Annotated in this window: 38 protein-coding genes and 1 riboswitch (2 of these 39 cut by a window edge); of the genes, 25 read left to right on the plus strand and 13 right to left on the minus strand. The window is 48.4% G+C overall.

Annotation, left to right across the window (positions count from 1 at the left end):
• The 3 genes from KI350_RS14560 to KI350_RS14570 form a co-directional block, all read left to right on the plus strand.
• Positions 1-569, plus strand: the 3' portion of a protein-coding gene (locus tag KI350_RS14560; RefSeq protein WP_035337279.1) for an acetylxylan esterase. It extends 388 nt beyond the left edge of the window; only the last 569 of its 957 coding nucleotides appear in the window; its start codon lies off the left edge, out of view; its stop codon occupies positions 567-569.
• An 86-nt stretch (positions 570-655) separates the two neighbouring features.
• The gene (locus KI350_RS14565; RefSeq protein ID WP_043054046.1) at positions 656-1084 is read left to right on the plus strand and encodes a MarR family winged helix-turn-helix transcriptional regulator; all 429 of its coding nucleotides are present in this window, start codon (positions 656-658) and stop codon (positions 1082-1084) included.
• Positions 1075-1416 (plus strand): DUF3147 family protein, encoded by a 342-nt coding sequence (locus tag KI350_RS14570; RefSeq protein ID WP_020450088.1) that lies wholly within the window; start codon positions 1075-1077, stop codon positions 1414-1416. Before KI350_RS14565 ends, KI350_RS14570 begins: the two co-directional genes overlap by 10 nt.
• Positions 1417-1501: 85 nt before the next feature.
• On the opposite strand, the gene KI350_RS23070 is transcribed toward KI350_RS14570, so the two are convergent.
• The 3 genes from KI350_RS23070 to KI350_RS14585 all read right to left on the minus strand — a co-directional run bounded on the left by KI350_RS23070 (position 1502) and on the right by KI350_RS14585 (position 3932).
• Complete coding sequence (locus KI350_RS23070) at positions 1502-1828, minus strand: hypothetical protein (RefSeq protein ID WP_223254833.1); 327 nt, start codon at positions 1826-1828, stop codon at positions 1502-1504.
• A 533-nt stretch (positions 1829-2361) separates the two neighbouring features.
• Positions 2362-3045, minus strand: a complete 684-nt coding sequence (locus KI350_RS14580) for an amino acid ABC transporter permease (protein WP_020450090.1) — start codon at positions 3043-3045, stop codon at positions 2362-2364.
• A gap of 11 nt (positions 3046-3056) precedes the next feature.
• Positions 3057-3932, minus strand: coding sequence for a transporter substrate-binding domain-containing protein (locus KI350_RS14585; protein WP_059230708.1), 876 nt, complete (start codon positions 3930-3932; stop codon positions 3057-3059).
• Between the two features lie 183 nt (positions 3933-4115).
• On the opposite strand from KI350_RS14585, the gene KI350_RS14590 reads away from it, so the two are divergent.
• The 3 genes from KI350_RS14590 to KI350_RS14600 all read left to right on the plus strand — a co-directional run bounded on the left by KI350_RS14590 (position 4116) and on the right by KI350_RS14600 (position 6994).
• Complete coding sequence (locus tag KI350_RS14590) at positions 4116-4667, plus strand: NAD(P)H-dependent oxidoreductase (RefSeq protein WP_039073173.1); 552 nt, start codon at positions 4116-4118, stop codon at positions 4665-4667.
• Positions 4668-4762: 95 nt separating this feature from the next.
• On the plus strand, positions 4763-5488 hold the full coding sequence (locus tag KI350_RS14595; RefSeq protein ID WP_020450093.1) for an AAA family ATPase: 726 nt from the start codon (positions 4763-4765) through the stop codon (positions 5486-5488).
• Positions 5489-5557: 69 nt separating this feature from the next.
• Positions 5558-6994, plus strand: a complete 1437-nt coding sequence (locus KI350_RS14600) for a glycoside hydrolase family 1 protein (RefSeq protein WP_059230706.1) — start codon at positions 5558-5560, stop codon at positions 6992-6994.
• 39 nt (positions 6995-7033) lie between these two features.
• On the opposite strand, the gene KI350_RS14605 is transcribed toward KI350_RS14600, so the two are convergent.
• Positions 7034-7432: a competence protein ComJ gene (locus KI350_RS14605; protein ID WP_059230704.1), complete on the minus strand. Its 399-nt coding sequence runs from the start codon at positions 7430-7432 to the stop codon at positions 7034-7036.
• Positions 7433-7449: 17 nt separating this feature from the next.
• A complete protein-coding gene (locus KI350_RS14610) occupies positions 7450-7896 on the minus strand; it encodes a NucA/NucB deoxyribonuclease domain-containing protein (RefSeq protein ID WP_020450096.1) in 447 nt (148 codons plus the stop codon).
• Positions 7897-8198: 302 nt separating this feature from the next.
• Here KI350_RS14610 and KI350_RS14615 point away from each other — a divergent pair, with 302 nt between their 5' ends.
• Together KI350_RS14615 and KI350_RS14620 are read left to right on the plus strand one after the other, a co-directional pair.
• On the plus strand, positions 8199-8369 hold the full coding sequence (locus KI350_RS14615; protein WP_023855671.1) for a hypothetical protein: 171 nt from the start codon (positions 8199-8201) through the stop codon (positions 8367-8369).
• A 5-nt stretch (positions 8370-8374) separates the two neighbouring features.
• On the plus strand, positions 8375-9178 hold the full coding sequence (locus tag KI350_RS14620; RefSeq protein WP_059230702.1) for a serine/threonine protein kinase: 804 nt from the start codon (positions 8375-8377) through the stop codon (positions 9176-9178).
• 323 nt (positions 9179-9501) lie between these two features.
• Here KI350_RS14620 and KI350_RS14625 read toward each other — a convergent pair whose 3' ends face one another.
• On the minus strand, positions 9502-10242 hold the full coding sequence (locus KI350_RS14625) for a ribonuclease YeeF family protein (protein ID WP_059230700.1): 741 nt from the start codon (positions 10240-10242) through the stop codon (positions 9502-9504).
• 403 nt (positions 10243-10645) lie between these two features.
• On the opposite strand from KI350_RS14625, the gene KI350_RS14630 reads away from it, so the two are divergent.
• The 10 genes from KI350_RS14630 to licTE all read left to right on the plus strand — a co-directional run bounded on the left by KI350_RS14630 (position 10646) and on the right by licTE (position 45494).
• A complete protein-coding gene (locus tag KI350_RS14630; protein ID WP_059230698.1) occupies positions 10646-12700 on the plus strand; it encodes a hydantoinase/oxoprolinase family protein in 2055 nt (684 codons plus the stop codon).
• Between the two features lie 2 nt (positions 12701-12702).
• Positions 12703-14697, plus strand: coding sequence for a hydantoinase B/oxoprolinase family protein (locus KI350_RS14635; RefSeq protein ID WP_059230696.1), 1995 nt, complete (start codon positions 12703-12705; stop codon positions 14695-14697).
• On the plus strand, positions 14694-15782 hold the full coding sequence (locus KI350_RS14640) for an ABC transporter substrate-binding protein (protein ID WP_020450101.1): 1089 nt from the start codon (positions 14694-14696) through the stop codon (positions 15780-15782). The genes KI350_RS14635 and KI350_RS14640 overlap by 4 nt, the downstream gene beginning before the upstream one ends.
• Before the next feature lie 9 nt (positions 15783-15791).
• Positions 15792-16910: an ABC transporter ATP-binding protein gene (locus tag KI350_RS14645; RefSeq protein WP_020450102.1), complete on the plus strand. Its 1119-nt coding sequence runs from the start codon at positions 15792-15794 to the stop codon at positions 16908-16910.
• Positions 16897-17763, plus strand: a complete 867-nt coding sequence (locus KI350_RS14650) for an ABC transporter permease (RefSeq protein WP_025810784.1) — start codon at positions 16897-16899, stop codon at positions 17761-17763. Before KI350_RS14645 ends, KI350_RS14650 begins: the two co-directional genes overlap by 14 nt.
• Positions 17756-18568, plus strand: coding sequence for an ABC transporter permease (locus tag KI350_RS14655; protein ID WP_023855666.1), 813 nt, complete (start codon positions 17756-17758; stop codon positions 18566-18568). The genes KI350_RS14650 and KI350_RS14655 overlap by 8 nt, the downstream gene beginning before the upstream one ends.
• A gap of 467 nt (positions 18569-19035) precedes the next feature.
• A riboswitch (cyclic di-GMP riboswitch) is annotated at positions 19036-19122 on the plus strand.
• 184 nt (positions 19123-19306) lie between these two features.
• Positions 19307-30055, plus strand: coding sequence for a lichenysin non-ribosomal peptide synthetase LicA (gene licA, locus KI350_RS14660; RefSeq protein WP_065643678.1), 10749 nt, complete (start codon positions 19307-19309; stop codon positions 30053-30055).
• Between the two features lie 19 nt (positions 30056-30074).
• Positions 30075-40844: a lichenysin non-ribosomal peptide synthetase LicB gene (gene licB, locus KI350_RS14665; RefSeq protein ID WP_212930506.1), complete on the plus strand. Its 10770-nt coding sequence runs from the start codon at positions 30075-30077 to the stop codon at positions 40842-40844.
• A 57-nt stretch (positions 40845-40901) separates the two neighbouring features.
• A complete protein-coding gene (licC, locus tag KI350_RS14670; RefSeq protein WP_065643680.1) occupies positions 40902-44750 on the plus strand; it encodes a lichenysin non-ribosomal peptide synthetase LicC in 3849 nt (1282 codons plus the stop codon).
• A gap of 3 nt (positions 44751-44753) precedes the next feature.
• A complete protein-coding gene (gene licTE, locus KI350_RS14675; protein ID WP_035337259.1) occupies positions 44754-45494 on the plus strand; it encodes a lichenysin biosynthesis thioesterase LicTE in 741 nt (246 codons plus the stop codon).
• A gap of 46 nt (positions 45495-45540) precedes the next feature.
• Here licTE and KI350_RS14680 read toward each other — a convergent pair whose 3' ends face one another.
• Positions 45541-46452, minus strand: a complete 912-nt coding sequence (locus tag KI350_RS14680) for a DMT family transporter (RefSeq protein WP_020450109.1) — start codon at positions 46450-46452, stop codon at positions 45541-45543.
• A gap of 135 nt (positions 46453-46587) precedes the next feature.
• Between KI350_RS14680 and KI350_RS14685 the strand changes: the two genes are divergently transcribed.
• Entirely contained in the window at positions 46588-47937 is a 1350-nt protein-coding gene (locus tag KI350_RS14685) for an aminotransferase-like domain-containing protein (RefSeq protein ID WP_026580518.1), read from the plus strand.
• An 11-nt stretch (positions 47938-47948) separates the two neighbouring features.
• Here KI350_RS14685 and KI350_RS14690 read toward each other — a convergent pair whose 3' ends face one another.
• Positions 47949-48629: a 4'-phosphopantetheinyl transferase family protein gene (locus KI350_RS14690; protein ID WP_020450111.1), complete on the minus strand. Its 681-nt coding sequence runs from the start codon at positions 48627-48629 to the stop codon at positions 47949-47951.
• Positions 48630-48699: 70 nt separating this feature from the next.
• Between KI350_RS14690 and KI350_RS14695 the strand changes: the two genes are divergently transcribed.
• From KI350_RS14695 to KI350_RS23315, 3 genes are all read left to right on the plus strand, one after another.
• Positions 48700-49515 (plus strand): alpha/beta hydrolase, encoded by an 816-nt coding sequence (locus tag KI350_RS14695; RefSeq protein ID WP_020450112.1) that lies wholly within the window; start codon positions 48700-48702, stop codon positions 49513-49515.
• Between the two features lie 40 nt (positions 49516-49555).
• Positions 49556-49870: a helix-turn-helix domain-containing protein gene (locus tag KI350_RS23310; protein ID WP_306420066.1), complete on the plus strand. Its 315-nt coding sequence runs from the start codon at positions 49556-49558 to the stop codon at positions 49868-49870.
• Between the two features lie 67 nt (positions 49871-49937).
• Complete coding sequence (locus KI350_RS23315; protein WP_306420067.1) at positions 49938-50423, plus strand: GyrI-like domain-containing protein; 486 nt, start codon at positions 49938-49940, stop codon at positions 50421-50423.
• Positions 50424-50450: 27 nt separating this feature from the next.
• On the opposite strand, the gene KI350_RS14705 is transcribed toward KI350_RS23315, so the two are convergent.
• Complete coding sequence (locus KI350_RS14705) at positions 50451-51113, minus strand: YczE/YyaS/YitT family protein (RefSeq protein ID WP_020450114.1); 663 nt, start codon at positions 51111-51113, stop codon at positions 50451-50453.
• 364 nt (positions 51114-51477) lie between these two features.
• Between KI350_RS14705 and KI350_RS14710 the strand changes: the two genes are divergently transcribed.
• Positions 51478-51666, plus strand: a complete 189-nt coding sequence (locus KI350_RS14710; RefSeq protein WP_020450116.1) for a hypothetical protein — start codon at positions 51478-51480, stop codon at positions 51664-51666.
• 8 nt (positions 51667-51674) lie between these two features.
• On the opposite strand, the gene KI350_RS14715 is transcribed toward KI350_RS14710, so the two are convergent.
• Entirely contained in the window at positions 51675-51923 is a 249-nt protein-coding gene (locus KI350_RS14715) for a hypothetical protein (protein WP_236808639.1), read from the minus strand.
• Between the two features lie 237 nt (positions 51924-52160).
• On the opposite strand from KI350_RS14715, the gene KI350_RS14720 reads away from it, so the two are divergent.
• Both KI350_RS14720 and KI350_RS14725 read left to right on the plus strand, forming a co-directional pair.
• Positions 52161-53822 (plus strand): pyridoxal phosphate-dependent decarboxylase family protein, encoded by a 1662-nt coding sequence (locus KI350_RS14720; protein ID WP_020450118.1) that lies wholly within the window; start codon positions 52161-52163, stop codon positions 53820-53822.
• 14 nt (positions 53823-53836) lie between these two features.
• Complete coding sequence (locus KI350_RS14725) at positions 53837-55561, plus strand: methyl-accepting chemotaxis protein (RefSeq protein ID WP_020450119.1); 1725 nt, start codon at positions 53837-53839, stop codon at positions 55559-55561.
• A gap of 39 nt (positions 55562-55600) precedes the next feature.
• Here KI350_RS14725 and KI350_RS14730 read toward each other — a convergent pair whose 3' ends face one another.
• The 3 genes in view from KI350_RS14730 to tcyA are tightly spaced (at most 15 nt apart) and all read right to left on the minus strand, a layout consistent with a single transcriptional unit that may run on beyond the window.
• On the minus strand, positions 55601-56344 hold the full coding sequence (locus KI350_RS14730; protein WP_003178866.1) for an amino acid ABC transporter ATP-binding protein: 744 nt from the start codon (positions 56342-56344) through the stop codon (positions 55601-55603).
• A 15-nt stretch (positions 56345-56359) separates the two neighbouring features.
• Positions 56360-57064: an amino acid ABC transporter permease gene (locus KI350_RS14735; protein ID WP_020450121.1), complete on the minus strand. Its 705-nt coding sequence runs from the start codon at positions 57062-57064 to the stop codon at positions 56360-56362.
• Positions 57051-57671, minus strand: the 3' portion of a protein-coding gene (tcyA, locus tag KI350_RS14740) for a cystine ABC transporter substrate-binding lipoprotein TcyA (RefSeq protein WP_020450122.1). 186 nt of this gene lie beyond the right edge of the window; 621 of the gene's 807 nt are visible here — the last part of the coding sequence; the start codon falls outside the window, past its right edge; it ends in the stop codon at positions 57051-57053. Before tcyA ends, KI350_RS14735 begins: the two co-directional genes overlap by 14 nt.

Raw genomic sequence — 57671 nt, forward strand, 5'->3', positions numbered from 1 at the left:
CTCAACACGGACATGTACCCGGCTGGATGACAAAAGGAATCCTCGATCCGAAAACATATTACTACAGAGGGGTCTATTTAGATGCCGTACGAGCAGTCGAAGTGGTCAGCGGTTTTGCTGAAGTCGATGAAAAGCGGATCGGAGTGATCGGGGCAAGCCAAGGAGGCGGGCTGGCTGTCGCGGTTTCGGCGCTGTCCGATATTCCAAAAGCAGCCGTGTCCGAATACCCTTATTTAAGCAATTTTCAACGAGCGATCGATATAGCGATCGACCAGCCTTATCTCGAAATCAACTCCTTTTTCAGAAGAAACACCAGCCCGAATATTGAACAGGCGGCTATGCGGACCCTGTCTTATTTTGATATCATGAACCTTGCCCAAGCGGTCAAAGCGCCCGTTCTCATGTCGATCGGACTGGTTGACACCATCACACCGCCATCCACCGTCTTTGCGGCTTACAATCACTTGAAAACGGATAAAGAAATAAAAGTGTACCGCTATTTTGGACACGAATACATCCCGCCGTTCCAAACCGAAAAGCTGGCGTTTTTGAGAAAGCACCTGAAATGAATAAAAGCGAACACCCGGTAAAGCCGGGTTTTTTTATGTCTTGATTTAAGAATATATCGTATTATAAGATATAATTAGAGAGGGTGATGAAAGTGAATACGGAGAAAATCATAGAAATGATGAATCAGGACTGGACGGATATTTACTACCATCTGCACACAAAGCATGATGATCATTTGTCTCACCACGCGGTTCGAATGCTTCAGCATATCGAAAAAAACCGCTTGGTGACCATTGGTCATTTAGCAAAATTATTGGATGTCTCTCATAATACGGCATCAGAACATGTGAAAAGACTGATACAAAAAGGACTTGTACAGAAAAACCGGGACAGCAGCGATGAACGCAAAGTCTACGTCACGTTAACGCCTGAAGGTGAAGAAGCAGTGAAACGGCATACGAGACTTCATCCGAAAAAACTGCAAAAGGTGTTGGAGCAATTAAATGAAGAAGAAGTCGAAATGATTAAAACAGCATTTTCCTTGTTGAGCCGGGAGGCAAAATCATGTTTTTAATAGTGAAAATCGGGGTTTCTGCAATATTGATCGCCATTATAACCGAAATTGCACGAAAATCGCCTGAAATGGGTGGAATGATTGCGGCATTGCCTCTTGTCAGTCTGCTGAGTTTATTTTGGCTTAGTGTACAAGGGGAATCTTTAAAGCATTTAAGCCAATTCGCGAAAGGCGTGCTATGGGGGTTTCCCGCCACGGCGGTTCTCCTTTTGATCGTGGTTTTGAGTTTAAAAGCATCATTTCCGGTTGTCATTTCTGTTGTGTTTGGAGTATGCGGATGGGGCGGGTGTTTAATGCTGCAAAAGGCTCTCATCCATGCGATATTCGGGTGAAGTGGAATGGAATAAGAAGCCGCTTGTGCGGCAGCACAAGCGGCTGAAACGATCAGGGAGCGGCATCCCCCCCTGTATGAGACTGTCACGTATAAAGCTTGGAGTAATAAATCATCCTCGCCGGAAAAGGAACGTCTCTGTATGGCCCCTCGGGCGGGATGGATGTCGACAGAAATCGGAAATAATGGCTCCCGAGTATTTTTAAGTTTATCGGATAAGTCTGGACGGTTTCAGGAGCGAGTTCATAGGAGAATGCTTGAGCTTTAGATTGACTGACCATGAACTTTTGATATTCCCCGTTTTCAAAGCAATATAAACAGCCCTTTAAACGATGCGCTTCCTGGTTGACCAAAGAGATATACAGATCTTCTCGGCCGTTTTTTTCAACCGGGTTTCCTGCTTTGTCAGACAAGTAAATCAATCTTGTTTGAGATGGGCTGCCGCTGTTCATTTGACAGTTAACAGGTTCAATGCAAGCAGGATGAGTCGAGAGCCGGTCAGAATGCGGGGCATGTGAAATCAATTCAAAATAGTAGGGTGCTACATCGTCGGCATCCCGATTCCATTTGCAATCGTGCTCTGCCTTTGGGTCGAACCTGAAGGACTGGGTGATGATATAAACGATGTGTCTGCCCGCAGGAACATGCTGGAACCTGATTTTGATTTCCTTGGACGAATGAGCGGGAACGATGGATGGAAAGGTTTGCGAGGGCCGGTCATTTCCTTCAAAGAAAACGGATATATGGATGCGGTCTTCGGCATTCGTATGGTTGCAGCAGACGTATGATGCTTGGAAATGGCCTGATGGATCGGTTTGATAGCTTAATTTGTTTCTGTCGATCGTATAAAGGTGATCTGCGTGAAAATAAGTCGATCTGAGGATATGGATAATACCGCCTCCGTTTCACAGTATGGAAAGCCGCCGGAGCACCCGGCAGCTTCTTGCTATTTTTTGATATAAACCTCTGTCCGCTTCTCCAGGAAATCCTGGAGCAAAGCGATCGCCGAGCAAACGGCCCAGTAAATCAAGGCAACTAAAATATACATCGTCATATAGTCGAACTCCCGTCCGCCTACGATTTTTGCCTGTTGAAACAATTCAGGCACGGTGATCATGGCGGCGAGGGAAGACGCTTTAACGAGATCAAGCATTACGTTTGCAAGAGGAGGGAGTGCAATTCTAACCGATTGAGGGACAATCACGTGGCACATCGTCTGCCAGTAGGAAAAGCCGATCGATTTTGCAGCGTCCCACTGCCCTCTGTCAACGGACGACAGGGCCGAGCGGATAATCTCGGCAATGTATGCGGCGCTGTTCATGCTGAAGCCGATTAAGGCAGCAGTCAAAGCCGTAAATTGGATTCCGATATAAGGAAAACCAAAATAAAGAATAAATAGAATGACAAGGATCGGAACGCCTCTCATAAACGAAATATAGATTCTTGCCGGCCAACGAAGCAAAGAGATCTCCGACATGCGCCCAAGCGCGATGAAAAAACCGAGAATTAAACCGGCAAACATGCTCGCGAATGAAATAAAAAGCGTATTCCATATGCCTTGCATCACATAAGGAAACGATTTCGCAGCCAATTCTGCATTAAAAATATACTCCCATTGAATAGAGCCCAATTGACATCCCTCTATTTATTCACATCGACATCGACAAAGTCGATATCCTGCTTTTTCGAAACATCGGCACCGCCGAAAAACTTTTTCGAAATCTTTTTAATTGTGCCGTCCTTCAGCATTTCGTCAATTGTTTTGTCGAATTGTTTTTTTAGTTCTGCGTTTCCTTTTTTCATGATCATGCCTTGCTGATGCGGATAGTATTTAAGATCGGGATGAATAGTCAGATCCAGATCAGGCATTGCGGCGAGCGCGAGTTTTTGAAGGTAGTAGTCGTTTAAGATGACATCGGTTCTTCCATTCGCTACATCCTTTAAAAATTGGTCATTTGTTGCGTTGTCGTAAATGACTTCCTCAGCTCCGTATTGGCGCGCGATATCCATGTAAACTGTCGTAGCTGCGCCAGCGGCTTTCTTTCCCTTTAAGTCCTCAAGCGTGTGGATGCCTGATAGATCTTTTTTGCGGACGATAGCCGTTCCGAATGAATATTTATAAGGCGTAGAGAACAAAAACTTCTCTTTGCGGTCGTCGGTCATTGTAATATCGTTGGCAGCAGCGTCCACTTGTCCGCTCCCCACCGCCGTCAGCATGCCGTCAAAGCCCATTTCTTTAAATTCGACATCCAGGTCGAGCCGTTTAGCCGCTTCACGGATGACTTCCACTTCGTAGCCGGTCAGCTTGTCTTTGCCGGAATCAGTGTCATGATATGAAGTAGGATAAAGGGTTCCCGAAGTCGCCACAACGATCTTCCCTTTTTCCTTTATCTCATCCCAGGCTGTTTTTTGATTGTCAGCCTTATTTTGAGTAGTGCTGCATGCAGCTGTTATAAGAGCGAGCGCTAACAGTGTTATCAACAATGTAATGCGCTTATACGTATGCAATTTATTCACTTAAAAAATCCTCCTATTCCTTTAGTCAAGTAAACCATAGCACTGAAGTAGGGATTAGGCAATAAGATAATTAGTATTGGGAAAAAATAAAATAATTGATTGTGCAACCTGCTTTACTTTTTAAGGTGAAAGATGGAATCATAAAGATATTGGTAAATTGAAACACAAGGAGGATAAGAAAAGATGAAAAATATTTTAATCATCAACGGACATGAAGCCTATCCCCATGCAAGAGGACAGCTTAATCACACTATTTTTACAGCGATGGCGGACAAGCTGGGTGAAAAATATGAAGTAAAAAAAACAGTGGTGGCAGACGGCTATCAAATCCCGGAGGAGCACGAGAAATTCAAGTGGGCTGATGCTGTTATTTATCAGACGCCTGTTTACTGGTTCAGTGTTCCTGCTTTATTTAAAAAATATATTGATGAAATTTATGAGTACGGGCTTTTTTATCAAGGGTCTGAAGACTACGGCAGAGGCGGGCTGTTTACAGACAAAAAGTATATGTTTTCAACCACATGGAACGCGCCCAAGGATGTATTCTCCAAAGAGGGGACATTCTTCGAAGGTAAAAGTCTTGATGAAGCGCTCTTTCATTTGCACAAAATGCAGGAATTCGTCGGCATGAAGCCTTTAAAAACATTCTCTGTCCATGATGTCATCAGCAATCCGCAAGTAGATCAATATTTAGCTGATTTGGACGCCCATTTAAAAGAAGTATTTTCGATTTAAGTCAAGAGGTTTGTGCTCAGGCGCAAACCTCTTTTTTCGTTATCCGCTAAGAAAACGTGATACAGTTGAGTAAAAGCAAAGCAGGGGGTGCTCGCATGTTTTTAAAAAAGCTGACTTTACTTCGGGAAAAAGTTCCTTCTTATGCAAAATATCCTTTTTCAATTCCTGCTATTCAACATTTAAAAGAACTGACGTTTCAAAAAAACGTAACATTTTTTGTGGGGGAAAACGGATCAGGCAAATCGACGCTGCTTGAAGCAATCGCAGATAAATGCGAATTTAACACGGCTGGCGGGGGAAGAAATAATACATATGAAGTGTACGGTTCCGGTTCGGATTTGGGAGACTATATCAGATTGTCATGGCTTCCTAAAGTAACAAACGGCTTTTTTCTGCGCGCCGAATCTTTTTATCATTTTGCCACTCATATTGATGAAGTAGACATCACCGGTTTTCGAGGCTACGGAGGCAGATCTCTTCACGAGCAATCACACGGTGAATCTTTTTTATCGCTTTTCAAACATCGTTTTAAAGAGAAGGGAATCTATCTTCTCGATGAGCCTGAAGCTGCTTTGTCCCCGGCAAGACAGCTGGCATTTTTGAAAATTCTTCATGATTTGACGAAATCAAACCAAGCTCAGTTTATTATCGCCTCTCACTCCCCCATTTTATTAGGGTATCCGGAAGCCGACATCTTCAGTTTTGATGGTGAACAAATCACTGAAGTGAACTATGAGGATACGGATCATTACACCTTAACCAAGTATTTTCTTCAGCACCGGGAAAAGCTTCTGGCGGAGCTGTTTTTAGATGATGTTTGATCTGAAACGCGTTTCATAGGATATGATAAAGTGCATCCGGATCAAAATACGAAACAGGAGTTGAGCCATATGATTCATCAGCAATTACGCCCATTTCCAAACCATTTCCTATGGGGATCAGCTTCAGCAGCCTATCAGATCGAAGGAGCCTGGAAGGAAGACGGCAAAGGCCTCTCGGTTTGGGATGTGTTCACAAAGATTCCCGGCAAAACGTTTAAAGGAAGCAATGGAGACATTGCGGTCGACCATTACCACCGTTTTAAAGAAGATGTTGCTTTAATGGCCGAGATGGGGTTAAAAGCATACCGTTTTTCAGTCAGCTGGCCGAGGATTTTTCCCCAAGGCAGGGGAGAAGTCAATGAAGCGGGCTTGAGATTTTACGATGACTTGATTAATGAGCTCCTTGCTCATGATATTGAACCCGTTTTGACGCTTTATCATTGGGATCTTCCCCAGGCTTTAATGGATGAATACGGCGGCTTTGAATCCAGAAGGATTATAGAGGATTTCAATACGTATTGCGTTACGCTCTATAAGCGGTATGGGGACAGGGTCAAATATTGGGTGTCTCTTAACGAGCAAAATTACAATTTTAATCATGCCTTTATCACAGCGATGCATCCTCCGGGTGTGAAGGACAGGAAACGCTTCTATGAGGCTAACCATATTGCATTTCTGGCGAATGCAAAGGCAATCGATTCTTTTCGCCGGTATGTTCCCGATGGAAAAATCGGACCGAGTTTTGCTTATTCGCCTGCATATCCGCTCTCCAGCCGTTCGGATGATATCCTCGCTTTCGAAAATGCTGAGGAATTTACAAATTATTGGTGGCTTGATGTGTATTGCCGGGGAACATATCCGGGCATTCCTTTGAAATATCTGAAGGAAAAAGGCTGGGCGCCGACAATTGAGGAGGGGGATATGGAGCTTTTAGCAAAAGGAAAACCTGATTTCGTCGGTGTGAATTATTATCAAACCATCACATATGAAATGAATCCTCTAGACGGAGTAGCGGAAGGAAAGATGAATACGACCGGCCAAAAGGGCAGCAACCAGGAAACAGGTATGCCCGGTTTATACAAAACAAAGAGGAATCCTCATCTTGAGACATCGAATTGGGATTGGGCCATTGACCCGATCGGTCTAAGAATCGGGCTTCGCAGGATTTCCAGCCGCTACGGGCTTCCGCTTTTCATAACGGAAAACGGGCTTGGGGAATTCGATAAGGTTGAAAATGACGGCACAATTCATGATGATTACAGAATTGCCTACTTGCGTGCGCATCTTGAACAGTGCAGACAGGCTTTAAACGACGGAGTCGATTTAATCGGCTACTGCAGCTGGTCTTTTACAGATTTATTGAGCTGGCTGAACGGCTACCAGAAGAGATACGGTTTCGTTTATATTAATCGTGATGAAGAGAATGTAAAGGACTTGAAGAGGATTAAAAAAGACAGCTTTTACTGGTACCAAAATGTCATTCAGACAAACGGGGAAGAGCTTTAGGAGAAGGGCGCCGGTGACACCGGCGCCTTTATTCTTTGATCAGGCCTGTTTAAAATCGAGAATATAGGTGATCTTCGCAGTGCTGCTTTTATCAGGCATAATCGTATAGCATGTCAGCTGATAGACGCCTTGCGGGATGTCGCATGACAATTTCTTGGATAGGACGCTTGCAATTTCGACCCCGCCATGAAGCACGTCGAAAGAAACGGTGACGCGCCTGTTAAAGGAGGGAACCTGTTCCTGGACATTCAAACGAACTTCTACTAATGATGCCGTATTATCGAGAGCTTCAAACGAGACCGCGTGTTCTCCCGCTGTGTAGCCTCTTTTAATATCCTCGTCTGTCCAATCCATAACGGGCGGCTTTCCGCCTTTTTGATAAACGGTAAACTGATGGTATGACATCGTCATTTCTTCTGCTTCCCACTTTTTGATCAAAGAACGTACCTCCAGTGTTATTTAATCTTGAAAAGTATTTTCGTGCCGTCCGGATAATCGCTTACCTGATTGCCCACCCAAGATCCTGCTCCACGGTTATCAGAAGGACTGATATACTCGACGGAAGCACCTGTTCCGCCTTCTTCGCACATGGCCATCGGCCACTCGTCGCGGTCATAGCCCGATTTGGAAGGAACATCTTTTAACGATTCCTTTCGGCGTTCGTCGGCTCCGTCCCTGTCGATCGTACAGATTTTAGAATGCCCTTTCTTGATGGCCTTTCGAATGTGCGCGCCTGTTTCAGGATAGCGGTCCGACGGGAAAATCAGCACTTCATCATAGTCTGAGCCGTTTTGCCGGCCTGAAGGCTGGTGTTCTGAAGTGAAAAAATCGCCGGATATAATGCCGATGATCACGACGGCGACGGCGAGCAAGGTGATCAGCAAAGATTTAATTTTGTCCATTCGTGTTGTCCTGCTTTCTTATAAGTTGAATCACTCAGCCGCAGCGGGCCGGAAGTAAATACAACTTTATTATCGTAAAAATAATTTGAGAAATAAAGGGGAGATTAATAGGTTTTTCCTCCTGAAAAGCTGAATTTTAGTCTATCATATCGCCTTTTTTTAAAATTTTGCCGGTTCGTTTAGAAGGTTTTAGAGGTTCAAAATTTAAATTTCTCATATGAAAGAAAAACTTTCGAGCCCCCTTTATCAAGCTTTCCTGCGCGAATGATATGAAATACAAGACAGAAAAGGAGCTGACTGAGTTGCTTCGTAAGCTATTGAAGGCACTTCAAAACGGTAAAAACCGACGATACAGCAGCAGTGACTACGGACGGAAATCATACAAAAAATACAGCAGCAGCGATTATAAAAGAAAAGGGTACGGTCATCACCATTACAAAAGAAAGCATAAGAAATTTTTCGGCAGCAGCTAAATCGCGTGAAAACATTGATGAGATGGCTGTTTGACCGCCCGCTCAAAAAAGGAACCGTCTTGGAGGGGAGATATCGAATCAACCGTGTGCTCGGGATGGGCAGCTACGGTATCACATATCTTGCCGAAGAACTTGGGAGAGCTGGTTTCCGCGTCATCAAGCAGCAGAGAAAGACAAAAGCATGGACATCAGCCGGCCGGAGGTCTTTCAACCGCGAGGCTGAAATTTTGCGGGAATTAGATCTGCCTGTCGCGCCCCGTATATATGAGGTGCTTCATGCGGCCGGCGAGCGGTTTATCGTAATGGAATATATCGAAGGAAAAACCTTTGAAGATTTGCTCTTTTATGATGGACATGTCTTTGATGAACAGCAAACGATCAGCATATTGAAGGAAGTGCTTCACAGCGTTTCATTTCTTCACAGGAGAGGGATTATTCACCGCGATTTGAGGATTCCCAATTTGATTGTGAGCGGAGGAACGATCCGCATTATAGATTTCGGACTAGCATGCCATCTGACTGAAAGAGAACGTGTTGATGACCGGCACCCGGAAAAAAGGCTGATGCGTGCTGTTTCCGTCAAAAGTGACTTTTATGCGCTGGGACATTTCGCATTGTTTCTCCTGTACTCCGAGTTTACTCCGTCCGGCGAGGAAGAAAAAAGCTGGGAAGAAGAACTCTGCCTATCGTCCGGGTTTACATCCGTTCTGAGGAAGATGTTGCAAATTGATCAGCCGTATGAGCGTGCAGAAGATATTATCGGCGACTTGACTTCCTGTACGGCGAAAAAGATGAAGCAGCCGTTTTAACGACAGCCCAGCGTGTCGACAAACCCTCGCAGTCGTTGTCAGGCCTGCTAAGTCGGTCTGACGAATAGAAGGAGGATCGGGAGGCTGACGTTCTGAGGGTCACGCTGAAAGGATGACAAAATCCTAAAACTAAAAGTCGTTTTGGGATTTTGTCAACGCGAGAAGATTAATTTTTGTCCCCAATTTCAACTTAAATCGTTTGCTCTTCACTGCATTCCCCTTTTTGTTTCACCAGTAAATACATATCGGTTAAGACGGAGACGTTTTGACAAGATGAACAAAAAACCCCGTTGTGAAAACGGGGTTTTAAACAATTTGAAAGCCTAAAGTTCCTCTGTTTTTTCGGCTTTTTTTGTTTCATACTGTTTTTGTTTATTTGCGATGTAGCTTCTGGCCTCTTGATGCATACGCTGTTTCAGTTTGTAGACTTCGCTGTTTTGATAGATATGTGAATTGTAGTTTAGCGGAGATGCATTTTTCCCTTTTCCTGTTGCGTCGATCAAGGCGGAGTAGTCGGACTGGATCATTTGCTGAATTTGCTCAGAGGCCGAGTATTCTCTTTTGAGCAGCCCGTCAAGATCCTCGACAGCTTTAATCGTGTCTTTTCTGTTTTGGTTTGCAGCATCGAGCTGCTGTTTGATTTCATCGGAAGAGAATGGCTGTAGCGATATTAAATCATCAATCTGTCCTAAAATATTCGACAGTTCTTGTTGCTGTGCAGAGACCATGTTTTGAGAGTGAATGTGGACATTTGCAAGCTCCTGTTCAAGAAATTGAACATCAACGAATGTGTCCTCTGAAAGTCCGGCATTTTCGGCCGCAGCAGATACACCATTCAGAAACTGAATCTGCATATCAGCTAAATCCAGCCAGCCGTCTACGATCCCTGATTGGTCTCTGTAAAACGCTTTAATGGCATCAGCGCCTTTTCCTTGGAACTCATCAAGTTCTGTGACGCTGTTTAACGATTGTTTTAAGCTGACGAGCTGTTCTCTCAAGTTTTTATATTCATCAGATCTTTGCTTCATAGCTGATAATAGGGTTTCCGCTTCGTAGACTTTCATTGGAAATCTGCCCTTCCTGCGACTTATATAGTACAGAGTGTACCACTTTGTCACAGGGGATTGGGCAATAAATCCTGAATATCCATGAAAATGAATCTTTGTGATCAAATTTGTAAGCTCTTTAGGCTTTTTGTCGTGATAGGAGACTTTTGATTTAATAGTTAATTAGTCCCTTTTATGGCGGAGTTGTGTCGTCGGACTGAAGAAAAGCAGACAACTAAAAATGTGAAATACTGTGAACAACACAATTGAAAATGTGATGATATGGTATCTTAAAATTAAATATTAAATAAAAAAGACTCGGAATATTGTAATTAAACATAATTGACTACTTTCTCATGCTTGATTAGTATAATAGTAAAATATTTTTAAAAAAGGATATTTTTAAAAGGGGGGATCGGGATTGAATGAAGAAGGTTACCGGCTTGGAATTGATATTGGAGGAACTTTTACCGATCTTACATTGTTAAACCAGGCGGACGGGAGCATGACCGCAGTTAAAACGCCGACCGTTCCCGAAGATCCGGCCCAAGGGATCATCAACGGTTTGGCTCTCTTGAAGACCCAGGGTGTTCACCCTTCAGAAATTCATAACTTCGTACACGGCATGACAATCGGTTTGAACACATTATTACAACGCAAAGGGGCTGATATTGCTTTATTCGTAACCGAAGGTTTCCGTGATATTCTTTCGCTTCAACGCCTCCGGCTTCCGATACCGTACGATTTTAGATCGAGAATGCCGGAGCCCCTTATTCCCCGGAAAAACGTGTTTCCCATTCAAGAAAGAATGCTTTATGACGGCTCTGAAAAGCTGCCGCTCCATAAGGAAGAGATCGATGAGGCGGTTGGACAAGTTTTAAGAAAAGTATTAAAAGGAATCGTTGTTTCTTTTTTGCACAGCTATCGGAATCCGCTTCATGAACGCCAGGCTGCAGAACGGATCAGACAAATAGCACCTGAGCTTGAGGTTGCAACGTCTGCGGAGCTTTGGCCGCAAATGAGGGAATACGAACGGACGGTTATGGCCGTCGCAAACCTATACATCAAACCGAATGTCCATCACTACTTTCGAACGCTGAAAGAGAGGCTCGCCCTGGAAGGAATTTCAGCGCAGCCGTTTATCACCCAGTCTAACGGAGGACTGATGGACATTGAATCGGCTGCCGAGGCACCTGTCAAAACGCTTTTTTCCGGACCGGCAGCAGGGGTCATCGGTGCCATCAGAACGGCGGAAACCGCCGGAGAGGCGAATATCATCACATTTGATGTCGGAGGAACTAGCGCGGATATTTCGATTGTTGAAGAAGGGGAGCCGACTTTTACACAGTCAAATCAAATCTCTGGATTTCCGATTACGATTCCGTCTGTAGCGATGTATTCGATCGGTGCTGGCGGAGGGTCGGTGGCATGGATTGACAGCGGCGGTCTCTTGAAAGTAGGACCGGAGTCAGTTGGATCTGATCCGGGGCCGGCTTGTTACGGAAAAGGAACAAAGGCCGCACTTACAGATGCGTTTCTTATATGTCATTATTTAAATCCAAACCGGTTTGCATCAGGAAATATGAAACTGTACCGGGAAAGATCCGAAAAAGCGCTCCTCCCGGTTGCCGAATATTTAGGCACAGATGTGGAGCAGGCCGCGGATCAGATGATTCAGGTTGCGCTTGCCAATATGTACACGGAACTAAGCAATGTTATGGAGCAAAACGGGTTTGACCCGCGTGAATTCAGCCTCATGGCCTTTGGAGGCGCAGGACCGGTCACTGCTAATTTTTTAGCTGAGGAAATTCAGGCCAAAAATGTGCTGATCCCGCCGCATCCGGGAACCTTGTCCGCTTTGGGCGCACTGACGGCGGATTTTATTTATGATGCTGTATGTTCAAGACAGGTGCTGCTTGAACAAATAAAAACGGCCGAGTTAAAAGCGGAGTTTGTAAGGCTGCAAGAGCAAGCGGAAACATGGCTGCGGAAACAGCAGGCGGAGATGCTGCCGGAAACCTCTCTTCTTTACTTGCTTGATGCCCGTTATAAAGGTCAGGCATACGAAATTGAGCTCCTTGTTTCACCGGAATGCCTGGAAGGCAAAAGCACGAGTGAAATCGCGGACTCCTTTCACCTCTTACATGAAAAGCAATATGGACACAGCGATGAGAAAGCAAGCATTGAGTTGATGAATATACGCGTCCGCATCATAGGCAAGACACCGAAGCCGCCAGGCGGTAAAGGAGGCCGAAGTGATCTGCCCGAGGCTGAACCGGTCAGCCAAAGAAAGATCATCATAAAAGGCGGTACATATCAAACCGCTGTATACCAACGTTCAGATTTAAGTTGCGGTCAGAGAATAAATGGGCCGGCCATTGTTGAGCAAGATGATACAACGACGCTGATTTTGCCAAATTGGAGCGGAAAAACTGATCATGCCGGAAATTTGATCATTGAACGGAAGGAGAGCTGACCATGCGCACAGATCCTGCCCGGCTGGAAATGATGAGAAGCTACTTTAACGCGATAGCCGCGGGAATGGGACACGTTATTGAACGGACGTCCTTTACCACATTTGTAAAAGAGTCAGCTGATTTCGCTACTGCGCTTGCGACGCCGGAAGGGGAGTTTTTCGTTTATCCGAAAACGGTCGGCGTCACGATTTTTTTAGGCCTTTCATTAAAACGGATCATCGAAGAAAGCGGCCCATTTGAACCGGGAGACATTATCCTCACAAATGATCCCTATACAACGGACGGATTAGCGACCCACTTGCCTGATATACATGTAGTGAAGCCGATTTTCATGGAGGGCGAGGTCATCAGTTACGCGTGGTGTTTTGTCCATTGCAGCGATGTCGGCGGCCTTGTTCCGGCAAGCATTTCGCCGACAGCGACAGACATCCATCAGGAAGGCCTGAGGATACCGCCGGTGAGAATTTACAAAGCGGGAAGAGAAAATCGCGATATATTGAATGTGCTGCGGGCAAACAGCAGGGTTCCCGACTTAAATGAAGGGGATATTCATGCGATGGTGGCCGCGGTCAATACGGCGGAGAACCGATTGACAGAGATGGTCGGCAAGTTTGGAAAAGAAGCGGTCCAACAAGGAATGTATGATTTGCTCGAACAAGCAGCTATGAGAGCCGGCCGGGTTATCAGCGGGATTCCGGAAGGCACATACAGTTTTTCAGATTATCTTGATGACGATATGATTTCTGACGTTCCGATCCGCTTGGCTGTTACGGCAAACGTCTCGGGAGGGGAAATCACATTGGACTTTTCAGACTGTGATCCCCAGGTGAAAACCGCATTTAACCTTGTCACTAATGGAAGCAAACATTCATTTCTATTTCAGGGCCTGATCAACTTTATCATAAGTGAAGACCCGTATATTCCGGTTAACGGGGGACTGACAAGGCCGATCAAAGTCATCGCTCCGAAAGGTACACTGGTTCATCCGGAATATCCAGCGGCCGTCGGAATTCGTCATTCGATTACGATGAGACTTTATAATGCCGTACTGGGCGCTTTGGCCAAGGCGCTTCCGAAAGCTGTGCCTGCAGCAGGCGCCGGTCAGTCAGCGATTGTCGTACTGTCGGTTCCCGACGAATCAAAGGGCGGCCGGAAGATGTCCGTGGTCGAACCGATGGGAGGCGGAGGAGGCGGCCAGCATGACATGGACGGAGCAGACGGTATTGACCATGCATCCGGATTTTTGAAAAATACGCCGATTGAAAGCCTTGAACAGCACATTGACATCCATGTCCGCCGCTATGAGCTGATTAAAGATACCGCCGGAGCCGGTTTTCACAGGGGCGGCCATGCAATCGGACTGGAGTTTGAAGCGACGGCGCCAGAATCGATTGTGACCGCAAGAGGGATGGAGAGAATGCGATTTCATCCGTGGGGGCTCGCCGGGGGAACGGCAGGAGAGCTCGGACGGGTGCGTCTTTATCCGGAGCAGCCTCAGGAGAAAACGATTTCGAAGATCGACGTTTTAAAGCTCAACAAAGGGGATGTTATCAGCATTCATTCGCCTGGCGGCGGAGGCTGGGGAGATCCATACAGCCGGGAAGCTGAATCGATTTTGAGGGAAGTTGAATCGGGCTTGCTGAGCCCGGAAGCGGCATACCATCAATACGGCGCGGCTGTAAAAGAAAACGATGCAGGCTCATTCATTATTGATCTGGAAGAAACAGCTGAAATCAGAAAAAAGAAAGCAGGCGAACCTCGGAAACATTGGGATTTCGGGCTTGCTAGAGAAGAATACGAACGGTGCTGGACAGAGGAAGCCAGCAGCACATTGGCCCGGATTCTGCGACAGTTTCCGGCTCATCAAAGATCACATGTTAAACATCTAGTCCACCGTTATTTTTCAAAAGAACATAACGGTTCGATCAGCAAAGGCGATGTTGCGGCCGCTGTGGAAAAACTGGCTGGCAAAAATAACACGGGAATGGTGAGATGACAATGAAAAGTAAAATTTCTGCTTTATTTATTCTGTCTCTTGTAGCGGTGCTCCTTCTTTCGGGCTGCGGCGGAAAAGGTAGTCAGGAAAGCAAACAATCAGATACAGTCGTTATCGGCGTCTATGGAGGCGATTGGGAAAAACATATTAAGCCTAGCCTCGAATCTTTTGAAAAAGAAACAGGGCTGAAGGTCAAAGTCGTCGCAGGGACAGACTCTGAGTGGTTTACAAAGCTCAAAGCTGCAAATGGCAGAAATGCTCCGTATGATCTCTTAATCCTGCAGCCGGATACGATTCACAGGGCACAGTCGGCGGGATTACTGGCGCCGATTGATCAGGAAAAGGTTCCGAATGTCCGCGATCTGTATCATTCCGTTCAGAAACGCTTCACTGATGATGGAAAGCAGTATGCGGCCGGTTTCAGTATGGGGCAGCTCGGAATTGTCTACCGAAAGGACCTTGTACCGCAGGAGCCTAAACGCTGGACGGATCTTTGGAACAGCAGCTATAAAGGTCATGTGGCCATATCATCGCCGGCTTATTCGGCGGGACTTCAGTTTTTTGTAGGATTAATCAATGCCCAGGGCGGCCTGGAGTCAAATGGGAAAGACGTGGATAAAGCGTTCAACAGTTTGACGGATTTAAAGAACAACATAACAGCCTATCCCGATAATCCGGGCTCGATACAAACACTTTTGGAACGCGGGGATGCATGGGTTGTCCCGTTTTGGGACGGACGCGCTTTTTCTTTGCAGGACGCCGGTCTTGACCTGGGATTTGCATATCCCGAGGAAGGTGCCGTCGCAGCAGTTGCAAGCTGGGCTTTGATGAAAGGAAGCCCTAATCAGGATAACGCATACAAGCTGTTAAATCACCTGCTCAGTCCAAAAGTGCAAGGAGATTTTGCCGATAGAACATTTTACGGCATGGCCAATAAAAAAGTGAAATACAGCGATAAATTAAAAGGAAAGATTAAAGTAGGGGAGGACTATTACAGGAATTTAAAATGGGTTGACTATGAAGTCGCGGCAAAAGATCTAGGCGATTGGACAAATCGCTGGAATCAAGTACTTGGCGGAAAATAGGTGACAAACATGAGCGCAATTCAGATTCAGCATGTCAGCCGGCATTTCGGAAACACCATCGCATTGGAAGACGTACAGCTTGAAGTCAAAGAAGGGGAATTTTTCTCTCTCCTCGGTCCGAGCGGCTGCGGAAAGTCAACGCTCCTTCATATCATTGCCGGGTTCCTTGAACCGACGTCAGGGTTTGTATATATAGGAGGAAGAGATGTAACTGATTTGCCGCCATACGACCGACATATTGGAATGGTTTTTCAGGATTATGCTTTATTCCCGCATCTCAGCGTATTTGACAATGTTGCATACGGATTGAAAGTTCGAAAATGGCCCCGCCGCAAGATTGAAGAACGGGTGATGGAAAGCCTCGCCCTTGTCAGGCTTGAAGCGTTTGCTAATCGCATGCCCCGTCAGCTGAGCGGGGGCCAGCAGCAGCGGGTGGCGATTGCCCGGGCATTGGCGATTCAGCCGTCTGTGCTATTGCTAGACGAGCCGCTGAGCAACTTGGATGCGAAACTTCGAAAAGAAATGCAGACGGAGCTGCGCAGCATCCAAAAGCGCGTCGGTATTACAACGATTTTAGTGACGCACGATCAGGAGGAGGCTTTAAGCTTATCAGACAGAATTGGAATCCTCGGCTGCGGCAGGCTTCAGCAGCTCGGCACTCCGTTGGACGTGTACCGCACGCCTGCTAATCAATTTGTCGCCGAATTTATCGGACAGGTCAATTTGCTGAAAGCGCGTGCGTCGAAGATACAGCCTTCATCAGGCGTTTATGGCTATGAAGCGGTCGATTTTGAAATATATGAAGGTGTTCCGCTGACTTTTGAAATCAGCCGGAATCTCTTAAAAAAATCCTCTGTATTGTTCATGGTGCGGCCCGAGAGAATCTCAGTCTCTTTCGAGAAACAGAAGAACAGGCTGATTGAAATGCCTGCAACGATAACGGAAGTCAGTTATGCCGGGCATGCTCTCAGGCTGAAAGCCGCTGTTTTCAAAGGAGAATGGATCATTCAGGCGCCCGATCCTCAATTTCCAAGATTGCCGAAGGCGGGGGATCAAGTGTATCTTTCTTTGGATCCGGACGATTTTGTTCCGCTCGATGTAAAGGAGGATGCAGATGGGTGCTCTTGAACAAAAACGGTTTTATTGGGTTTTGCTTGTTCCCGTCCTTTTATTTCTCGGCGTTTTTCTCGTGTTGCCGCTTGTTCTGCTGCTGTTATTAAGTTTCAGAGACGTGGACGCTATGATGAATACGCTCGATACGTACAGTTTTTCTCAATATGTCGAAGTGTTCTCTTCGGACATTTATTTGAAAACCATCGGTATAACGCTTTGGACGGCGTTGAAGACCACTGTATTATGCCTTGTGATGGCGTATCCGGCAGCATATTTACTCGTTAAGGCGCCGACCGGCAGGCTGCGGGCTTTGTTTTATATATTGCTTGTTTCTCCTTTACTGACCAGTGTTGTCATTCGGACGTTTTCCTGGATTGTGCTGCTTTCGCAAAACGGGATCGTCAATGAGGCGCTTATCAGCTTGAAGCTGATTGAAAAGCCCCTGCCGCTTTTATGGAATATGAACGCCGTCATCATCGCATATGTCCAGGTTATGCTGCCGTTTGCTGTGCTGCCGCTTGCCGGTTCTTTAAGCGAAATGAAACCGGATCTTAAATTTGCTTCGATGAGCCTTGGAGCGGGGAGGCTTCGGACATTTTTTTTCGTGACCTTGCCAATGACGGTTCCAGGATTGCTGACAGGAGCAATGATCGTGTTTTCGCTTTCGGCCGGAAGCTATATTACGCCTCTTCTCGTCGGCGGAAGGATGCAGCCGCTGCTGCCGTTATCAATCTATCAGCAGGTCATGCAAGTCTTTCATCTTCCTCTTGCAGCAGCTATGTCGATTACTTTATTAGCCGTTGTCAGCGTGGTTATTGGAATCCTTGGCTTTTTCCAAAAGCGTTGGGAGGCGAGAATAAATGGGTAGACAATTGCGCCGTTTGTCTGGGGGAAAGTGGATTGATGTGTGCGTTTGGGCGGCGGGTTTATTGGTATACCTTTTTTTGGCGCTGCCTGTATTTGTGATTATACTGTCGGCTTTCAGCCCGGACGAATATCCGAAGTTCCCGCCATCCGGCGTCTCGCTGCGCTGGTTTGCCGGAGTTTTCAGCAGCAGCGGCTGGATGGAATCGATTTGGGTCAGCGGTATGCTGCTTCTCGTTGTAACGCCTCTTGCGGTGATCCTCGGAACAGTTGCAGCCTATGCATTGGCGCGGCTGAACTTTCCTGGAAAACAGGGGATTCAAGCTTTTATTTTATCGCCGTTGATGATTCCTCAAATCGCATTAGGCGTGTCATTTCTCTATTTATTGACAATGCTTGGGGTAAACGGCACATTTGCCGGCCTGGCCGCCGGGCATATGCTGATCAGCCTTCCGTATGTCTTACGGACGGTCGGCGTCAGCATGGCGAACGTGGATCCGAAGCTTGAACTGGCATCCATGAATCTTGGCGCAGGTCCATGGTATACTTTTTTTCATGTTACCTTGCCGCTCATTAAACCGGGAATCATTGCGGGAGCCGTTTTTGCCGCTGTGACGTCATTCGGGGAAGTATCAATCAGTCTGTTTGTTTCTTCACCTGCTGTCACGCCTGTACCGGTGCGCACGTTCAGCTATATTGACCAGACGTTTGATCCGAGTGTTAATGCGATTTCGGTTATTTTTATCACAGTTTCAGTGATCGCGCTGATCATCATCGAGCGGACGATCGGGCTTTCAAAAACCGTGTAGCAGGCGAAACTCAGCCTGCTTTTTTGTATGGAACACCGAAAGTATTTCAAGATACCGTTTAGGAGGAGACAGTTCAGTGATTTTCCGTTCTGCTTCAATGTTTTCGCAAGCTGTTTGTCTTTTCTCGTATCAGTTTAAACGGCTGGGTAAAAGAAACGTTTTATTTGAATGAACATTGTAAAAGAAAACGCCTAAGCCTTAACGGATTTTCATGATTTATTCATGAAGTTAAGGCTGTTTTTTTAATATTTTAATATATTCTTTATCTAGGATTTGGAATTTTTTGCGGAATTAAGCGGTTTTTTTCGTTTTCCCGCATATTTTTTTGTCGATTTCGGTATCACGCATTAACATTCATGGATAACATTCGGCATCCCGCATGAAACTTTTCACCTATTTTTCGGTGAAAAAAACAAAATTTTCATTTAAAGTGAACTGTGAGCAGAAAATGAATTTATATCAATAAAAGCAGATAAAGGCAAACCTGCGGAAACGCAGGGACGCAAAGCCATGGCCTAAGGTACTGACGGTGCTACGGTTGACAGGTTGCCGAATAAACAGGGAGTTCGCCCGTTTTTATTCGGGTGGACTCTTTTCTTTTTTATTTCCAAAATAATGTTTTATTGGAAATGACAAATCTGTGACAGCGTTTTTCGCTCATCGCAATACCGCAACATTGCATTGCGGCTTGGCTGTTCGCATCGTCATACATAGCAAAAGATAAAGGAGGAATAAAAAATGGGAAACACATGTTACCCGCTGACACATGCTCAAAGGAGAATTTGGTACACTGAAAAGTTCTATCCCGGCACAAGTGTTTCAAATTTGAGCGGCTTTGGAAAATTAAAATCTGCCTCCGGAATCGATTCCGGGTTATTGACTGAAGCCATTCGCCAGTTTGTCCGTACAAATGAAACCATGCGATTCAGACTGTTGTTTGAAGGAGGGGATGAGCCGAAGCAATATATAGCGGAAGACGAACCTTTCCGGATTGAATATTTCGACGCTTCAGAAATCGGAGGAGCGGACGGCGTTCTTAAATGGGGACAAGCTGAGGCGCGTCGACCCCTGCCTTTGTATGAAAGTCCGCTGTTTAAATTTGCCGTCGTTCGCATTAGTGAGGAAGAAAGCTGGTTTTTTGCAAAAGTTCATCATATCATTTCCGACGGTATTTCGATGACGATCTTGGGCAACCGCATTACAGACATTTATTTGAAGCTTGCTAAAGGGGAAACCGGCCTCGAACCTGTTCAGTCATCATTTACGGAACATATTCAGAGTGAGTTGGAGTATGAAAATTCGAAGCGGTTCCAGAAGGATAAAGCATATTGGAACGCACAATATGAAGTGATTCCGGAGCCCGTATCGTTAAAGGCGAGCGATACGTATCAGATCCAATTGAATGCAGCCCGCTTTTCAAAAGAGATTTCCCCTGTCCTGTATAAAAAAATTCAAACGTATTGTAAGGAACACAACATAAGTGTGCTCTCCCTGTTCTTATCCATTTTGCACATTTATATGCACCGGATAACCGGACAAAAAGACGTCGTTCTCGGAACATTTATGGGTAACCGGACAAATGCAAAAGAAAAACAGATGCTCGGGATGTTCGTATCGACGATTCCAATGAAAGCCTCCATTGATGTACACCAGGACTTTAGTGCATTTGTGCAGGAAAGAATGAAAGATCAGCTTAAGATCATTCGGCATCAAAAGTATCCGTACAATCTGCTGATTAATGATTTGCGGGAAAGACAGCCGCATGTCAGCAAATTGTTCGCCGTCTCACTGGAATATCAAGTTATGCAATGGCAGAGGAAAGAAACGTTGTCATTTCTTACTGAGCCGATTTTCAGTGGCAGTGAAGTAAACGATATTTCCATTCACGTGAAAGAGAGATGGGATACCGGGACGCTTGCGATTGATTTTGATTACAGGGAGGAGCTTTTCACCTGTGAAGAAATGGCCGTTTTATATGAACGGCTGATGACGCTGCTTGAAGATGCCTTGTTGTTTCCGCAAAAAACAATCGCTGAACTGGAGATTGTTCCCGCATTTGAAAAAGAGCGGCTGTTAAAGCGTGCATCAAGCCAAACCATCGCATATGACAAGAACATGACCCTGCACGGTTTATTCGAACAAAAAGCAGCCGATCATCCCGAAAAAACCGCCGTTGTATATGAAGGACAAAAACTTTCGTACCGTGAGCTGAATGAACAATCGAATCGTCTGGCAAGGGCGCTTCGAAGAAGAGGCATCGGGCCTGACGCTCCGGCTGCGATAGTGATGGAGCGGTCAGAGCGGGTTATTACGGCGATGCTGGGCGTTTTGAAAGCCGGCGGAGCTTATGTACCGATCGATCCCGGATTTCCGGAAGAAAGAATTCGCTTTATGCTGGAGGATTCAAAGGTCAAAGTGGTTATCACAGACAGCGGGCTGACTTTTGAAACGGCCGAAACTGTGCGGTTCAGCGAAGCGCTTTCTGAATCGCTGGAAAACGGTCACCCGTCTTCAGAGGCAGGCGCCGGGCACCTTGCATATATCATTTATACTTCCGGGACAACGGGCCGTCCAAAAGGCGTCATGATTGAACACAGGCAGGTCCACCACCTTGTAAGAGGGCTTCAGCAGGCCGTTGGTGCATATGATCAGGATGATTTGAAGCTGGCACTTCTGGCTCCGTTTCATTTTGACGCTTCCGTTCAGCAGATTTTTACGTCTCTATTGCTTGGCCAAACGTTGTACATCGTACCGAAAAAGACGGTTTCCGACGGACGCGCTTTATCGGATTATTACCGCCGCCATCAAATCGATGTGACAGACGGTACGCCGGCTCATTTGCAGCTTTTGTCTGCTGCCGATGATCTTTCAGGTGTCAAACTGAGGCATATGCTTGTTGGAGGAGAGGCATTATCAAGGGTCGCAACGGAAAGGCTGCTTCAATTATTTGCAGAAACAGCTGAATCCGTGCCTGATGTAACGAATGTTTACGGCCCGACTGAAACTTGTGTGGATGCTTCTTCTTTTACGATGACAAACCACGCAGATCTTCAAGGCGATACGGCCTATGTCCCGATCGGCAGACCGATTGGAAACAACCGTTTTTATATTTTGGATGAAAACGGTGCACTCCTTCCTGATGGTGTCGAAGGGGAATTGTATATTGCAGGAGACGGAGTCGGCCGAGGCTATTTGAACTTACCTGACATGACCGCAGACAAGTTCTTGGAAGACCCGTTTGTCCCCGGAGGTTTCATGTATCGAACAGGGGATGCAGTACGTTGGCTTCCTGACGGTACGGTTGATTTCATCGGCCGAAAAGACGATCAAGTGAAAATCCGCGGCTACCGGATCGAGCTTGGCGAGATAGAGTCGGTGCTGCAAGGAGCCCCTGCTGTCGGAAAAGCAGTTGTCCTCGCGCGGCCCGAAACCGGCGGCAGCCTTGAGGTTTGCGCTTATGTCGTGCCAAAACAAAGCGGGGAAATTCACCTTCAGGGGCTGAGGGAGCATTTATCCAAGCATCTGCCTGACTATATGATACCTTCCCACTTTGTCGAGCTTGATGAAATACCGCTGACGGGAAGCGGCAAAGTCGACCGGAAAGCGCTGCTTCGCCATGAAGTCTCTGTCAGCGGGACTGCAGAGTATGCGGCACCGAGAAATGAATATGAAGAAAAAATGGTGGGTATATGGCAGGAAGTGCTCGGAACTGAACAAGTCGGAATCCACGACCAGTTTTTTGAACTGGGCGGCCATTCTCTCAAAGCGATGGCCATGCTGGCAAAAATTTACAAAGCTTTCGGTGTCGAGGTTCCGTTGCAAGTCCTGTTCGAAAAACCGACAGTGGCGGCGTTAAGCGGCTTTGTTTCTGAAGCGGAGAAAGACGGATTCACGGTTATTGAACCTGCGCCGGAAAGTGACGATTATCCTCTCTCATTGGCGCAGCAGCGAATTTATATCGTCAGCCAGCTGGAGGATGCCGGAGTCGGCTACAATATGCCGGCCGCGGCGATGCTTGAGGGCACCCTTGATGTTCAGCGCCTTGAAGCTGCTTTTCAAAAACTGATTGATAGGCATGAGGCGCTGCGCACTTCGTTTACAGTTGTCGATGGCGAGCCGAGACAGAACATTCATCAAAGGGTTCAGTTCAAGATTGAGAAGGTTAAAGCAGATGGGAAGCCGATCGAACAAATGGCGAAATCTTTTGTCCGCCGCTTTGATCTCGCCAAAGCTCCGCTGATGAGAGCAGGTCTCGTCCGTCTCGCAGACCGCAGACATGTGCTGTTGTTCGATATGCATCATCTTGTGTCTGACGGCGTATCGATTTCGATCATATTGAATGAGCTGGCCGCACTGTATAAAGGGGAAGAACTGCCGGAGCCGAATTTGCATTACAAAGATTATGCTTTCTGGCAAAGGACGCAGGCACAAAAAGGTTTTCAAAAAGAAGAGGCTTATTGGCAAAGCGTGTTCGCCCGCGAGCTTCCCGTACTGCAGCTGATAACGGATGAGCCGAGGCCGTCTGTTCAAAGCTTTGAAGGAGACAGGGTATCCGCAGTCCTGCCAAAAGACATGAAAGAAAAATTAGCCGTGCTGGCAGAGCAAAACGGCGCGACATTGTATATGGTCATGCTGGCCGCATACAACATGCTGCTAGCAAAGTACTCCGGGCAGGAAGATGTGATCGTCGGAACGCCGGCGGCCGGCCGCAGACATTCCGATCTGGAAGGAATCATCGGCATGTTTGTCAATACGCTGGCGATCCGTTCAAAAGTGGAGTCGGGCAGAACGTTCAGAGACTTCCTGCATGATGTAAAGAAAACGGTAATCGACGCTTTTGAGCATCAGGAATATCCGTTTGAGCGGCTTGCGGAAAAGGTTGGTGCATCGCGCGATTTAAGCCGTCATCCCGTCTTTGACACGATGTTTATTTTGCAAAATGCATGGGAAGACATTCCGATGCTCGGCGATTTGCACCTCTCGATTTATGAAACGAACTTCAATATTGCAAAGTTCGACCTAACGCTGCAGGCGAAAGAAGAGCAGGGAGAATTGATTCTCGATTTGGATTACAGTACGAAGCTGTTTAAAAAAGATACGGCAGAAAGGATGCTGAAAGCATATTTGCACCTTCTGGAGGGCATGACGGCTGATCCGCTGCGCAGAATCGGCGAGTACAGCCTTTTGACAGAAGAGGAAACGAATCGTCAGCTCGTCGCGTTCAACCCCGCGGCAAGCGATTATCCGAGGGAGAAAACGATCGTTCAGCTATTTGAGGAACAGGCGGCGGAAAGAGGCGGACATCCCGCCCTGCAATTTGAAGACAAAGTATGGTCATACGGTGAGCTCAATCGGAAAGCGAACCAATTGGCGAGGCGCCTCCGCGAAAGAGGTGTGCAGCCCGGCACGACGGCAGCCATTCTCACCGCCAGGTCGGCTGAAATGGTCATCGGCATTCTCGCTGTGCTGAAAGCCGGCGCTGCTTATGTGCCGATCGATCCGGATCATCCTGAAAAACGTGTGCAACATTTCTTCGAGGACAGCGGAGCGGCGGTTCTTTTAACGCAAAAGGCGATGAAGCCGCTCGCTGAGGCGGCTGAATTTGGCGGCGACATTCTATTTCTTGAGGATGAACACCTTTATCTGGGAGATGCGTCTGATTTGCGCCTTCCGATTTCACCGGAAGCAATGGCCAATCTAACGTATACATCCGGAACGACTGGGACGCCTAAGGGCAATATGGTTTCTCACCGGAATATATTGCGTACGGTAAAAAACACAAATTACTTGGATGTGATGACATCCGATATCGTTCTTTCAATTTCAAATTACGTGTTTGATGCCTTTATGTTTGATGTGTTCGGTTCATTGCTGAACGGCGCCAAGCTGGTGATAGCTCCAAAAGACACGATTCTTGATATGAGCCGGCTCGCACATGTACTTGAAAAAGAAAAGGTTACCGTCTTAATGATCACGACCGCATTATTCAATCTGCTGACAGACATGCGGCCGGACAGTTTGAAGGGACTCCGCAGGGTTCTGTTCGGCGGCGAACGTGCATCTGTCGATCATGTCAGAAGAGCTCTGAACACAGTTGGCAAAGGACGGCTGCTTCATATGTACGGCCCGTCTGAGAGCACTGTCTTTACAACCTATTATCCAGTCAACGAAGTGCCGGACGATGCGCAGGCTATACCGATCGGAAAGCCTGTCAGCAATACGGAGGTTCTGATTCTTGATTCATTCGGCAATGTACAGCCGGCAGGGGTTGCGGGAGAATTGTGCGTCGGCGGAGACGGCCTTGTCCGCGGCTATTTTAACCGCCCGGAACTGACGGCTGAAAAGTTTACGGAACATCCGTTCAAAACCGGTGAGAAGATTTACCGGACGGGCGATATGGCGAGATGGCTTGCCGACGGATGTCTCGAATTTATCGGACGGATTGATCATCAGGTCAAAATTCGCGGACAGAGGATCGAGCTGGGCGAAATCGAGCACCATCTCCTCACACATGAAATGGTTCAGGAAGCCGCTGTTCTTGCTGTTGACACCGGGAAGAGAGATCAAATGATCTGTGCTTACTTTACGGCCGATCAGGAGCTTTCTAGTGAAGAGCTTCGCCGATATGCGGCAGAAGGTCTGCCGGGCTACATGATCCCGTCCGTGTTTATGCAGCTGCAGGAGCTTCCGCTCACAGGCAATGGAAAGGTCGACAGAAGGGCGCTGCCTGAGCCGGATGTCACGCAGGCCGCGCAAAAGGAATATACGGCGCCAAGGAGCCGAACAGAAGCACAGCTTGCCGATCTTTGGCAGGAGGTGCTCAATGTACCGAAAATCGGTGTGCATGACAATTTCTTTGAACTTGGCGGACACTCTTTAATCGGAATGACGCTCATTGCCCGTATCCAGCAAGAGATGAATGTTGATCTGCAGCTGAAAGATTTGTTCCAGGCGCCGACAATCGAAACCCTGGCGCAGGCTGCGGAAAAAACTGAGAAAAAATCAGCCGTTTATATTGAAGCGGTGCCGGACCGGGATACGTACCCGGTATCTTCGGCGCAAAAACGGCTGTACGTCCTACAGCAGATTGAAGGCGCAGAGAAAAGCTATCACATGCCGGCCGTTCTCCAGCTTGAAGGGAAGCTTGATTTGAAGCGCCTCGAGTCTGCCGCGCAAATGCTGATCAAGCGCCATGAAGCATTCCGCACGACATTTGAAATCAAGGACGGCGAACCTGTTCAGCGGATTTGGGAAGCTGCGGAATTGACCATTGATGTCATCGATGCAGATGAACAAGAAGCGGAAAAGCTGATTAAAGAATTCATCAGGCCGTTTGATTTAACAAAAGCCCCGTTATTTAGAATGAGCATCATACGTTTCACGGGAGAAAAACATCTTTTGCTTGTGGATATGCATCATATCATTTCAGACGGCGCTTCTGTCAGCGTCCTGATCGATGAAATGACAAAGCTTTATGCTGGAGAGGCGCTTGAACCGCTGAGGATTCAGTATAAAGACTTTTCTGTATGGCAGCAGCATCTGCTGACAGAACGGCACAAAGTGCAGGAGGAATACTGGCTCAAGGAGCTGGCCGGCGAGCTGCCTGTTTTGACGCTTCCGGCAGACTATCCGCGTCCTTCTATTCAAACGTTTGAAGGAAGCCGTCTCAGCTTTGCGCTGAAACCGGAGCTTGTCCAGCAGCTGAGAAAACTGGCCAAGGAAACGGACAGCACTTTATACATGGTGCTCGCTGCCTCATACAGCGCGCTTTTATCCAAACTGAGCGGACAGAGCGAGGTCATTGTCGGCTCTCCGGCTGCCGGGCGGCCGCATACTGATTTGAACCGGATCATCGGCATGTTTGTCAATACGCTTGCAATAAGAACGCGTCCTGAAGGAGACAAGCCGTTTTCTGCATTCCTTGAGGAAGTGAAAGAAACGACGCTCGGCGCGTTTGAGCATCAAGATTACCCGTTTGAAGAACTCATCGAGAAGCTGAACATCCAGCGCGACATGAGCCGAAACCCATTGTTTGATGCCGTCTTTTCAATGCGAAATGCCGATTTGAAGGACTTGTCAATGGAAGGGATCACACTCAAGCCGTATGATTTTGCCCATCAGACTGCGAAGTTTGACCTGACGCTGACAGCGGCGGAAGAGGACGGACTTCTCGTTTTTGAAATGGAATACAATACAGCTCTCTTTAAGCATGAATCGATCGAGCGCTGGCGCGGGTACTGGGTCAATCTGCTCGAAGCGGTTGCCGAAAATCCGGATGCCCGCCTTTCAGAGCTTTCGCTTCTGGATGAAGCGGAAAAACGGCGGATCGTCCAAAATTGGAATGAGACGAGACTGGCTGTGCCGCAGGACAAAACGGTCCATGAGCTGTTCGAAGCGCAAGTTCTCCGCACGCCTGACCGTGGGGCAGCGGTGTACAACGGCGTGAAGTGGACGTATAAAGAGCTGAACGCACGGGCGAACCGTCTGGCCCGGCTGCTGATCGAAAAAGGGGCCCGTCCTGAACAGCGGATCGGGATCATGGTCAAGCCTTCGCTTGAAATGGCCGCTGGCGTGCTCGCGATTTTGAAAGCGGGAGCGGCCTATGTGCCGATCGATCCTAGCTATCCGGCTGAACGGATCGGATACGTGCTGAAAGACAGTGGCGCAGAGCTGCTTCTGACGGAAACAAACTTAGCCGCACCTGAAGAATTCAGCGGTGAAACACTTCTTCTCGATTCGATGCTGAGCGAAGAAATCACAAAAGACGATGAGGTGAACCCACAGGCAGGTACACAGTCTGACAACCTGGCCTACTTGATCTACACATCGGGCACGACCGGCCAGCCGAAAGGCGTCATGGTCGAACACCAGTCGCTCGTGAATTTGTGTTATTGGCATAATGACGCCTTTAAGGTCACCGAACAGGACAAAAGCGCGAAATATGCCGGCTTCGGCTTTGACGCTTCCGTTTGGGAGATGTTCCCGTATTGGATCGCCGGAGCGGAGCTTCACATCATTGATGAAGCGATCCGGATGGATATTACGCGCTTAAATCAATACTTTGAAGAGAACAAAATAACGATCACGTTCCTGCCGACACAGTTGTGCGAACAGTTCATGGAGCTGGATAACCAGTCGCTGCGCGTGCTGCTTACGGGCGGAGACAAGCTGAAACGGATCGCAAAACGCTCCTACACGCTCGTCAACAACTATGGACCGACGGAAAACACGGTCGTCGCGACGAGCACGGCGATTGATCCTGATGAAGGAATGCTTTCAATCGGAAAGCCGATCGCCAATACGCGGGTGTATGTGCTAGGACAAAACAACGAAGTCCAGCCTGTCGGTGTCGCGGGTGAGCTGTGCATCGCCGGCCGCGGGCTTGCGCGCGGCTATTTGAACAAGCCGGAGGAAACGGCGAAGCGTTTTACGGAAGACCCGTTTGTGCCGGGCGAGCGCATGTACCGGACGGGGGACGCGGTCAAATGGCTGGAAGACGGACGGCTTGAGTACATCGGCCGAATCGACCAGCAGGTGAAAATCCGCGGCTTCCGGATCGAACTTTCTGAAATCGAAGTCCAGCTCGCGCTGCTCTCTGAAGTGCAGGAAGCCGTCGTCACCGACATCGAAGACGCCTGCGGCAACAAAGCGCTGTGCGGCTATGTCGTTGCGAATGAACAGCTTGATACAGAAAGCCTCGCCCGGAAGCTGGCGCAGACGCTCCCGGAATACATGGTACCGTCATTCTGGGTGCAGCTTAAAGAGCTTCCGGTTACGGCGAACGGAAAAGTCGACCGAAGGGCGCTGCCTCAGCCTGACGTCGAAGCGCAGACAGCCGAATACAAAGCGCCGCTTACAGAAACGGAACAGCTGTTGGCGGACATTTGGCAGGAGGTTCTCGGTATAGACCGAATCGGGATCACAGACAATTTCTTCGCGCTCGGCGGAGACTCGATCAAAGGAATTCAAATGGCAAGCCGGCTTCAGCAGCACGGATGGAAGCTGGAGATGAAGGACTTGTTTCAGCACCCGACGATCGGAGAGCTGAGTGCTTATGTTCAAGCGGCTGACGATCAGCCGATCGATCAGAACCCTGTCGAAGGCGAAGTCACATTGACGCCGATTCAGCGCTGGTTCTTCGAACGCAAATTTACGAACGAGCATCACTGGAATCAGTCGGTTATGCTTCACGCTTTAACGGGATTCGACCCGGAAACGGCAGGCAAGGCTTTAAGCAAGCTAATCGAACATCATGACGCACTTCGCATGGTTTATCAACGAAATGGAGACGGGATTGTTCAGTACAACAGAGGGCTGGAAGAAACAGCGGTTCGCCCTGAAGTCATCCGCTTCAATGAATCGGGCGCTGAACTTGAAGCTGCCGTGTTGAAGGCATCAAACCGGATTCAAAGCAGTATCGATTTAACCGAAGGCCCGCTTTTGAAAGCGGCGATCTTTAAAACGGATCAAGGCGATCATCTTCTCATAGTTATTCATCATCTCGTTGTGGACGGAATCTCATGGAGAATCCTCCTTGAGGATTTCGCCGCCGGGTACGCCCAGGCTGAAAAAGGGGAGCCGATTATTCTTCAAGACAAGACGCACTCTTTTGCTGAATATGCGGCTCGCCTGGAAGAATATGCAGGGTCAAAAGCTTTCGCAAAAGAAATTGGCTATTGGCAGGAAATCGAACAGGCGGAGACGGCAGCGCTCCCGAAAGACGATGAAGCAGAGGACAAGCGGATGCGCCATACGAAAACGGCTGAGTTTTCCCTCTCAAAAGAAGAAACGGAACAGTTGATGACAAAAGTTCATGAAGCATATAACACGGAAATGAACGACATTTTGCTTACGGCGTTGGGCTTGGCGCTGAAAGAGTGGACGGGGCAGGAAGACTTTATCATCTGCTTAGAGGGACACGGCCGGGAGGACATCATAGACGGCTTGAATATTTCCCGGACGGTCGGCTGGTTTACAAGCCAGTTCCCGGCGCTGATTCAAATGCGCCATTCAGGGGATATCGGCTATCAAATCAAACAGACAAAAGAAGAATTGCGCCACATTCCGAATAAAGGAATCGGCTATGGCATTTATCGTTATTTGACCGAAGAAGGCAAAAAGGCGAAGCCGATCAAGCATGATATCAGCTTCAACTATTTGGGCGAGTTTACAGAGATGGCGGATTCGGGTCTGTTCACGAGATCAACTTTGCCATCCGGCGATCCGCTCAGCCCGGAAACGGAAAAACCGAATGCGCTGGACATCGTCGGCTATATCGAAGACGGCATTTTGACAATGTCAATCGCTTATCATTCACTCGAATATAAAGAAAGCACCGTCGCCGCTGTCGCCGCAAGCTTTAAAACTTATTTGCTGCAATTGATCGATCATTGCTTAGAGCGGGATGGGGGCGAACTGACCCCGAGCGATCTTGGAGATGACGAACTCACGCTTGAAGAATTAGATAAACTGATGGAAATTTTCTAAGAAAAAAACGAGGTGCCTTATGGGGAAACAAAAGATTCAAAAGGTGTATCCGTTGACACCGATGCAGGAAGGGATGCTGTACCACGCAATGCTTGATCCGGAATCTTCCTCTTACTTCACACAGCTGGAGCTATTCATAGACGGGGAATTTGATTTGGGGATCTTTGAAAAAAGCGTGAATCAGCTCGTGCGTTCATACGATATTCTTAGAACGGTTTTTGTTCATCAGCAATTGCAAAAACCGCGCCAGGTTGTCCTGGCTGAACGGCAGGCAATAGTGGAATTTGAGGATCTTGCGGACTTGGATGAGGAAAGGCAAACAAACCGCATTGACCGGTATAAACTAGAGGTACAGGCTGCCGGGTTTAATTTGGCGAAAGACATGCTGTTTAAAACGGCGGTCTTTCGGCTTGACCGGAACAAGTACCGTCTCGTCTGGAGCAACCATCATATCGTGATGGACGGCTGGAGCATGGGGATATTAATGAAACGCCTTTTTCAAAACTATGAAGCGTTTCGAGCAAACCGGACGATTCCGCTTGATCAGGGAAAACCGTATGCGGACTATATTAAATGGCTCGGCCGGCAGGATAAGGGTGAAGCGGCATCCTACTGGGAACACCGCCTTTCGGGTTTAGAAAGTCCGAGCGTCATTCCCGGCGGCAAACCGCGGCCGGATTCAGAATCGTACCGGAACGAGGAGTTTACGTTTGTTTGGGACAAGAATATGGTAGATGCTCTTAAACAGGCGGCAAACCGCTATCATGTCACAGCTCCCAACCTTTTTCAGGCGATTTGGGGAGCGGTTCTTGCCAAATATAACAGAACCGATGATGTGGTGTTCGGCACGGTTGTGTCCGGGCGCCCGTCGGAAATTGACGGAATCGAGCATATGGCAGGGCTGTTCATCAACACGATCCCTGTCCGTTTAAAGGTCGATCAAAATGCATCGTTTGCCGAGCTGTTCAAACAAGCACAGCAGCATGCGATTGACGCGGAGCGGTACGACTATCTACCGCTCTATGAGATTCAAAAGCAATCGGCATTGGACGGCCGCTTGATCAGCCATCTTGTCGCGTTTGAGAACTATCCGCTTGATAAGGAGCTTGAAAACGGAACGATTCATGAGCGGCTCGGCTTTTCTATCAAGGCTGCCGGAGCTTTTGAACAAACGAATTACGACTTTAATTTGATCGTTTATCCGGGAGCTGAGTGGACGATCAAATTGAAATACAACGGTGCGGCTTTTGATGCGGCTTTCATTGAGCAGGCCGCCGGGCATTTAACGAGACTTGCAGAAGAGGCGATTGCAAATCCCGAATCAAAAGCAGCCAGCGCCGCCATCTTATCAAAACAGCAGCAACAAACGCTGCTCGCTTTTAATCAAACAAAATCCGATTATCCAAGAGAAAAGACGATCCCGGAGCTGTTTGAAGAACAGGTTAAAGCGTCTCCTGACAAAACGGCTGTTGCCGCTGACGGAAGAAGCCTGACTTACCGCAGGCTGAATGAGAAAGCCAATCAGCTCGCGAGAAGACTGAAAGCTAAAGGCTTGATGCACGGAAATGCCGCCGCCATTATGATGGAGCGGTCGCTTGAAGCAGCCGTCAGCATGCTGGCGGTGCTGAAAGCAGGCGGCGTGTACGTGCCGATCGATCCCGAATATCCTGAAGAGCGAATTCGCTTTTTGCTCGAAGACAGCGGGGCAAAGATCGTCCTTACAAAAGACAGTACGCAGATGTCGCTGGAAGGGTATGAGGTGCTCGCCGTAAATGCGATGGATGCAGAAAAAGAAGATGCCGCCAACCTTGAACATGTCAACAAGCCCGAAGACCTTGCCTATTACATTTATACATCCGGATCGACGGGCAGGCCGAAGGGCGTTATGGTCGAACACCGCAATATCGTCCGCCTTGTCAAAAATGCGGGCTACATCCCGCTGAAGAGCGGCGTGAAGATGGCGCAGACAGGGGCTGTCAGCTTTGATGCCAGTACATTTGAAGTATTCGGCGCACTGCTAAACGGAGGAACCCTTTATCCCGTCCCGAAAGAGACGCTCCTTGATGGAAAAAGGTTCAACATGTTTCTGAAGGAAACCGGAATCACAACAATGTGGCTGACTTCGCCTCTTTTCAATCAGCTTGCTCAGCAGGATCCGGGAATGTTTGCAACCTTGAACGATCTAATTATCGGCGGAGATGCCCTTGTTCCGGGAATCGTCAACAGAGTCAAACGCGAATCACCGGAACTGTCGCTTTGGAACGGATACGGGCCTACCGAAAATACGACATTTTCGACCTGTTTTTTGATCGATCAAGCATATGAGAGGACGATCCCGATTGGAAAGCCGATCGGAAATTCAACCGCCTATATCGTTGATGAACACGGCTCGCTTCAGCCGATCGGCGTGCCCGGTGAACTGTGTGTCGGCGGAGACGGGGTGGCGCGCGGCTACTTGAATCAGCCTGAGTTGACAGATGAAAAGTTTGTCGGCGATCCTTTTGCCGAAGGGAAGCGGATGTACCGTACGGGCGACTTGGCAAAATGGCTTCCCGACGGGAATATCGAATTCCTCGGCCGGATTGATCATCAAGTGAAGGTTCGCGGCTTCCGGATCGAATTAGGCGAGGTTGAAGCGGCTTTAGCCCGCCTTGAGGGGATTTCAGAAGCGGCCGCTGTCATTCGGGAAAACAACGCCGGAGAAAACGAGATTTGCGCCTATTACACTGCCGTTGGCACGAGGCCGGCCGCGCAGCTGCGGACAGAGCTGTCCCGGTCGCTTCCGGAGTATATGATTCCGGCCCATTTGATCGAACTCGACAGCATGCCGCTGACAGCCAACGGAAAGGTTGACAAACGTCAGCTTCCGGCTGCTATCGCTGAAGAGACTGCTAGATTCGAAGCGCCAAAAAATGAAACGGAAGAAATTCTGGCGGCAATCTGGGAAGAGATTCTCGGCATCAAGCAGCCGGGAATCGATGACAACTTCTTTTCCATCGGCGGACACTCGCTGAAGGCGATGATGCTGACTGCCAAAATACAAGAGCAGCTCCAAAAAGAGGTGCCGATCAAAGTATTATTTGAAAAACCGACGATCAGAGAGCTGGCCGAATTTCTTCAAGGAGAAACAAAAGAGGAAACCGCTTCGATTACGCCGGCACCATCCCGTCCGAATTACCCGGTTTCGTCCGCCCAACGGCGCATGTACATCCTCAATCAGCTCGAAGAAGCAAGCACGAGCTACAATGTGCCGGCGGTTCTGCTTTTGGAAGGCGAATTAGATAAGGAGCGTTTGGAAGCCGCGTTTCGGGCCTTGATCGGCCGCCATGAAACATTGCGGACATCGTTCGAATTAATCGATGGAGAAATCGTTCAAATCATCCATCAAGACGCGGTTTTTCACCTGACGGAATCAGTGGCGGAAGAAGCGGAAGCCGAAGCGGCGATCAGAGAATTTATCCGGCCGTTTGAGCTGAATAAGGCGCCGCTCGTCAGGGCGGAGCTCGTGAAGCTTGAAGAAAAACGCCATCTGCTGATGATCGATATGCACCATATTATTACGGACGGAAGCTCCACCGGCATACTGATTCGCGACCTGGCCGGCTTCTACCACGGAGAAGAGGCGCCTGCCCCTAAGCTACACTATAAAGATTTCGCTGTGTGGCAAAACGGACCGGAGCATCAGGAGAAATTGAAAGAACAAGAACAGTATTGGCTTGACGTTTTTAAAGGCGAGCTGCCTGTTCTCGATCTGCCGTACGATTTTCCACGGCCGTCAAAACGCAGCTTTGAAGGTGACCGTGTCGTCTTCGGAATCGATCAAAAACTGACGGCAGACATTCAAAAGCTGCTTTCTGAAGCTGATGCGACACTTTATATGTTCCTGTTGGCTGCATTTAATATCCTGCTTTCCAAGTATGCGTCACAGGATGATTTGATCGTCGGATCGCCCGTGGCAGGCAGAACCCATCCGGATTTGCACAACATTCCGGGCATGTTTGTCAATACGCTGGCGCTCCGCAATCGTCCCGAAGGAGAAAAAACGTTTAAGCAGTTTTTGCAGGAAGTCAAAGAGACAAGTCTTCAAGGCTTTGCCAAGCAGGATTATCCGCTTGAAGAACTGATTGAAAAACTGCCATTGCCGCGGGATACAAGCCGAAATCCGCTGTTCAGCGTCTTTTTCAACATGCAGAACATGGAGGTACCGACGCTGAAACTCGGAGATTTGCAGATTTCGTCTTACTCGGTGCGTCACCGCACGGCGAAGTTCGATCTGTCGCTTGAGGCTGTGGAGCATGATGGCGAAATCGGTTTGAGCTTTGACTATGCCGTATCCTTATTTAAAGAAGAAACGATTAGGCGCTGGAGCGGTCACTTCTTAAATGTGATTAAAAAAATCTGCGAAAACCCCGGCATTAAGCTCAGGGACATCGAACTGCTTTCAGTCAAAGAGCGCGCACTTCTGCTCGAAGAAGCGAGGCGCAGCCAGGCGGAGCGCCTTGAGGAGCGGCCGTGTCATGTACAGTTTGAAGAAAAGGCGGACGAAATGCCTGATCAGCCGGCCGTTGTCTGCGGGGAAACGATCCTCACATACCGCGTGCTCGACGAAAAAGCAAATCAGATCGCAAATGTGCTGCGCAGTGAAGGCGTCGGAAAAGACGATGTTGTCGGCATTATGCTGAATCGTTCTGCAGAGGTCGCAGCAGCGATTCTCGGTGTAATGAAATCAGGAGGCGCTTTTTTGCCGATTGATCCGGAAATGCCGACGAGCAGGGTGCAATATATGCTGGAAGACAGCGGAGTCCGCTGGCTCTTAACAGAACCTTCCCATCAAGCGGATCTCGCGGATTGGTATACCGGGAGACTGATAGATGTCAGAAAAGACACGCTGATGGCAAGTAATAAACGGCCGCATCCAACTACGGACGGAGCGAGTTTGGCGTACATCATCTACACATCCGGAACGACTGGCCGGCCGAAAGGCGTTCAGCTCGAACACCGGAATCTGGCAAACTATGTTTCCTGGTTTATCAGTGAGGCGCACCTGTCAGCTTCGGATAAAACGATGCTTTTGTCTTCCTATGCGTTCGATCTCGGATACACGAGCTTTTTCCCGGTGCTGCTTGCCGGAGGAGAGCTGCATATCGTCCCGAAAGAAACGTATACAGAACCGGAGGCATTTACTCATTATATCGGTGAACAAGGGATCACATATATGAAGCTGACGCCGTCGCTTTTCCATACGGTCGTTCAGCCGCAAAGCTTCGCTTTGGCAAAGGGGCTTCAGTCATTGAGACTGATTGTACTAGGGGGAGAAAAAATCAATCCGAAAGATGTCGAGCGGTTTCATTCCCGCTATCCGGACACCAGATTCATCAATCATTACGGTCCGACGGAAACGACGATCGGAGCAATCGCTAAACCGGTCGAGCCGGACATGATCGGACAATTCGCCGAGCGTCCGACGATTGGACGGCCGATTTCGGGCGCCGGAGCACTGGTATTAGACGCCTCCCACCGGCTTGTTCCCGCCGGAGCAGCAGGCGAGCTGTATATAACGGGAAGCGGGCTTGCAAGAGGATATGTGAACAACCGGGAACTCACGGCTGCGAAGTTTGTCGAAAATCCTTACACGCCGGGCACATTCATGTACCGGACAGGGGATCTCGTCCGCCGTCTTCCGAATGGAGAGATTGAATTTTTGGGGCGGACGGATGATCAGGTGAAAATCCGCGGCTACAGAATCGAATTGAAAGAAATCGAAGAAGCCTTTAACGGGCTTGATGATATAGAGCGGGCTATCGTTCTTTCCTTTACGACTGACTCGGGGTTAGACGAATTGTGCGCTTATATTCAAGCGAAACGACAGCTGCCGGTTTCCGAACTGAGAGAGCGTCTTTCCGAGCGGCTGCCGTCGTACATGATCCCGTCATACTTCGTAACGGTGGATAAAATGCCGCTTTCGGCAAACGGAAAAGTGGACCGCCGCGCGCTCCCGGAGCCGCAAGGTCTAAACGGACGAAGCGATTCGTATAGAGCGCCGTCAACCGAAATTGAAAAAGCCCTCTGCGGCATTTGGGAAGAGGTGCTTGGCGTTCAGAAGGTCGGACTTGACGACAATTTCTTCGATCTTGGCGGACATTCATTAAAAGGAATGATGCTGATAGCGGAAATCCAATCCAGGCTCGGAAAAAAAGTACCGCTAAAAACGTTGTTCGATTGTCCGACCGCCGGCTTGCTCGCCCGCAGTATTGAAGCATCCGAAGGACAGTCACAACAAAGCGCGATTCAGCCTGCCGAAAAACGCGACTGGTATCCGGTTTCATCCGCTCAGCAACGGATGTATGCCCTCCACCATTTTGAAAAGAACGGAACGGGCTACAACATGCCGTCTGTTCTCATGATGGAAGGCGTGCTTGATACGGATCGTTTAAGACGGGCGTTCGCCGACTTGGTGAACCGGCATGAATCATTGCGAACCGCATTTATTGAAATCGATGGCCGTACCGTTCAAATTGTGCATGAAAAAGCGGACATTGACTTAAAGGTTATTCATATTTGTGAAGAGGACGCAGAAGCGGAAATCAACCGCTTTATCAGACCGTTTGATCTCAGCACCGCTCCGCTGATCAGAGCCGAGTTGCTTTCCATCAGCTCTACGCGCCATCTGCTTTTGATTGATACACATCATATTATTGCGGACGGCGTTTCCAGAAGCCTTTTCGTCAAAGAAATCGCTCAGCTTTATAAAGACGCTTCGCTCCCTGAGCCGAAGCTGCACTACAAGGATTATGCGGTGTGGCAGCAAGAACCTGACCAGCAAGAAAACATTCGGAAACAGGAAGATTTCTGGCTCCGTCAGTTTAAGGAAAGCGTTCCGGAACTCAGCCTTCCGCTCGACTTTCCGCGTCCTCCTGTCCAAAGCTTTGCCGGTGACCGGGTTCGCTTTAAAGTATCAAAAGACGCCGCCCTTAAAATGCGCCGTTTGACGGCGGAAACGAACACGACGCTGAATATTGTGATGCTCGCCGTTTTTAACCTGTTTTTAAGCCGTCTATCCGGCCAAAACGATATTGTCGTCGGTACAGCGGCAGCGGGCAGAACAAATGCTGATCTGAAAGACATGCCCGGAATGTTCGTCAATTCGTTGGCGCTGAAAAACCATGTGCCTGATCAAGCATCATTCAGCGAGTTTCTGGAAGAGGTCAAAAACAACAGCCTCGCAGCCCTCGACCATCAGGACTATCCGTTTGAAGAGCTGATCGCCAAGCTTGATTTACCGCGCGACATGAGCCGGAATCCGCTGTTCAATGTCATGCTGACAACGGAAGATCCTGATAAAGAGACGCTCGATTTAGACGGTCTGACAATCGAGCCGTACGAGATTTCACATGCAGCTGCCAAGTTCGACCTGACACTTGGGGCTTATGAAAAAGATCATGAAATTGGTCTTCAGTTCGAATATGCAACAGATTTGTTTCAGAAACAAACGATTGAACGCTGGAGCGGATACTTGCTTAACCTGCTCGAAGCGGTTGCCGAAAACCCGGATGCCCGCCTTTCAGAGCTTTCGCTTCTGGATGAAGCGGAAAAACGGCGGATCGTCCAAAATTGGAATGAGACGAAGCTTGATGTGCCGGAGGACAAAACGGTCCATGAGCTGTTCGAAGCGCAAGTCCTTCGCACGCCTGACCGCGGGGCAGCAGTGTACAACGGCGTGGAGTGGACATACAAAGAGCTGAACGCGCGGGCGAACCGCCTGGCTCGGCTGCTGATCGAAAAAGGGGCCCGCCCTGAACAGCGGATCGGGATCATGGTCAAGCCTTCGCTTGAAATGGCCGCTGGCGTGCTCGGAATTTTGAAAGCGGGAGCGGCCTATGTGCCGATCGATCCTAGCTATCCGGCCGAGCGGATCAGATACGTGCTGAAAGACAGTGGCGCAGAGGTGCTTTTGACGCAAAGCGGATTAACGGTGCCGGACACATTTACCGGAGACGTGATCGATTTAAATGGAGAAGGCTCCATTCTGGACGGCGAGCTTTATCCAGAGGATGACATGAATCCAAACGCGCAAGCTCAGTCAGACAACCTGGCCTACTTGATCTACACATCGGGCACGACCGGCCAGCCGAAAGGCGTCATGGTCGAACATCGGTCGCTCGTGAATTTGTGTTATTGGCATAATGACGCCTTTAAGGTCACCGAACAGGATAAAAGCGCGAAATATGCCGGCTTCGGCTTTGACGCTTCCGTTTGGGAGATGTTCCCGTACTGGATCGCCGGAGCGGAGCTTCACATCATCGATGAATCGATCCGGATGGATATTACGCGCTTAAATCAATACTTTGAAGAGAACAAAATAACGATCACGTTCCTGCCGACACAGCTGTGCGAACAGTTCATGGAGCTGGATAACCAGTCGCTGCGCGTGCTGCTTACGGGCGGAGATAAGCTGAAACGGATCGCAAAACGCTCCTACACGCTCGTCAACAACTATGGACCGACGGAAAACACGGTCGTCGCGACGAGCACGGCGATTGATCCTGATGAAGGAATGCTTTCAATCGGAAAGCCGATCGCCAATACGCGGGCGTATGTGCTAGGACAAAACAACGAAGTCCAGCCCGTCGGTGTCGCGGGTGAGCTGTGCATCGCCGGCCGCGGGCTTGCGCGCGGCTATCTGAACAAGCCAGAGGAAACGGCGAAGCGTTTTACGGAAGACCCGTTTGTGCCGGGCGAGCGCATGTACCGGACGGGGGACGCGGTCAAATGGCTGGAAGACGGACGGCTTGAGTACATCGGCCGAATCGACCAGCAGGTGAAAATCCGCGGCTTCCGGATCGAACTTTCTGAAATCGAAGTCCAGCTCGCACGGCTCTCTGAAGTGCAGGAAGCCGTCGTCACCGACATCGAAGACGCCTGCGGCAATAAAGCGCTGTGCAGCTATGTCGTTGCGAATGAACAGCTTGATACAGAAAGTCTCGCCTGGAAGCTGGCACAGACGCTCCCGGACTATATGGTACCGTCATTCTGGGTGCAGCTTGATGAGCTTCCGGTTACGGCGAACGGAAAAGTCGACCGAAGGGCGCTGCCTCAGCCTGACGTCGAAGCGCAGACAGCCGAATACAAAGCGCCGCTTACAGAAACGGAACAGCTGTTGGCGGACATTTGGCAGGAGGTTCTCGGTATAGACCGAATCGGGATCACAGACAATTTCTTCGCGCTCGGCGGAGACTCGATCAAAGGAATTCAAATGGCAAGCCGGCTTCAGCAGCACGGGTGGAAGCTGGAGATGAAGGACTTGTTTCAGCACCCGACGATCCGAGAGATCAGTTCGTATATTGAATGGGCCGATGCTAAACCGATCAATCAAGGACCTGTCGAAGGGGAAGTCACATTGACGCCGATTCAGCGCTGGTTCTTTGAACGCAAATTTACGAACGAGCATCACTGGAATCAGTCGGTTATGCTTCACGCGCCTTCAGGGTTTGACCCGGAGCTCGTTGAACAGACATTGGCGGCATTGACAGAGCATCATGATGCCTTGCGCATGGTGTATCAAAAGAAAAACGGCCGCCTCATTCAGTATAACCGCGGGCCGGGCGACCGTTCGTTCGCCTTTCGAGTGGTTGACCTTCGATATGTCACTGACATTGAAACGGAAATCGCCGCCCAGGCAAACCGTCTTCAGGCAAGCCTTGATCTCGAAAACGGGCCGCTTGTAAAGGCAGAACAGTATCAGACTGCGGAAGGCAACCATTTGCTGATCGTCATTCACCATTTGGTGATCGACGGCGTGTCATGGCGGATTCTGCTGGAAGACTTTGCATCAGGCTATTCGCAAGCCACACAGCAGCATGACATTGTCTTCCCCGACAAAACCAATTCGTTTAAAGACTGGGCAAAAGAGCTTGAGGCATATGCACAAAGCGAACGCTTTCTTAAAACGGCCGATTATTGGCGCAGACTTGAACAAGAGCGCATTTGCGAGCTGCCGAAAGATCGGGCTGCCGCAGAAAGAAAAGCGGAAAACAATTCTGCAGTTACGTTTGAATTAAGCGAAGCGGAGACGCGTCTGCTGCTGACGAAAGTGCATGAGCCGTATGGAACGGATATCAACGACATCCTGCTTTCCGCCCTCAGCCTGACAATCAGAGAATGGACGAACGGCTCCAATATTTGCATCAATATGGAAGGGCACGGCAGGGAGGAAATCATTCCGGGGATGAATATTTCGAGAACGGCGGGATGGTTTACCGCGCAATATCCGGTTGTTTTAAAAAGCGAAGCAGCGGCAGGATTGCCTGAGACCATTAAAAACGTCAAAGAAACCCTTCGGCGCATTCCTGACAAAGGAATCGGCTACGGCATCCTTCGCTACTTAACAGACCGGAAAAAAGCCGGTGCCGATTTCTCGATCAAGCCTGACATCAGCTTTAACTACCTGGGGCAGATCGACAGGGAGGTGCAGACCGATTTCTTCGGACCTTCTTCTTATGATATGGGCAGACAGGTTTCTGAAAGGTCTGAAGCGCTCTATGCGCTGAGCTTCAGCGGCATCATCAGCAAGGAAAAATTCATCTTGTCATGTTCATTCAATACAGAGGAATATGACAGACAGACCGTACAAGGGCTGATGGACAGATTCAAAGCTTCCCTAACGGCATTGATCGACCATTGTACAGCTAAAGAGGAGCGCGAATTTACACCGAGTGATTTTTCTGCCGGCGATCTTGAGATGGAAGAAATGGGCGACCTGTTTGACGTTCTTGAAGAAAACTTGAAATAAACACCGAGGACTTGCCCGCTTGTTAAGCGGGCGAGCCTATGAAAGGGGGATACGATTTTGAGCCAGTTCAAAAAAGAACATGTCCAGGACATATACTATTTGTCGCCGATGCAGGAAGGGATGCTTTTTCATACGCTGCTGCATCCGGGACAAGGCTTTTATATTGAACAAATCAGCATGCAGGTGAAAGGCTCTTTTCAAAAAGATATATTGGAAAAAAGCATGAATGTCATCATCGGCAGGTATGATATATTCCGAACCGTTTTCGTTCATGAAAAAATGAAACGTCCGGTTCAAGTCGTTTTAAAGGAAAGGTCGTTTCAGGCAGAAGAAATTGATCTATCAGGACTTTCTGAAGCAGAACAAAATGAGAGAATCGAAGATTATAAACGAAAAGATAAAGAAAAAGGGTTTAACCTCTCAAAAGACATTCCGATGAGAACCGCGGTTTTTAAAAAGGGACAGGACCGTTACGAATGGGTGTGGAGCTATCATCATATTCTTCTGGACGGATGGTGCTTCGGGATCGTCGTACAGGAACTGTTTGAAGTGTACAACGCGCTCCGCGAAAACAGGCTATACAGCCTCGGGCCCGTCAAACCTTACAAAGACTATATTAAATGGCTCGAAAGTCAGGACAAACAAAGATCGCTGGCTTACTGGGAACATCATTTAGCCGGATTCGAAGGGCAGACGACATTCAGCGAACAGCGGAAAAAACCGGAGCAAGCCGGCAATCAGCCGGAAGAACTGCTGTTTACACTTCCAAAAGAAGATACAGAAGTGTTCACACAGCTTGCAAAAGAGCATCATACCACGTTGAGCACGGCTCTTCAGGCGGTGTGGTCGGTGCTGCTCAGCCGCTATCAGCGATCCCGCGATCTGATCTTCGGTACAGTTGTGTCAGGCCGCCCCGCTGACATTCAAGGTGTCGAGCACATGGTCGGTTTGTTTATCAATGTCGTCCCGAAACGGGTAACCTTTGGCGCGCAAACGACCTTTACAGAGCTGGTCGCTGAATTGCAGAAGCAGGCGCTTGAAGCTGAGCCGCATCAATATATGCCGCTCTATGATATCCAAAGTCATATAGCAGCGCCGAACTTGATCGACCACATTATCGTTTTTGAAAATTATCCGCTGCAAGAAGCCAACAAACAGCACGAAGAAAAAAATCTCGGCTTCACAATGGATGATATCACCGTTTTCGAAAAATCGAATTATGATCTGAATTTGCTTGCCTCACCGGGTGAAGAAATGCTGCTGAAACTCGCATACAACAGGAATGTCTTCGAACCATCTTTCATCTTGCAGCTAAAAGAACAGCTATTGACAGCTATTCGCGAGATCATCAGAAATCCGGAGCAGCCGCTTGACGACATTTGTGTCGTATCCAAAAAGGAAAAAGAGCGCCTTCTCCATGAATTTAACGGTCAAGTCCAACGGAAGCAAACCGGGCTGACGATCCCGCAACGGTTTGAGCAATGTGCTGAAGCGCTCCCGGAACAACCCGCGGTATCAGCGGCCGGGCGGACGCTGACATATCGGGAATTGAACGAAAAGGCGAACAAGGTTGCGCATCTTTTGCGCAAAAAGAACGTCGGCCGCGGCGAACCTATCGCTCTTTTGTTCCGTCGTTCGCCAGAAATGGTCATCGCGATACTCGCCGTCTTAAAAGCAGGGAGCGCCTATCTGCCGATTGACCCGGAATATCCTGAAGCGCGGATTCAGTATATGCTGGAGGACAGCGGGGCTGTTTGCATGCTGACACAAGAAGAGCTTGCCGGACATGCGGCGTCGCTTTCTTTTCATCAGAATACGATCTTGATCGACGATCCGGCGGTGTCTGCAGAAAGCGGGCGAAACCTTGAAATTGCCGCCGAACCGGACGACCTTGCTTATATCATGTATACGTCAGGCACAACGGGAAAACCGAAAGGCAATCTGACGACCCATGCCAATATTACAAGAGTTGTAAAAGAGACAAACTACATCAGCCTTTCCGAGAAAGACACCTTGCTGTCCCTTTCAAACTATGCGTTTGACGGCTTCACATTTGATGTGTACGGCGCGCTTTTAAACGGAGCAAAGCTGGTAGTGGCCGATCAGGCGACGATTCTCCATATCGGCAAGCTGACAGAAACGATTCAGAAGGAAAACATCACGGTCATGTTTGTGACAACGGCGCTGTTCAACCTCCTGGTCGATGCGGGAACAGAGTGGATGAAAGGGATTCGCAAAGTTCTGTTCGGCGGAGAGCGCTCATCTGTCAGCCATGTCAAGAAAGCATTTGCCGCCATGGGACCGGACAGGATCATTCATGTATACGGGCCGACGGAAACGACCGTCTTCGCGACGTTCTATCCGGTCAACCGCATTGAGGACAGCGCGGTTTCCATTCCGATCGGCAAGCCGATAAACGAAACCAATGCATACATTCTGACGGAAAATAACCGGCTTCAACCGATTGGAGCGGTAGGTGAATTGTGTCTGAGCGGTACAGGGGTATCGCGCGGCTATTTAAACAGGCCGGAACTGACTGCGGAAAAATTCGTGCCGCATCCGTTCAACAGCGGTGAAACGATGTACAGGACAGGGGATCTGGCCCGCTGGCTGCCGGACGGCAATATCGACTTCATCGGCCGGATCGATGATCAAGTGAAAATCCGCGGCCACCGAATTGAGCTCGGTGAAATCGAAGAGGAGCTGATGCGCTGTCAAGGCGTAAAGGAAGCCGTTGTAATCGCCAAGAAAAGAGGGAATGGGGATGCGGCGCTCACCGCCTATGTCGTCCCGGTGCGGGGAGCTGTGGTTTCGAACGAGGAGGTTCGCCGCCAACTGGCTCGGAATCTCCCGGCTTACATGGTGCCGGATGCATATATCATGCTTGAAGAGCTGCCGCTCACCGCAAACGGAAAAGTCAACCGCCGCCTTCTTCCTGAAGCAGATGGCCGGCCGAATCCAACAGAGCACCGTGCACCTCGCAATATGACGGAAGAAAAGCTTGCGATCATTTGGTCTGAGGTTCTCGGTAGACAGCAGATCGGAATAGACGAGAACTTTTTTGAAATCGGGGGACATTCATTGAAAGCTATGGCTGTCACCTCCCGGATGCTGAAAGATCACGCCATCGATGTTCCGGTGAATGTGTTGTTTGAAATGCCCACAATCGAGGGCCTCGCGGCTTATATCGACCAGGGCGGACATACGGATGACGTGAAAAAAACCGTCTTCAATCAGGAAAGCACCCGCCATTTGTTCGCATTCCCGCCTGTCCTCGGCTATGGCATCGTGTACGGCAAACTGGCCGAACAAATGCCGGAATACAAGATTCATGCGTTTGACTTTATAGAAAGCGATGACCGCGCCGTGCGCTACGCAGAAGCCATCTCCGGCCTTCAGCCAGAAGGGCCGCTGACATTGATCGGCTATTCGGCCGGCTGCGGACTCGCCTTTGAAGTGGCGCAAACACTCGAAAAGAACGGGCGGAAAGTCGAAAAGCTGCTGATGATCGATTCATATATGAAGAACGGTGTCAGCGATTTAGAAGGGCGGTCAATTGAAGCTGATACAGCTGCTCTGATGGAAGCCAACAAGGACAATGAATATATGAAAATCAAGACGGTTGCCGATGGCATCGCCAAAAAGATGGCAGCCTATTATTCTTACTTTGTTAACCTTGTCCATCAAGGAACGGTCAGCTGCGAGATTCACTTGATCAAATCAGAGCACGCGAAACCGCTCCCGGAATGGCTTTCGACGTGGAAAGAAGGAACGGAGTCTTCTTATGATGAATATCAAGGTGTTGGAAGACATGATGAAATGCTCGCGGACGTCTTTGTCAAAACCAATGCAGATTTGATCAGACAGATTTTGGGGGAACGTGCCGCTGTAATCGGGGGGGCATGATAAATGAACGAGATCATTAAGCAGTTTGGAGCGCCGGCAGGCGGCACGCAGTTGATCTGTTTCCCGTTTGCCGGGGGATATTCGGCATCATTCAGACCGCTTTATGAACATTTAAAAGCAGATTTTGAAGTACTGGCCATCGAACCGCCTGGACACGGAACAAATCGAATGGCGTTTGTCGACAATTTGGAAGAACTCGTCGATCTGTATATAGCGGCGCTCAAGCCGAGGCTCTCCGCTCCATTCGTACTGTTCGGCCACAGCATGGGCGGGATGGTTGTTTACAGGTTGACGCAAAAGCTTGAACAAGAAGGCATCTTTCCGGCAGCTGCGGTGATTTCAGCGATTCAGCCGCCTCATATTCAGCGGCAAAAAGTGTCTCACAAAAATGATGACGCATTTCTCGACCATCTCATCCAGCTTGGCGGAATACCCCAACAACTGAAAGATAACAGGGAAGTCATGAACTTTTTCCTGCCGTCATTCAGAGCGGACTACAGAGCGCTTGAGACGTTCTGCCATACGGATCATACGCCGCTCATGTCGCCTGTTCATATCCTGAACGGAGATCGCGATGAGAAATGCATGAAGGATGCGCATGGCTGGAAAAAGTGGGCGCGTACGATCGATTTCCACTATTTCAAAGGCGGCCATATGTATCTTTTAGCAAAAACGGAACAAGTAGCCGCGAAGATCAAAACGATTGCCGCGGCCAGCCGCAAGGAGGCCGGCCCGGCAATATAAAGAAAAACGGAAAATCGGTGTGTTGAAACAGCCGATTTTCCGTTTTTTAGCCTTTTTTCAGCCGACTTTCCGGCCTGACCATCGTCGCTCCGATCAGTCCGGCAATAATCATCCCCGTTCCTGCGAAGTGAAACCATTCAAGTGATTCTCCCAGCCATATGATCCCAGCCAAAATCGTCACCAGTGTCGCCAGATGATTAAACATGCTGATTTTCGCAGCTTCTATTTTTGAGAGAGCATAATTAGATAAAAATGATGTCGCAAACGATGACAACACGCCCAAATACAAAACCGAAAGAATAAACACCGGATCAGTGAAGGGAGCAAAAAATCCGCTCAGCGTGCCGTCTGCCATGTGACTGATCCCGGCGATGCCGTTGAAAAAGAGAAATCCCGCACCAGTGGTCACATATGTTAATTCAAGCGAATTGAAGGTGCGTGTCATCTTTCTCGCGAGCACACTGTAGCCCGCCGATGAAAGCGCCGAAAGCAAAATCAGCGCCGCCCCTCTCAAATCGGAGCTTCCGGTGCCTGCGCTTTTCATCATAAAGATGCAGGCCACCCCCGCCGCTGACAAGACGGTGAAAAAGAATTGCCGCTTCGTAAACCGTTCATTTAAAAAATAAGCGGCGAATATCATCGTAAAGATCGGGATCGCCGCTTGAATGATGCCGGCTTCAGACGAAGACGTGTAGACGAGCCCAAACACTTGAAAAGCAAAAAACATGACAGGATAAAATAAAGCTAAAGGCAGTACCTTCAGCGCATCTTTCATGCTGATGCCGATCTTTACCCATCCAAGCAGAAGGGGAAAAAGCGCGGCCAAAAAAGCGACCGTAAAGCGATGGGCCAGAATATCGACCGGATTCGCAGCAGTGAGAGCCAATTTGACAAAGAAAAAAGAAAACCCAATGATAAAAGCATAGAGCAAAGCTGCCGCATAAGCAGATTTGTTCAAAGTCGATCATCTCCGTTAAAGTATGCATGCAATACAGATATTTTACCGGCTTCTGTCATCTTATACGGAAGCGAAATCTGATACAATACAAAAAAACGGAATCTGTACCGTTACAGATTGGCGAAGGAGACGAACATGCACAAATATGTAGCGCTGATGAACGAATTGGAGGATATGATCGAAGACAAATCCTTTCAGGAAGGGGACAGGCTGCCGTCCATCCGCGAGCTGTCCGTACGCTTCAAAGTAAGCAAAAGCACGGTCATCAGGGCGTTTAGCGAGCTGGAGAGACAGCACCTCATCTACTCAGTGCCGAAAAGCGGCTATTACGTCGTGAAAAAAACGAATCAGCGACCAAATCCCGGAAAGGCTGTGATCGATTTCTCAGCATCTGCTCCTGATCCTGATGTCTTTCCATACATCGATTTTCAGCATTGCATCAATAAAGCCATTGACACATACAAAAACGATCTGTTTATCTATGGGACGCCGAAAGGTCTTCCGTCATTAATCGAGGCCATACAAAAAGAGCTTGCCAACGGCCAGGTGTTTGCGAAAGAGGAACACATTTTTATTACATCAGGCGTGCAGCAGGCCCTCGCTCTGCTCGCTTCAATGCCTTTTCCCAACCGGAAGCGGAAAATTCTGATCGAACAGCCGAGCTATCATTTACTGATTCAATACCTTGAAGTTCACGGCATACCCGCAATCGGCATCGAGAGAACCGCTGAGGGCATCGATATGGACGAGCTGGAGCAAACTTTCCAAACCGAAGACATCAAATTCTTTTATACGATGCCGAGATTCCACAATCCGCTCGGGACTTCCTATACGGAACGGGAAAAAATGGCCATCGTCAAGCTGGCGGAAAAGTATGACGTCTATATCGCCGAGGATGATTTTTTAGGAGATTTGGAGAATCATAAAAAGGCGGACCCGTTACATTATTATGACGTTTCTTCACACGTCATTTATTTGAAAAGTTTCTCCAAGATTATTTTTCCGGGTCTGCGGGTCGGAGCCGCTGTGCTGCCCGATTCTCTGACAGATGTGTTCAACCGGTACAAACAGCTGCTCGACATTGACAGTTCCATGCTGTCTCAGGCCGCTTTGGAGATCTATTTGAAGAGCGGGATGTTTGAAAAGCATAAGCAAAAGATCCGTTCTTCCTATCAAAAAAGATCATGCCTTCTGCATGATCTGCTAAAAGAATGTGCCGCGTCACTGGGGGATGTGCTTGAATTCCATCCACACGGCCATCCGGCCATTCACACCCACATCGAATTGGACCGGACGATCCCGGCGTCCCGTCTGATCAAAAGCTTACAAAAACGGAACGTCCTGCTCGAACCGGTAAACGCTCATTATATGTCGGCCTTTCCAAAAAGAAATCTATTAAAAATCAATACGTCCAATGTAAAGGAAGACGACATCCGCCGCGGCATCGACCGCTTGCGGCAAGCGGTGGAAACCGCTTATTTTTAGAGCGGAACTTTTTAAAGCGTTGACAGTTCAGCGCAGCTTTTCATCACAATGCGGTCTGGAAATTCAGGTGCGGCGGAACACACCGCCATTTTATAGCCTGGGTCAATTTCATAGGCTTGGATATAACAAGGCGGATAGCCCGGGGGAGTTTCCACCGAAGCGCGTCCTTGTTCGTTCAGTTTGACGGAGAAGGAATCAAGCGGCAGAGACAGGCCTTTTCCCGCCTGTTTGATAAAGCTTTCTTTCATCGTCCACAAATGATAGAAATACGACAGGCGCTCTGAGTCGTCCTTTTCCATGAGATCATGGTGCTCTGAAGGAGAAAAAAACCGCTCGGCAATGTCGAAATTGATCGGCTTGATTTTTTCGACATCCACTCCGATCGGCTTGGTGCCAGCTCCGCACACGATCCAGTTTCCGGAGTGGGAAATGTTGAAATGAAAGTCGTTCAGACCTTCAGCAGCCGGTTTGCCGTACCTTCCTTCCGTAAAACGGATCTGATCGTTCGGTAAATGAAACGTTTCACTGATGATGTGCCTCGCCAGCACTTCCCCGATCAGCGTCCTGCTGGCATCTTCGGGATATCTGTATCTGCCCACTTTTTTGCGCTTTTCTTCAGACACCATGGCCATCATTCGGTTAAATTGGCCGGCTTCCGGCAGCTGATCCATATAAACGGCGTAAATCTTCATCAAATGCAACCTCTTCACATGATATTTTTTCTGCTTTCATTTTAGCAAACAGGCAGCAGGAAAGATAGGCATGATACCTGTGCAGAATGGAGTGATGAACATGATAGACGGAACATTGATAAAAGATACATACTTCGGGAGGGAGCTTTTGATCTATCTTCCTCCTTCATACGGAAGCAGTAATAACCGCTATCCCGTCCTATACGTACACGATCTGGGCGATTTGTTCGATCCGGCACACAGCGGCAGTTTGCCCTCAATCGAAAAGCTGTTTTCGAATCAGGAAGTGCCGGAATTGCTGCTGGTCGGAGTGGCTCCGAAAGACAGGGAAAGCGAATACACGCCTTTTCCCAAACCGCATTTGCTGCCGAATAAACGGGCGTACGGCGGGAAGGGCAACGAATATGCCGCTTTTTTGGCCAATCGGCTTAAGCCCTATATCGACAGGCGCTACCGAACAAATCCAAGCCGTGAACATACAGGAATCATCGGAAAGTCGTTCGGCGGATTGATCTCGGTTTACACGGCGTATTTAGCATCTAAGACATTTGGGAAAATCGGATCTTTGTCAGGGTCTTTCTGGTTTGAAGGAATGACCGAGTTTATGAAGAATAACCGCTTTGAAAATGAGCATCTGCGCATTTATATGGATGTTGGAAGCATGGAAGGAGCAGACAGGGATAATCTGCAGAAGGAGATGATACCGAGGACGAAGGAAGCCTTCAGCCTGTTAACCGAAAGCGCCGCCTTCGAAAAAGAACTGAAGTTTGTCATTGATGAAGGAGGCTCACATCGGCTTGAGAGGTTTGCAAAGCGTTTTCCGGAAGCCGTCAAATGGCTGTTCGGCTCCTGTCACAACAACGCACGGAATGACCGGAATTTCTGATTGGCATGAAGTATCGTTGTAAATGAGAGGAGCGGAAACAATGGACATTCTGAATCGTTTGGCTGAAAGCATCGATTATATTGAAAAGCATTTGGATCAGCCGCTGAAACACGAAGAAATCGCCCAAATCGCATACTGTTCGAAATTTCATTATCAGCGGATGTTCTACATGCTGACGGGTGTTACCCTTGCCGATTACATTCGGAAAAGAAGGCTGACAGTCGCCGCGCAGGAGCTGGCTGCTTCACATATAAAAGTGGTTGAAGCTGCTTTTAAATACGGCTACAACACACCGGAATCATTTTCAGGAGGCATTCAGCCGCCTTCACGGTATCAGCCCTTCACAGGCCCGTGAAAAAGGCAGGACGCTCAGGGCATTTCCGCGTCTATCCTTTCATATTCAAATAAAGGGAGTGGAGGATATGAATTACAAGATTGTTGAAAAAGAACCGTTTCAGGTGATCGGCAAAGCGTTGGAGGTTACGGTGAAGGATGATCAAAACAAAAAGGACATTCCGGCTTTTTGGAACGAATTAAATCACAACGGCTTTACCGATTCTTTAAAGCCGGATATCGGCCCGCTCGGCTTCCTTGGCGTCTGCATGGATTTTAACGATCAAGCCGATACGTTCAATTATGTCATCGGGGTCGAAAAAACAACCGCCGATACGCCTGCCGGCTGTGTCGAAAAATCGATTCCCGCCGCAACTTGGGCCGTATTTGAGGCCATCGGTCCCGTCAATCCGGCTGTTCAAGCCACATGGGAAAGAATCTTCTCAGAATGGTTTCCGGCGACGGGCTATGAACTGGCGAACGCGCCGCAATTTGAAGCCTATCCTGAGGACGGGGATATTATGGCGCAAGACCATATCACCGAAATTTGGATACCGGTGGTAAAACAGAAATAATCTGAACGAGAAAAACGGATGAAACGCTCATCCGTTTTTTTTCAGCGACATATGTACAGGCTTGGCAGCTCTGATGCGCCTTCCTGTCATAGCTGTTTTTAAAAGCTGTTTGGACTGAGGCAAAGAAAACCGCAAAATCAGGCCTGTTAAAATGGCGGTTAAAACAGTGCCGATGCCGATCGGCCCGCCGAGCAGCCAGCCGATCAGTAAAATCGTCAGCTCCATTCCGTTGCGGACCCACTGAACGTTCCAGCCCGTTTTCTCGGAAATCAAAAGCATCAGGGAGTCGCGCGGACCCGCACCAAGATCTGCCGACACATAAATGCCGACTCCGTAACCGATAAAAATGACGCCGATCACGAATACGACAGTGCTTGAAATATACGTTTCCGGGTCTGGAAGAATATAAGTAAAGAAATCTATAAAAATACCGATTAACAGCATATTAAGCACGGCGCCGATTTTCGGCCATGCTTTTGTAAATAAGGACGTTAAACCTACGATAACCGCCCCGACAATAATCGCCCATTGGCCGACTGTAAGGCCCAAAAGCATATACAACCCGTAGTGAAATGCATCCCAAGGACCGATGCCGAGCACTTTCCCTTCAATCGTAAGAGAAACCCCAAAAGACAAAACAATCAATCCGACAAAATAAAAAAGCCAGCGCAAAACAAGTTCCCGCTTCAATGGATTCCCCTCTTTTCAAAAAAACAATCGATTGTCATTGTATCACATTCTTCAGAACGGATAAATGCGGATTTCGGAATGCGGCTCTTCAATTTACATAATTATGATTATATTCCAATTGATGAAAATGATGTATGATAGCTGTAGAGATACATTTTCCATTGTGGAGGGGAGAAATTCAGAGTCTGATAAGGGTCCTGAACCCTTTGTTTCTTTCGAGGAAGCATCATCTGCCAGTTCTATTCGACAGAGCCAATGGGCGAACCGAGCGCTTGGGCCGTTCTTGTAGGCTGGCTCTTTGCTGTCATTGCGGTTCAGCAGTTTGCAGGGAAAAAACAGCAGATGTTATGAAAAAAGGAGGGGAATGGCGTTGATTTTTTTAGTAAGGCTGATCTGTCTTTCCGTTTTAGCCTGTCTCGCACTGTTGCTTATATTGAACTATGCACCTTTTCTGGCGATGCCCGTTTGGATTGCTTTGATCATTGCCTTGATCGTCTGTCTGTATCTTGCCTTTAAAGAGGAAACGAAGGAATGGAGAAGACGAAAGCACTAAGTTTTTCTTCAGCGTTTTTTCTTGAATGAAAGAACATTTGCCAAAACGAAATAGATGATGGCCGTCCCGGACACAAACAAAAAAAATTCTTTCCACTCTCTTGCCGTCATGTATACAAAGCGGTAGATCTCGAGATGTTCATCCAAGTAAAAAGCCTGGGTATATGCGCTGACTATCATGCCGGTAAAGACGAATAGGCCGACCATATTGAGCAGCATTCTCATACTGAATGTTTTTTTCTCATTTTCTTGTTTCATTTTAAAGAAATCCTTTCCAATATGAATTTATCATTCTATTGTACGGAAATAGCGCTCAAATGTTTCGAAAACTTCTTAATATATCGTTAAGAAGTTTTTTTATTTAAAAGAAAATGTAAAAGATTAAACAATTTCATGAACTTTTTGAGCGAAGGCCTAAAAATATAGGAATATTATACCGATATGGCAAGTGAAAACTTTTTCCGAAATATTAAAGACAAGGCAGGAGAGAAAATCATGCAGCAACGCAATACACCGGATGTACAGAAATGGTTTCCGAGCGAGGACGGAAATGAAGCGAAAAGACATGAATTCCTATCATTGATTGAACAGCTGATCGAGGGAGTGGACGAGCTGAAAAATCCAGATCAGGTCAACCTTGGCGGCGAGAAGAACCGTGAGGGCTTCTTTTATGAAAAGCTGGTCGCAGAGAGCCGGATTCCGCACGAAGGTGCGCCGATGAAAGAGGTCAACGAAGAGCTGTTGAAGCTGTTGCACGGCCATCCGTATCATACCAAATACTTTTTCACAAACATTCTGCCGATGGCGAGCATCCCGGGGATATTAGGCATGCTTACGGCGTTCATGGTCAATGGGAACAACCTGTGGGATGTGTACGGTCCAGCCGGAGCGGAGGCGGAAGTGAAAGTTACGGCGATGATGTCAAAGCTTGCGGGGTATGATGCCGAAACAAGCGGAGGCTACACGACGTGGGGAGGACAAGGTGCGGTATACAGCGGCCTCAGAATCGCGATTGCCAAAATGGCGCCGTCATCGCTGAAAGAAGGGGTTCCCGGCAATTTCTACGCGTTTTGTTCTGAAGCGGCTCATTACAGCTTGTATAAGTCAATGGAAGCCGCAGGACTCGGGAGCGATCATTTAATTAAAGTCAAAACAAATCTCGACCATTCCATGGATACGGAAGATTTGCGGGCGAAGCTTAGACAAGTCTGCGAAGCCGGGGGGATTCCCGTTTATATCGTAGCTACAACAGGAACGACAGATGCGATCGGCATCGATGATGTGAGCGCTGTCCGCCGTGCGGCTGAAGAAACGGCGAAAAGCTTCGGGCTGCCGGTTCCGCATATCCACGCCGATTCCGCCCTGGGAGGATTTTTTGCCTTTTTTAATGAGTACGATCTGAATGAGAACGCTTTATCCTTCAGTCCCGGTGTTCTTAGCATGATCAAGCCGATTCAGGAAAAAATGAGGCATCTGCACGCAGCCGATTCGCTTTGTTTTGATTTTCAGAAGCTCGGACAGACGCCTTATGTGACGAGCCTGTTTCTTGTGAAAGATCGCAATGACTTAAAACGGATCGATCTGGATCCTGATGAGACGCCGTATGTCGGCCACCGCGGCTATGGGGACTACCATACGGGCTACACGCTGGAATGTTCGCGCATGGCCAGTTCGATCAGTATGTACAGCGCGTTGATGGCATTTGGCTATGAAGGCTATCAAAAGCTGCTCGGACAGTTTCTTGAAGTCAACCTGCATTTTAGGGAACAGCTTTCTCAGCAGATTCCGGAGGCCGATATTGTGAACCCGGACAACTTCGGCATGTCTACGCTGTTTCGCATTTATCCTGAAGGTGCCCCTAGATTTGAAGACGAAATTTCGGGAGCATGCACCATTCAAGAGCTGGAAAGAAACAATGCACTCACTGAAAAACTATTTGAAAAGCTCGGAACAAAAAGGGACAAGATGTTTTTTGGCGATACGAAAAAGCACTTGCTTGTGAAATCCTGTGAAGGGACTGAGATACCGCTTTGCGTCAGCAAATTTTTCGTCATTTCTCCGTATACCATGCCTGAACATGTCCCGGGAATTATCGATTATTTAAAAGAAAATATTGAGGAAGTCTGCCGGGAGCATGGATCTCTCATGACAAATTAAAGGGGATATAGACGATGAAAACGTTGAAGAAAAAGCTAACAGAACACATTTCAGTCAAAATTATGATTGGCGTCGCCTTAGTGCTTTTAATCACGATCGCATCATTTTCAGCTGTGTTTACTTATATCAGCAAAGACTTGTCAGAGCAGCTGAGACAGCAGTTCCAAAACCGTCTTTATACCGATATTCATCTTGCTGAAAACCAAATCAAACGTCTGGACGGGAATCCGCTTGAAATCGATTCTGCGGACAATCCGCTTTACAAGCAGACAAAAATGGCTGTGGACAGCCTGAAAAAGAAAAACAATCTTGAAAATATCTATATCCTTTCCAATGAGGGCGGGAAGGAGCGGATTCTCGTGCTGTCGGATACGTCCGATGATTTCGGCACGGATTACAGTTTTTCTCCTGAAATGAAAGAAGCCTTAACGACAAACAAAGAGACGGTAAGCGACGTGTATGAGGATGAATACGGCATTCACCAGTCGATTTTTCAGCCGCTTGAGAACAGCTCCGGCGAAAAGGTGGGAATTTTGGGGATCGATCTTGATGCTTCCGTGATTCCGGCGACGGCTGCAAAAGCGAAGTGGTATACAATTGCGATCGCAGCATTTGTCTTGCTGCTCGGAATGGCCATGGCCTATTTTCTCGGTTCTTTTATCGCGAAGCCGATCAGGCAGCTGATGAAGGCATCAGAAAAAATTGCCGACGGCGATCTGTCGGCCGACATTTCTGTCAAGAGCCGTGATGAAGCCGGAAAGCTTGCCGAATCGTTCAAGCGGATGAGCGAAAATTTACAACAATTGATTGGACAAATTTCAGCTTCCTCTGAAGAGGTATCCAAGACGAGTCTCCAGCTGAAAAATGTATCGGCTGAATCGAGCGAAAGCGCGGCCCAGGTGGCTGAATCGATGAACAGCATGAGCGAGGGGATCAACGAAGTGGTCTCGTCCGTTTCGGATTGCCACACATCGGCTGCCGAAATCGATCATCAGCTTACACACGTCACAGAAGAAGTGAACGAGATGAAGAATGTTGCCGAAGGCGTCAGCAAGGATTCCAAGACCGGACAGGAGCTTGTCGAAGAAACATTGCGGCAGACCCAGACGATTAAAAACGTGATGGAAGAGTCCAAACAAGCAGCAGCAGAGATGCAAAACCATACCGAAGAAATTGAAAAAGTCATCGGAATGATTTCCTCTATTGCCGAACAGACGAATTTGCTGGCGCTCAATGCTTCAATTGAAGCCGCCCGGGTCGGTGAAGAAGGCCAGGGCTTTGCTGTTGTAGCGGGAGAAGTCAGAAAGCTTTCTGAACGCTCGGCAGATGCCGCTTTATCCGTTTCCCAGCTTGTGGCGGGCACGCAGGAGAGCAGCCGGCTTGTCATGGAACGCATTCAGGAAGGAAACGCAGCGGTTGACAAAGGGCAAATATTAATCAATGGCACTTACGAGAACTTTTCAGGAATTTTTAAAGGGATCTCTCAATTTGCCGAACGGACCGATCAGTTGCTTCAGTCTTTGTTAAAAGTCGAAAAATCGTATCAAAACATTTCGGCTGCGATGGAACAGATTTCCGCCGTTACCGAAGAGCAGGCGGCAGGTTCTGAGGAAGTCGCGGCAGCAGCGGAGCAGCAAAGCGCCGGCATGCAGGAAATCGCATCGGCCATTCAGCAGCTCTCCGCTTTGTCGGAAGAATTGAATCAAGCGGCATCCAAGTTTAAACTGGCCGCAGAATAAAAAAGAACAGCCTGATCCAGAGAGATCAGGCTGTTTTGTTTATACAGGATTCAAAATCCGGTTTAAAAACTGTTTTGTTCGTTCTTCCTTAGGGGCTGAGAAAATTTGTTCAGGCGGACCCTGTTCGACGATGACGCCGCCGTCGATAAAGACGACTTCGTCTGCGACATCCTGCGCGAATTTGATTTCGTGGGTGACGACAACCATCGTCCAGCCCTCATTTGCAAGGTCTTTCATGACTTTCAGCACTTCACCGACCAGCTCGGGGTCAAGCGCCGATGTGGGCTCGTCAAAAAGCATCAGTTCTGGCTTGATGGCCAGAGCGCGGGCGATCCCGACGCGTTGCTGCTGTCCCCCGGAAAGCTGGAATGGATAAAGGTCCATTTTGTCTTCTAGGCCGACCTTTTGCAGAAGCTGAACGGCTTCCTTTTTGACTTCTTCTTTATTGCGCTTTTGCACTTTTACCGGCCCTTCCATCACATTTTCAAGCACGGTGCGGTGCGGGAACAGGTGATAGGCCTGAAACACCATTCCCGACTTTCTCCGCAGTCGAAGGAGGTCAGCCGGTTTATTTTTCTTGGAAAAATCGATGGTGAAATCGTCAAAAGAAAGAATGCCGCGGTTCGGAATTTCCAAAGCGTTCAGGCAGCGAAGCAGCGTCGTCTTGCCGGAACCGGAAGGCCCTAAGATGGCGATCACTTTTCCTTTTTCGATGTTCAGGTCGATTTTTTTTAAGATCTCGTTTTCGCCGAAGGATTTATTCAGCCCTTTGATCGCAAGCATTGTCTATTTCCCTCCTTACCTGGCCACATACCGGTCCAATCGCCGTTCAATCTGCTGCTGAACAAGCGCGAGAACAAAGCAGATGATCCAATAGATGAATGCGGCTTCCATATAAATGATTAAAATTTGGTCTAGATTGCTGGCCCCGATTTCCTGGGCTTTCCGGAATAATTCAGCAACAAGAATTTGTGACGCAAGCGATGTGTCTTTAACCAAGCTGATGAATGTATTGGATAATGGCGGAATCGACACGCGTACAGCCTGCGGCAGGATGACCCTGGTAAGGGCCGTTTTTTGAGTCATTCCAATCGAATAAGCCGCTTCCCACTGCCCTTTCGGAACGGAAAGGATGGAAGCCCTGATGATTTCCGAAGCATATGCGCCGACATTTAATGAAAAGGCAATGATCGCGCTCGGAAACGGGTCAATCGTGATTTGAAATGCTGGAAACAAGTAAAAAATAATGAATAGCTGAACGAGCAGCGGCGTTCCGCGGATCGCTGAGACATAAATGCCGAAAACCGCTCTTAAAATGCGGGATTTGGACATTCTCGCCAGCGCCGTGATCAATGCGATGATCATACCGAATATAAAAGAGAGAATGGCAAGGGGAATCGAGTAATAGATTCCCCTTAAAAAGATCGGCCAAAATGATTCACGCACAAGATCCCAGGGGATCGCCGCGCCGATGGCCGCCGCTTGTATATTATTTAGAAACATCTTCGCCAAACCATTTCTTCGCTATTTTCGCGAGTGTGCCATCCTCTTTCATGTCTTTCAGCGCGGAGTTGACCTTGTCAACCAGCTCGCCGCTTCCTTTGCGGAAAGCAAAATGCGTAGTTTGCGGCTCGCCTGTTTCAAAAGCGACTTTCAGGTTTTTGTTTCCTGATGTCTTCAAATAGTTCAGCACCGCCAGTTTATCGTTAAAGGTGAGGTCGACACGGCCCTGCTGAATCAACTGAAACGCTTGAGCCATTCCTTCCACGCCTTCGATTTCAGCGCCGGCGTTTTTCGCAAGGTCATTATAGTTGCTTGTCAAAGATTGTGCAGCTTTTTTCCCTTTGACGTCCCCTTCAGCTTTTATATCGTTGTTGTCCGCTTTTGTGACAACGACGGCTTGGGAAGTTGTATATGAATCGGAAAAATCATACTGATTTTCACGGTCTTTTTTCCCGACTTGGTTGGCAACGACGTCAAAACGCTTGGAGTTGAGGCCGGCAAACATGCTGTCCCACTGCGTTTCTTTAAATTCAGCTTTCAGGTTGAGGCGCTTGGCGACTTCCTGCATCACTTCGACATCATAACCTGTTAATTGATCTGTTTTTTT

The sequence above is a fragment of the Bacillus sp. J41TS8 genome, assembly GCF_018333035.1.
GTDB lineage: Bacteria > Bacillota > Bacilli > Bacillales > Bacillaceae > Bacillus > Bacillus paralicheniformis.

Bases quoted from the DNA above. Each gene is read 5' to 3' on its own strand.
- KI350_RS14690 (WP_020450111.1), bottom strand. From the start codon at position 48,629: ATGAAGATTTACGCCGTTTATATGGATCAGCTGCCGGAAGCCGGCCAA.
- KI350_RS14595 (WP_020450093.1), top strand. From the start codon at position 4,763: ATGTTTTTAAAAAAGCTGACTTTACTTCGGGAAAAAGTTCCTTCTTAT.
- KI350_RS14710 (WP_020450116.1), top strand. From the start codon at position 51,478: ATGGCGTTGATTTTTTTAGTAAGGCTGATCTGTCTTTCCGTTTTAGCC.
- KI350_RS14725 (WP_020450119.1), top strand. From the start codon at position 53,837: ATGAAAACGTTGAAGAAAAAGCTAACAGAACACATTTCAGTCAAAATT.
- KI350_RS14590 (WP_039073173.1), top strand. From the start codon at position 4,116: ATGAAAAATATTTTAATCATCAACGGACATGAAGCCTATCCCCATGCA.
- licA (WP_065643678.1), top strand. From the start codon at position 19,307: ATGGGAAACACATGTTACCCGCTGACACATGCTCAAAGGAGAATTTGG.
- KI350_RS14610 (WP_020450096.1), bottom strand. From the start codon at position 7,896: ATGGACAAAATTAAATCTTTGCTGATCACCTTGCTCGCCGTCGCCGTC.
- KI350_RS14625 (WP_059230700.1), bottom strand. From the start codon at position 10,242: ATGAAAGTCTACGAAGCGGAAACCCTATTATCAGCTATGAAGCAAAGA.
- KI350_RS14720 (WP_020450118.1), top strand. From the start codon at position 52,161: ATGCAGCAACGCAATACACCGGATGTACAGAAATGGTTTCCGAGCGAG.
- KI350_RS14570 (WP_020450088.1), top strand. From the start codon at position 1,075: ATGTTTTTAATAGTGAAAATCGGGGTTTCTGCAATATTGATCGCCATT.
- licTE (WP_035337259.1), top strand. From the start codon at position 44,754: ATGAACGAGATCATTAAGCAGTTTGGAGCGCCGGCAGGCGGCACGCAG.
- KI350_RS14640 (WP_020450101.1), top strand. From the start codon at position 14,694: ATGACAATGAAAAGTAAAATTTCTGCTTTATTTATTCTGTCTCTTGTA.
- KI350_RS23310 (WP_306420066.1), top strand. From the start codon at position 49,556: ATGGACATTCTGAATCGTTTGGCTGAAAGCATCGATTATATTGAAAAG.
- KI350_RS14730 (WP_003178866.1), bottom strand. From the start codon at position 56,344: ATGCTTGCGATCAAAGGGCTGAATAAATCCTTCGGCGAAAACGAGATC.
- KI350_RS14565 (WP_043054046.1), top strand. From the start codon at position 656: ATGAAAGTGAATACGGAGAAAATCATAGAAATGATGAATCAGGACTGG.
- KI350_RS14650 (WP_025810784.1), top strand. From the start codon at position 16,897: ATGGGTGCTCTTGAACAAAAACGGTTTTATTGGGTTTTGCTTGTTCCC.
- KI350_RS23315 (WP_306420067.1), top strand. From the start codon at position 49,938: ATGAATTACAAGATTGTTGAAAAAGAACCGTTTCAGGTGATCGGCAAA.
- KI350_RS14635 (WP_059230696.1), top strand. From the start codon at position 12,703: ATGCGCACAGATCCTGCCCGGCTGGAAATGATGAGAAGCTACTTTAAC.
- KI350_RS14735 (WP_020450121.1), bottom strand. From the start codon at position 57,064: ATGTTTCTAAATAATATACAAGCGGCGGCCATCGGCGCGGCGATCCCC.
- KI350_RS14685 (WP_026580518.1), top strand. From the start codon at position 46,588: ATGCACAAATATGTAGCGCTGATGAACGAATTGGAGGATATGATCGAA.
- KI350_RS14600 (WP_059230706.1), top strand. From the start codon at position 5,558: ATGATTCATCAGCAATTACGCCCATTTCCAAACCATTTCCTATGGGGA.
- KI350_RS14645 (WP_020450102.1), top strand. From the start codon at position 15,792: ATGAGCGCAATTCAGATTCAGCATGTCAGCCGGCATTTCGGAAACACC.
- KI350_RS14655 (WP_023855666.1), top strand. From the start codon at position 17,756: ATGGGTAGACAATTGCGCCGTTTGTCTGGGGGAAAGTGGATTGATGTG.
- licB (WP_212930506.1), top strand. From the start codon at position 30,075: ATGGGGAAACAAAAGATTCAAAAGGTGTATCCGTTGACACCGATGCAG.
- KI350_RS14695 (WP_020450112.1), top strand. From the start codon at position 48,700: ATGATACCTGTGCAGAATGGAGTGATGAACATGATAGACGGAACATTG.
- KI350_RS14715 (WP_236808639.1), bottom strand. From the start codon at position 51,923: ATGAAACAAGAAAATGAGAAAAAAACATTCAGTATGAGAATGCTGCTC.